This is a genomic window from Natrinema sp. LN54 (assembly GCF_052439245.1).
Taxonomy (GTDB): Archaea; Halobacteriota; Halobacteria; order Halobacteriales; family Natrialbaceae; genus Natrinema; species Natrinema versiforme_A.
Genome location: NZ_JBQVRP010000002.1, coordinates 661575 through 716647, shown reverse-complemented (window position 1 = coordinate 716647; position 55073 = coordinate 661575). Strand labels below are relative to the sequence as shown.

Below are 55073 nucleotides of genomic sequence, written 5' to 3'. Positions count from 1 at the left end.
GAAGGCAGCCGTCGCCTGCTCGACCTCGAGGTCTTCCTTCTCGGCGTAGGCGAGCGTGTAGTAGTCCCGTTCGTCGATCTCGCTTGGGTCGTCGGTGACGAGGGTCTCGCCCTGTTCCATGAACAGCCGGCGGCCGTAGGTCACGTCGTAGCCGGCCGCGACGAGTCCCTCGTGGGTCGCCGGCGCGTCGGTGACCTTGAACAAGATCATCCGATCCGGCCCCGTGGGACTGTGGCCGCTCGCGGCCTCCCGCAGGGAGAGCCCGGCACCGGCCTCGATCTCGACCCCCATCGCGGTCGCGAACGCGGTCACGGCGCTCACGCCGGGGACGATCTCGAGGTCGATGTCCGAATGAAAGGCGTCGATCGTCCGGCGCAGGTGGCCGAACGTCGAGTAGACGTTCGGATCGCCCAGCGTCACGAAGGCGACATCGCCGTCGCGGGCGTTGGGAGCGATCTCCGCGGCGGCCTCCTTCCAGGCCGCTCGCAGCTTCTCTTCGTCTTTCGTCATCGGGAAGTCGAGGTCCCCGATCTTCGACTCGTCGACGTGGTTCAGCGCGACGGTTCTGGACAGCCGGCCCGGCGAGTAGACCACGTCCGCGTTCTCGAGGACTTCCTTCCCGCGAACCGTCACGAGATCGGCCTCGCCGGGACCGAGTCCGACGCCGTAGAGCGTCATTGTCGACTCTCCCCGCTACCGTCGGCTGCAACTGTCTTCCCGCCGTCTCCGTCCTCGTCGTCCGGCGTTGCACTCCCGACCAGCATGTACACCGGGTTGTCCGAGTTGAAACTCGTCGCCCCGGCGAGTTCGTAGCCGTGGCTCACCTGGAACTGGACGACCTCCTCGAGCAGGTCCCGCTCGCGGAAGGCCGCCGTCGCTTCGCCCGCGACCTCGAGCCGCGAGACGTTCATGACGACGCGGTCGATCTCGGTCTCGACGGCGTGGTCGAGGACCGCCTCGAAGTTCCGGCTCCCGCCCAGAAAGAGCGCGTCGGCGTCGTCGGGTAGCCCCTCGGGCGCTTCCGCGTTGCGGAGTTCGACATCCGCTCGCACGGCGTCCTCGTTTGCCGCGAGGTTGCGCTCGGTCGTCTCGAGTCGTTCGGGTTTCCGCTCGAGAGCGGTCACTCGCCCGGCTCGCTGTGCGGCTTCGATGGTGACGGCCCCCGTGCAGGAGCCGACCTCCGCGAAGTGGTCGTCCGGCTCGAGCGCGAGCTTCGAGCGGACGACGGCGCGGACCTCCGACTTCGTGGGTCCGGCCTTCGCGTCGTGTGGAAGCGCGATGGGTGGCATCATCCGTTGGAACAGAGCCCGTCCCTAAAACAATTTTGTTTGGGGTAGAACAACTACGATTGCCCAGGTGGAGTTGGAGTAGGACAACGAGAGTTGTCGAACACAGCCGGACCGTTCGCTCAGACTGAAAATGCCGCCGAGAAGCCGCCGCAGCGGGCGGTCACCACTCCATCCCGCCGTTGATTCCGAGGACCTGCCCGGTCATGTATTCGGCCTGATCGCCGGCGAGGAATCGGACCATGCCGACGATGTCCTCGGGTTCGGCGAACCGATCGAGGGGAATGTCCGCACGGATTTTGTCCTGCACGCGGTCGGGCACCTTCTCGAGCATGTCCGTCTCGGTAAAGCCCGGCGCGACGCAGTTAGCCGTCGAACCGTGGCTGGCGAGTTCGAGCGCCAGCGTCCGGGTGAACGCGAAGAGCCCGCCCTTCGAGGTCGCGTAGTTGGCCTGCCCGTAGTTTCCCTGCTGGCCGACCACGCTCGAGATGTTGATCAGCCGGCCGTGCTCGGACGTTTTGATGTCCTCGTAGAACGCCTTCGTGCAGTTGAACGTTCCATTGAGGTTGACGTCGATGACCGTCTGCCAGTCCTCGTAGGTCATGTCCTCGAACGTCCGGTCGACGGTGATCCCCGCGTTGTTGACCAGCACGTCGATTTCGCCGAGTTCCTCGCGGACCGCCGCGGCCATCCGCTCGACGGCCGCCGGGTCCGACACGTCGGCCTGGACGGGAACCGCCGTCTCGCCGTTTTCCTCGATCGTCTCGGTGACCTCGCGTGCCTGTGCCTCCGAGGAGCGGTAGTTGACCGCCACGTCGGCACCGCAGCGAGCGAGTTCGAACGCGATCTCGCGACCGATCCCGCGAGACGATCCCGTTACGAGACAGGTTCGGTCGGTCAGCGGGCGACGCGACAGGGGCTCGAGGCGCTGGACGGTTTCGGCCATACTCGCCCTACGCGCCCATTCGTGTTAATTATTTGACTGTGTTTCAGACTTCGTGAAAGACCGGAATCCAGTTATGTCTCGCTCGTCCCGACGGCCTCGAGGAACCGATCGAACGCCCCGCTTTCGGCGTGGACGTGGACGTACGTGCCGAGCGAGTCGTACTCGGTCAGGCCGTCGTGGTCGCCGTCGATGCCGTCGCCCCGCACCGTCTCGAAGGCAAATCGGGCGTCGCCGTCGACGTCGGCGCTCGAGTAGTGGAACTCGTGGCCCCGGATCGTCTCGCCAGCGTCGGCGGTCAGCGCCCCGTCGACGGCCTCGAGTTCGACGTGATCGAGCGCCTGATAGCGGTCGTGCATGGTCACATCCGCGGGGAGGATGCCAGCCATCTCGTGGCGCTCGCCCGCCGCAGTGGTCAGCGACCGGCTCATGGCCATCAGCCCGCCGCACTCGCCGAGGACCGGAAGCCCGTCGGCGGCCAGATCGCCGAGTTCGGCGAGGGTGCCGGCCGACTCGAGTTCGGCGGCGTGGAGTTCGGGGTAGCCGCCGGGGAGGTAGACCGCGTCGGCGTCCGGGACGGGGTCGCCCGCGACCGGCGAGAACGTGACGACCTCGGCGCGCTCCCGAAATCGCTCGATCGTCGCGGGATACCGGAAACAAAACGCGGCGTCGCTGGCGACGGCGATCGTCGCGTCGACCGGCGCCGCGCTCGCGGCGCTCGGCGATGGTGACTCCGGGGCCGGTGGCTCGCTCGCGACGGTAGCCAGTCGCTCGGCCTCGAGCGATTCGGCGGCCTCCCGCAACGCCACTCTCGGCAAGGCGGCTTCACCGCCCATCTCGAGCCCGAGGTGTCGATCCGGAATCTCGAGGTCGTCGTTCGGCGGAATCCGACCGAAGTATGCGAGGTCGTCGGGTAGGGCGTCGCGGATGCCCTGCTCGTGGCGGCCGCCGTGGGCCCGCTGGGCGACGACGCCGGCCACTTCGATATCGCGACCGATGGTGTCGGCGTACTCGCGGAAGCCGAGCGCGGTCGCCGCGACGCTCTCCATGCCCGCCTTGGCGTCGACCACGAGGACGACCGGCAGGTCGAGCGCCTCGGCGACCATGGCGGTGCTCGAGCCGTCGCCGTCGTACAGCCCCATCACGCCCTCGACAACGCAAACGTCGCCCTCGCCGCGGCGGTAGTTCCGCCGGAGGCCGTCCGCGCCGCAGAGCCACAGATCGAGCGTGCGGGAGGGCCGACCGGCGATCGCCTCGTGGTGGCTCGGATCGATGAAGTCCGGGCCCGCCTTGGCGGGCTGGACCTCGTGGCCGGCGTCCTCGAGCGCCTGAATGATCGACAGCGTCGCGACTGTCTTTCCGACGCCGGAGCTGACGCCACCGAGGACGAATCCGTTCATCATTGTGGTTGCGTTCGCACAACTGAACTTGAATCCGTCGGAACGGGGCGTAAGCGGCTGTTTCGATGGGGGAGCGGCTCGCTCGAGAGAGGACGAGAGATCGGACACGCGTTCTGCTATCGTGCCAACAGGGAATTTCCACTTCCTCCCCAGCCGATTCGCTCACTCGCAGGCTCGTTCGCTCATCCAGTGTCAGAGCGAGCGCTGACACGCCTTCTCGCGAAGACCTCGCACGGTTCGGACCACGGTTCGCAGTCGCTCACCGTGGCCAAGCGCGCGCCACGGCACGCTAGTTTCCCGGAGTGCGCTGTTCTCAGGACAGTGTGCAGCGATCGATATCCGCGTCGCAATCTGAGGCGACCGAAACCGTGTTGGGCATCGTCCGCGTTCGAGAACCCGAGACCAATGGACGACGTGACGACGGCCGCTGAGACGGTGCCGGCGCTGAAAGAACGGGCCGGCGTCGTCAACGCCCTGCTCGACGGCGCGCAGACGGTGCTCGTTCGCCATCCGACGCTCGACCCGGGAACGATCGACGACCGGTTCGTCCTCTACCCGGCCTACAGCCATCAGGAACCGGCCCGCTACCAGTCCCGGTACGAGCAGTACTACCACCGATCGAGCGCGAAACCCGACGGCGGCGTGCCGGTCCGCGCCGTCGCCGAGGTCCGCGAGGAGTACACGATTTCGAGCGACGACCTCGCCGCCCTCGCGCGCCACTACGTCTACACGCCCGAGGGACTCCGCGACAAGTACGATCCGGACGACGACCTGCGGGTGCTGTTGCTCCGCGTGTCGGCACTCGAGTCGCCGCGTCTCATCGAGGAACGCGGGAGCTACCGGGGCTGTCGCGCGTGGATCGAACTGGTCGACGAGGTGGCCGTGGACCCCGACGCAGCCGTGCCCGTGCTGGACGACGCGACCTTCGCCGAACGGCGGGCGGCGGTCCGAGACGCGCTCGAGTGACCCCACCCACCGACGAACTTAACCGCTCGAGTCGGTTACGATTCGCCGCTCGAACTATGAGTGAAGAAACAGGACCCGACACCGAACGGCACCTCCGCGAGGCGCTCAGACAGCTGGGCGAGGCACGGGACGACGAGGACCTCCGGAAGACTCACTCCGTCGCGCTCGAAGAGGTCGAGAATACCGTTTCGACGGTCCTGCGGGAGTACGAACAAGACGAGTAAGGCCAAGCTAATCGGTCGTCCGCCACCTGACTGTGTCCGTGGCCCCTGATCGCAGACATAGTCGCTCGCGGACACGCGCAGAATCCGCTACCCGTTCGCGAAACAGTTATTTTGGCCACTCGATAATCACAGCGAACAATGGCATTCGAGGACCGTCGCGTCGGTTCATACCGATCCGCAGGCCGGAGGGGGAGACAGTCGTGACGGATCGAGACGACGCGGCCGTCAAAGAGCGCGTCCAGCAGTACTGGAACGACCGCGCGGAATCGTACGACGGAGACAGCCACCACGCCGTACACGGCGACGAGCAGCGCGACGCCTGGCTGTCGATCCTTCGGGACCGGTTCGGTGACGGTGACCCACCCCAGCGGGTTCTCGACGTCGGCTGTGGAACGGGCGTCATCTCGCTGTTGCTGGCCGAACTCGGTCACGACGTCTCCGGCGTCGACCTCTCGACGGACATGCTCGAGCGCGCTCGAGCGAAAGCCCGCGAGCGCGACCGGTCGGTCGAGTTCCGAAACGGGGACGCGGAATCGATCTCGGAGCCCGAGAACACGTACGACATGCTGACGGCCCGCCACCTCATCTGGACGCTGCCGAACCCGTCGGCGGCGCTTCGGGAGTGGCAACGGGTCGTCCGTCCGGGCGGCCGGATCGTCCTGATCGAGGGCCACTGGGACTTCGAGGAACCGTTCGACGGCTATGAAGAGATCCACGACGAGTTGCCGCTGTACGACGGACGCCCGCCCGAAGCGTTGGTCGACGTACTCGAAGAACACGGGCTCGAGCGGGTCGAATACGAGCCGCTGATGGAGTCGGTACTCTGGGGCGAAGAGCCGAACTACGAGCAGTACGTCGTCGCCGGCGACGTTCCGGAGTGAGACGGCAGCGGAGACCGAACGGGGACGACGACGGAGAGATCGCCTTCGATACCCGCGACCGATCCGTTCTGCCGTTCGACTACGGAACCGGTTGCCGAACCGCGAGCACGACCAGATCCGAGAACGGCGTGTCTTCCGGTCCGGTGCCACCGGCGTGCTCGGACAACTCGGCCAGTGTGAACCGATGAATTTGCTCGTCGTCGTGGGTTAACTTCTCGAGTACCAGCGCCTCGAGATCCGGATCAACGCCCTCCTCGAGCAGGTACTGCGCGATATTGCCGGGCATTCGGTCGTAGGGCCGCGGGAGCACGAGCAGGTGTCGCTCGTCGTCCGTCGCTGCCCTCGCGAGTCGGTCCATGTCGCCCTCGAGGTCGCCGCTCTTGTGGAGCGTGACGAACTCGGTGTCCTCCATCGGCGTCCGGGCGCGGCTCGCGGCCATTTGGATCGAGGAGACACCGGGAATCACGCGGACCGGAATTTCGGAATCGTGGCGTTCCACCGTATTCTGGACCTTCCCGACGAACTGGTAGCCCGAGTGATTCGGGTCGCCCATCGCGACCGCAGTCCCCGACTCGCCGGCCGCGACGCGCTCGCCGAACGCCTCGAGCGCGTCGGCCTCGTCCTTGTAGCCGCAGGTCAGCAGGTCGGCGTTGGTCAGGTCCGCGACGAACTCCACGACGGTGGTGAAGCCGACGACGACGTCGGCCTCCCGAATCGCCCGCCGACCCCGCGGAGTCAGATACTCCTGATTGCCCGGGCCGACGCCGACGGCGTAGACGGGGTCGACAGCGCGCTCGTCACTATCGGGCTCCGCCGCTCCCGCCGCGAACGTCGCCGGGTCCGGGCCCGACTCGAGGTCGTACTCGCCGCTCATCGGTTCCGGCCGTCCGCGGCCCGCGTCTCGGCGTCGAGCTCGAGGTCGATCTCGTCGGTCCGAACGTCTTTGGCGACGTGGATCAGTTCGTTGGTCAGGGCCGCGGCGAGGCCGCTCCCGCCGCGTCGGCCGACGTTCGTGATCGCGGGCACGTCGTACTCCGCGCTGATCTCGCGGATGCGCTGGCGGCTCTCCTCGGCCTTGACGAAGCCGACCGGAGTCGCGACGATGGCCGCAGGACGGGTGCCGTTCTCGATGCAATCGGCCAGCGCGAAGGCGGCCGTCGGCGCGTTGCCGATCGTCGCGATCGCGCCGTCGTAGACGCCCTGCTTGTCGAGTTCGAGCACCGAGGCCGCGGTCCGGGTCATCCCCGTCTTCTCCGCCAGTTCGGCGCCGTTGCCGATCGCCTTGCGCTTCTCGCAGTTGTGGCCGCGACCGGTGATGCCGGCCTTCGACATCGTGATGTCCGTGACGATCGTGGCCTCATCGAGGACGGCTCGAGCCCCCGCACGGACAGGCGCGTCCTCGTCGTCCCCGAGGTCGTCGCTCCCGGTGAACTCGATCAGGTGCTGGAACTCGATGTCACCCATCGAGTGAACCGACTTCTGTCGAACGCGGTCGGCCAGCGTCTCGTCGGGGACGAACTGGCGGACGATGTCCATGCTCGTCTCCGCGATGTCCATCGCGTTCTGTGTCGTCGCGCCTAAATCGGCGTACTCCTCCTCGAACTCTTGACTGTCGCTCATTTGGTATCACACTCCGCGCTCCGAATATCGACTGTCGGCCGAACCCGTTCGCTCCCGTCGTCAGTCATCGGTCGATACCTCCGCACCGACGGCCTCGTTAGTCGTCCGCGCCTCGAGGTCGCCTTCCACCTCGAGGTTCAGATCGCGCAGGCGATCGATCGTCTCGTCGTCAGCGTCCCAGAGGTCGCGATCGATCGCCTCGAGCAGCGTGTCGGTGATGGACTCGAGCGCCCACGGATTCACGTCGCGCATCCAGTCCTGGCGCTCCTCATCGAAGGCGAACTTCTCGGCGACCTCCGCCCAGAGCGTGTCCGAGACGACGCCGGTCGTGGCGTCCCAGCCGAGGGTCACGTCGACCGTCGTCGAGAGGTCGCCCGCGCCCTTGTAGCCGTGCTCTTCCATGGACTCGAGCCAGTCGGGGTTCAACACGCGCGAGCGCATCGCCTTGCGGACCTTCTCCTCGTTCGTGTAGACGTCGACGTTGTCCGGGTCCGAGGAGTCGCCGACGTAGGAGGCCGGTTCCTTGCCGGAAATCTCGCTCACGGCGGAGATGAAGCCGCCGTGGAAGGCGTACCAGTCCGAGGAGTCGAACTCGTCTTGCTCCATCGTGTCCTCGATCTTGACCGTCGCGTCGACGCTCGAGAGGCGGCGCTCGAAGGATGCGTGGGCGTCGGAAACGCGGCCTCTCGAGCCCATCGCGTAGCCGCCCCACTGGACGTAGACCTCGGCGAGATCCGAACGGTCGTCCCAGTTGCCCTCGTCGACGGCCTTGTTCGTCCCGGCACCGTAGCCGCCGGGGCGGGTCGTGAAGACGCGGTGTTTGGCCGCCTTGCGGGCGTCCGATTTGTCGAGGCCCTCCTCGGCCTCGAGTTCGGCCTGCTCTTCCTCGACGTGTTTCTTCACGTAATTCATGTCGTGCGGTTCGTCGAGGTCGACGACGGCGTCGACGGCGTCGTGGATGACCCCCGCTGCGGCCGGGAAGGCGTCCCGGAAGAGGCCGGAGACGCGCGTCGTCACGTCGACCCGCGGCCGATCGAGTTCCTCGAGCGGGATCGGCTCGACGTCGTCGATCCGGCCGGCGTCGGTCCACTGCGGTTCGACGCCCATCATGGCCAGCACCTGTGCGATCGTCTCGCCGCGGGTGCGAACTGTGGGGGTCCCCCACGCGACCACGCCGATCTCCTCGGGATACTCGCCGTTTTCGGAGTGATGGCGCTCGAGGACGCCCTCCGCGACGTCGCTGCCGACCTGCCACGCGGCTTTCGCGGGCACCTTCCGCGGGTCCAGCGTGTAGAAGTTCCGTGCGGTCGGCAGCAGGTCGACGCCGCCGCGGGTCGGCGCGCCGGAGCCGCCCGGCGGCACGTACTCGCCCGAGAGGGCGTCCGCGGTCCGGGGAATCTCGTCTTCGGCCCCCTGCACGCGGGGCTGGGCCTCCTCACAGATGTAGGCCAGCGCCTCCCGCAGGTCGTTGTGGGCACCCGACTTCGCGCGCCCGTCGCCGATCGTCTCGAGGTCGACCACGAGAAGGTTCATGTTGACCTCGTCGTCGGGGCCGGCCTCGCGCTCGGAGACCGGGATGTCGAAGTCGTGCTCGGCGAGCGTCTCGATCAGGTCGACGCTGGTCTCGTAGACCTCGTCGGCCGCCTCGGCGTAGGTCATCCCGAGGGCCTCGTCGTACTCGCCGGGCGCGTTCAGCATCTTCTCGTAGTCGACGCCCAGCGCGCCCGCCACGCTCTCGCGCAGGCTCGGCGCACCGGGGTTCTCGAGCCGGGTGAGCGCGACCAGATACTCCGTCAGGCGCTCGTCCTCCGGCGGTTCGGACATGGTGTGCAGTCCGAGCCGGATCTGGGTCGTCTTCACGTCGGTGAGGTACTCGTGGATGCGCTCGACCAGTTCGTCGATGTCGACCTCATCGCCAGCTACGTCGCCCTCCGCGAGGCTCGAGCCGGCTTCGTCGGGGCCGCGAACGTCTGCCTTCTCGTCGATGGTGCCCGAGATACCGAGTTCGACGGCGAGGTCCAGTTCCGCGACTTTCTCGCGCATGAGGTCCGCGAGGTGGTCGCCGTCGTCGGCGCGGGCGTCTTCCATCCCGGCCTCGCGGTACTGGTTCGCGAGTTCCTCGAGTTCCGAGAGCTCGTCGTAGGTGCCCGCGTTCCGCATGACCGGCGTCAGGTAGTCGACGATCGCCGCATACGAGCGGCGCTTGGCCTGCGTCCCCTCGCCGGGGTTGTTGACGATGTAGGGGTAGACGTTCGGGATGTCGTCGATCAGCTGATCCGGCGCGCTCTCGCCGTTCAGCCCGACCGTCTTCCCGGGGAGCCACTCGAGGCTGCCGTGGGTGCCCAGATGGACGACCGCGTCGGTCTCGAACGTGTTCCGGAGCCAGCCGTAGAAGGCGAAGTAGTCGTGTGGCGGCTGGAGGTTCGAGTCGTGGTAGACCTTCGAGGGGTCCATCCCGAACCCGCGCGGGGGCTGGACGGTGACGAGCACGTTGCCGAACTCGACGCCCGGAACCGCGAACGGGCGGTCCGGAACCTCGCCCCACTCCTCGACGATATTCTCCTGAAAGCGCTCGTCGGTGTCGGCGAACCACTCTGCGTACGTATCCGACGAAACTACGTCGACCGAGAGGTCGCGAACGTCCTCCGGCGCGACCCAGCGGTCCTCGAGGGTGAGTTGAGCAGTCAGTTTCTCCACCAGCGACTGGCCGCTGTCCGGCATCTCGTCGCCCAGATCGTAGCCTCGAGCCTCGAGTTCCTCGAGCAGATTCACGGTCGACTCGGGCGAATCGAGCCCGAACGCGGTGCCGATCCCGTCGTCGCTCGGCGGGTAGTTGTGCAGGACGACGGCGACCTGCTTGTCCTTGTTCGGGGTGTGTCGCAGTTCGGCCCAGTTGACCGCGAGCCGCGTGGCGTGGTCGATTCGATCCTCGATCGGGAAGTGGTGTTTCGGCGCGGAGCCGATGTCGGCCTCGTCGTCGGTTCGCTCCTTGCCGGAGATCGGATGGGTGATGACGTTCCCGTCGAACTCCGGCAGCGCTACGGAGAGGGCGAGTTCGAAGCCCATGACGCCCGTGTCGCTGGACTCGTACCGCGATCGGGAGCGCATCGTGGTGACCGTCTGCAGGACCGGTACGCCGAGTCGGTTGAGGAAGACGTCCTCCGCACTACTGCCTTCGTCGTCGGCGCTGCGGCCGCGCTCGTCCATCGAGAGGGAGAACATAAACGAAGAGAGCACGGCGTCGACGATCGAGTTCCCGTCGGCATCGAGCAGCCAGTTGTCAGTCACCCATTCGGCGTCTTCCTGTTCGTCCGTATCCGTTGCCGGGTTACAGAAGATCGGCAGGGCGTTCGCCCCCTGTGCCTCGAGCGCGCGGACCTGCGCGTCGACGTAGCGGGTGTTCTCGTGGGTCCAGTGGGACTCGTAGAACCAGACCGCGACCGTCGGTTTCTCGGGGTCGTGGGTCTCGAGCAGGTCCTCGTACTCGATGCCCGGGTGGTCGGGATGGTAGACGCCCTCGGTGGGGAGTTGGGTCGGCTCGTCGTACGCGAGGTCCCGCCCCTCGTACTCGGCGGCGAGGAAGCGACACAGGTTCGCGACGTTGATCGTCCCGCCCTTCTCCAGATAGTCGTAGATCAGATCGCGGTGTTCGGCCGAGACCGTCGTGTCCTCGAACGCAAAGGCGTCGCCGGTCGCCTTGACGACCAGCGGCACGCCGGCCTCCTCGAGTGCGCCCGTCGCGTAGTCGTAGCCCGGCATGCTGTCTTCGGCCCCGTGCAGCCAGAAGATCGCCGCCGCGGCGTCGTGCAATTCCTCGACGAACTCCTCGACGTCGGCCTCGTCCTCGAGGTCGCTCTCCGAGCGGACGACCAGCTCGACGCCCTCGAGGCGCTGTGTGGCCCGGCCGATCGAGCCGAGTTCGTTCTCCGTCGCGGTGTAGATCCCGATCCGTGTCATCGTACTTTTAAACCTCTGTTGTATTAGCTCAAGTATGGTTGCAGACGCCGGAGGCAAAAAGCTATCGTCACTCCCCTTTCCGGCGATCGTCGGACAGGAGGAGTTAAAGCGCGTGTTGCTCGCCGTCGCGGCCAACGACGGCCTCGACGGGGCCCTGATCGTCGGCGAGAAAGGAACCGCGAAGTCGACCGCCGTTCGGGCGCTCGTCGATCTCCTGCCCGAGCAGCGAGCCGTCGCGGACTGCCCGTACGGCTGTTCGCCCGACGATCCCGACCTGCAGTGTGCGGACTGTCGTGACCGCGACCCCGACGACCTGCCGGTCGAGACGCGACCGGTTCCCCTCGTGACCCTCCCGCTCGGCGCGACGCGGGACCGCGTCGTCGGCACCCTCTCGGTCGAGGACGCCCTCGCGGGAGACGCGGACTTCGACCCCGGCCTATTGGCCCGCGCCAATCGCGGCATCCTCTACGTCGACGAGGTCAACCTGCTGGACGACCACCTCGTCGACGTCATCCTCGATTCGGCCGCGAGCGGCGTCAACACCGTCGAGCGGGACGGCGTCAGCGTCTCCCACCCAGCGAACTTTACCCTGATCGGGACGATGAACCCCGAGGAGGGCGACCTACGACCCCAACTGCGGGACCGCTTCGCCCTCCAGGCCAGCGTCGAGGGCTGCCGAGAAATCGACGATCGGGTCGAGATCATCGACCGCGCGCTCGAGGCCAACGGCGGTGCCGGCGGTGACAGCGACCCCGATCCGCGAACGGAGTACGCCGACGAGGTCGACGCCCTTCGCGACGATCTGGCCGCCGCTCGAGCGGCGATCTCGAGCGTCTCGCTCCCCGCCGAGTTCAAGGCGGAAATCGCCGACCTCTGTCTCGAGGCCGGCGTCGACGGTCACCGCGGCGACGTGGCGACGGCGCGGACCGCCATGACCCTGGCCGCACTCGAGGGCCGAACGACCGTCATCGAGTCCGACGTTCACGAGGCCGCGACGTATGCGCTCCCCCACCGCCTCCGGAGCACGCCCTTCGAGGACGAACCGGATCTCGACGACCTGCTCGAGGACCGGTTCGACGAGGAGTCGCCGGACGAGGGAAACGGAGACGGCGAGACCGATCCGGATGACGGTGACGGCGAGGACGGCGCGGACGGTACGGACGAGGACGCCGAGTCGGAACCCGGCGACGGGGACGCGGACGAACGCGGAGACGGCGGCACGGACGATGACGGCTCGGGTGACGAGGGTTCGGACAGCGAGGAGTCCGAGGGTGACGACTCGAGTCCCGAACGGCGACCCGACGACGGCGAGCGACCGATGTCGGCGAACCAGTCGCCCGCTGAAGCCGGTGACGGCGAGTCGGACGACGACTCGAGCGAGGGCGATTCGGAATCGGACGAGTCGTCCGAGGACGGCGGAGACGACGGGGACGACGAAACCGCCCAACCGCTGGTCCCCGGCCAGCAGCGGGCCGGCGTCGGCGAGGCGCGAGCGCCGGACCTCGAGACGCCGACGGCCGAGCGCGACGGGAGCGCGGCGGCGACGGGGTCGCGGGCGAGCACGGCACCGAGTACGGACAACCGGGGCGCTCGGGTCCGCACCGAACCCGCCTCGGGCGAGGGCTCGATCGACGCCGCGGCGTCGGTCCGCTCGGCCGCCTCTCGAGGCGAATCCAGCGTCGAGGAGCGGGACCTCCGGCAATCGGTTCGCACCGGCGAGACGTCGGTGACGATCGTCTTCGCCGTCGACGCCAGCGCCTCGATGCGGCCGGCGATGCAGACTGCGAAAGGCGTCGTCCTCGAACTCCTGCGCGACAGCTACGAACAGCGCGATCGGGTCGCGTTCGTGGCCTTCGCGGGCGAGGACGCTGACGTCTTGCTCCCGCCGACCGACAGCGTCTCGCTTGCCGCTCGCCATCTCAAAGACCTCCCATCGGGCGACCGCACCCCGCTGCCGGCCGGCCTCGAGACCTCGAGACGGGTGCTCGAGCGGGCCGAAACCGACGCCTCGGTCGTCGTCCTCGTCACGGACGGTCGGGCGAACGTCGCCGACGGGAGCCCGACCGAGGCGACCCGAACCGCGGCTCGAGCGCTGGCGTCCAGCGATACTCGGGTGGTCGTAGTCGACGCGGGCGACGACTCCCGGGCCGGCCTCTCGGAACTGGTCGCCGGCGAAACCGAGGGCGAACTGGTCGACCTCGCCTCGCTGTCGGTCGACACGGTGCGGGCGGCCGCCGAGCGGGCGGCCGACGAGACACAGCGATAGCGTTCTCGAGGTCGGGAGCGGGCGCGAGGACGGACCAACACCCCTTTGACCACTCTCGGTCGTTATCCGACGAGAATCGATGACGGGGGACGAGCCAGTCGCCGACGAGTCCGTCGGTGACGGCATCGAATACGGTATCGACGAACAGCCGCCGGTCGGCGAATCGATGGTGCTGGGGATTCAGCACTACCTGACGATGGTGGGTGCGAACATCGCAGTGCCGCTGATATTGGCCGACGCGATGGGGATGCCACCCGGGGTGACCGCGCGGTTCATCGGGACGTTCTTCGTCGTCTCCGGAATCGCGACGCTCGCCCAGACGACGTTCGGGAACCGGTACCCGATCGTCCAGGGGGCGCCGTTTTCAATGCTCGCGCCGGCGCTGGCCATCGTCGGCGTCGTGACCGCCGGCGGCGTCTCCGGGCAACCGAGCTGGGAGGCGGCGCTGTTGCAGTTACAGGGGGCGATCATCGTCGCTGCAGTCGTCGAAGTCGCGATGGGTTATTTCGGACTGGTCGGGAAGCTCCGCCGGTTCCTCTCGCCGGTCGTCATCGCGCCCACGATCGCGCTGATCGGACTGTCGCTGTTCAACGCCGATCAGATCACCGCGGCGAACCAGAGCTGGTGGCTGCTCGGGCTCACGCTCGGGCTCATTCTGCTGTTCTCGCAGTACCTCGACGTCAAACACAGGGCGTTCCGTCTCTATCCGGTTATTCTGGCGCTCGTCATCGCGTGGTTGGCTGCCGCCGCATTGTCGGTCCTCGGCGTGATCGGCGGGGGCCATCCCGGGTACGTCGAACTCGGACAGGTCACTGACACCCGGGCGCTGCTGCCGATCTACCCCTTCCAGTGGGGGGTACCGCAGGTGACGACCGCGTTTGTCGTCGGCATGTTCGCCGGGGTGCTGGCATCGATCGTCGAGAGCATCGGCGACTACTACGCGGTGGCGAACATCACCGGCTCCGGCGCTCCGAGCGGAAAGCGAATCAATCACGGAATCGGGATGGAAGGTCTCATGAACGTCTTCTCGGGCGTGATGGGCACCGCCGGCTCGACCTCCTACTCCGAGAACATCGGCGCGATCGGGCTGACCGGCGTCGCCTCGAGATACGTCGTCCAGATCGGGGCCGTGATCATGCTGTTCGTCGGCTTCATCGGCTACTTCGGCCAGCTGATCGCGACGATTCCGGACCCGATCGTCGGCGGGCTCTTCATCGCCATGTTCGGCCAGATCGTCGCCGTCGGGATCTCGAACCTGCGCCACGTCGATCTCGACTCCTCGCGCAACACCTTCGTCATCGGCTTCGCGCTCTTCGTCGGACTGGCGATCCCGGCGTACATGGGCAACTTCGAGAGCACGATAGCCTTCCGGGAGACCGTCGGCCTCGAGGCCGGCGTCGACGCGCTGGTCGGAACGCTCGGGGTCGCGGGAACCGCCGCCGCGACGTGGATCGAAGCCGCGGCACAGGCCGTCGTCGACACCATCTTCATCATCGGCACGACGGGGATGGCCGTCGGCGGGCTCGCGGCGCTCGTCCTCGACAACACGATCCCGGGCACCCGCGAGGAACGCGGCCTCGCGGAGTGGAACCGGCTCACCGAAGACGAGTCGGAGTTCGAATCCTTCTGGGATCGCTGGGTTCGGACCGAGACCCGCAGCGAGGACTGATTGGAATCGGTCGCGCGGGCAGCGATCCGCCCCGATCGTCACGACTCGAGTCGAACCCGGTCGATCGGATCCGATCAATTCGGCGCTCTCAGTCCGTGCCAGTGCAACCGCTCGTTCTAAGAGCGCACGAGCCCCAGTAGTCGTATGGCAGCACTCGAACTCGCGGACGGGACGATCCACTACGAGACGAGCGGTGCGGGCCCGCCGCTGGTGTTCGTCCACGGCGGCTGGATGAACGGGCAGGCGTGGGACCCGCAGGTCGAGCACTTCGCCGACGACTACCGGGTCGTCACGCTCGACGTGCGGGGCCACGGCGACACCGGCGCGACCGAGCCGGATCGGTATTCGATCGGCCTCTTTACCGACGACCTCGAGGCGCTGCTCTCGGAACTCGAGATCGAGCGGCCGATCCTCTGTGGGCTCTCGCTGGGGTCGATGGTCGTCCAGGAGTACGTGGATCGCCATCCCGACGGCGCGACGGGGGCGATTTTAGGCGGCGCGGTGCGGTCGATGCCGCCGGTGGAGCTGCCGCCGGGGCTGAAGTCGTTCTGGTCGCCGCTGCCGGCGATGTCGGCGTCGCTGTCGGTGTCCGGCTCGAAGGGGACGTTCAGGTCGATGTTGCAGTCGATTCAGGCGACGACCGGCGAGCGGTGGCTGTCGGTCGATCCCGAGACCAGGGTCGCGGCGATCGAAGACGTCGGCGACATCCCGGCGGCGGAGTTCCGCAAGATCTTCGGCGCGCTCTACCGGTACGAGCCGCCCGAACTGACCGGCCTCGAGACGCCGACGCTCGTGGTCCACGGCGAGCAGGAGGCCCCGCTGGTCAAGCGACAGGGCCGCCAGATCGCCTCGGCGGTCGCCGACGGCGATCGGCTGGAACTCGCCGACTCGGGCCACCTCGTCAATCAGGACCGACCGCGGGCGTTCAACTCGGCGGCGGCCGACTTTCTCGCGGCCCTCCCCGCGGCGTAGGGACACTGCGCATCGTCGCCGCGTCTCGGGTTCGTCACTCGAGTCCGGATTTCCTCACTGCTCGGCTCGAGTCATAGAGCCGTCTCGGACCGCTGTGCTCTAACTGTCAGTATCGGTGACGATCGCTGTCAATATCCCAATGTGATTTGGCGATACCACAAAGGCGGCGACCGTGGTAGCCCAACCCGGAATCGTCAGCTCCCGTCGAACGGTAGCTTTCAACATTCAATGCTATGAGTAGCCAATGTCCGGACACCGATAGCGCAGACGCCACGCCGGCGGCCGACCAGTGGTCCAGCATCTCGAAACACGTCGTCAACAGCTACGTCGAAGCCAACAACGCGCTCCTCGCGGCGATGGGCTTTGGCTCCGCGGCGGGCGAAACGTCCACTGCCCGAGCGGAGGGAGAGACGACGACCCCGCCGTCGACCGCCGAAGTCTCGTTCGGCGACGAGACGTGGGTCATGGAGCGCTCGACCGACGACTACGACTCGCTCGGCGTCGGCGACTACGTCCGATTCAGCAAACCGATCGCGGACACCGACGTAACCGCGTTCGCACAGGTCTCCGGCGACACCAACCGGCTCCACCTCGAGGCCGAGTTCGCCGAGGCAACCCAGTTCGAGGGCCGGATCGCCCACGGCACGCTCGTCGCCGGCACGATCAGCGCCGCACTGGCCCGGCTCCCCGGGGTGACGGTCTACCTCTCACAGGACCTCGAGTTCACGGGACCGGTTCGGATCGGCGAGACGGTCACCGCCGAGTGCGAGATCATCGAGGACCTCGGCGGCGACCGCTACCGGCTGCACACGACCGTCGTCGGCGAGGGCGAGGAGACGGTCATCGACGGCGAAGCCGTCGTCATCATCAACGAGATGTCCAAGACGTAGCGGGCGTATTCAATTCGGCAGACACGCGGGAGACGCGGCCAGCGACACGGCGAAGAGCGGTGCCTCGGGACTCCTTCTGACCGCAGGATTTGGCAACCGGTGGCCCTCGAGTTCGCCATCGTCATGCGTGGTCCAACTGACGAGCCAGCACCGTGAGTAGAATCGGCTGGGGAGGGCGTGCGGTCCCCTGCCGCCGGCGTGCACAGCCCGTTCGAGTCCCCGTCGAAACCGTCGTCTCGTTCGTCGGTCTCCGTCGACGGTGTTCCAACAGGTATCGATCCGTCATCGTCGTGGAGCCGTGACTACCACCAGACCTATTACTACCACGCTCACAACCAGTGTCCGAACATGACCGATCGACCGCCATCCCCGTCGACGCCGGCGACCGGCCCCACGATCGTCGACACCGCCCTCGAGGACGCCATCGTCGCGACGACGCCCCAACTCGCCGACTCCATCGAGGACTCGCTGGGCTGTCGCCTCAACGAATCCGTCTTCGAGGACCTCCTGCTCGAGTTGGATCGCCACGAGTACGTCGACTGGGTAACCGTTACGCAGAGCGGCGACTACGTCTGGGACTTCTCCGACTCGCCCGACCGCATCGGCGAGGCCATCGCCGACGCCGTCGTGTCTCGCCTCGAGTCGTGGCTCGCGGACGACGACTGAGCGCTCGTCTCGCGGCTAGGCCGCGTTGGTAGCGAACGCCCTTCTCGAAACCTGTGTCCCGCGCTCGAGCCCCGCTCACGGGCCGAGTCCCGACTGCGGCGTCTGGTGGTGGTTTCGAGACGGCAGTGAGACGACCGCCGTCGGCGGCCCGACTGCCCGCCGCGGCTCGAGCGGCGGCTGGTGTGTCAGTTGCCGGCTCGAGCCGTTAGGGTTCGCAGCCCTTCCCGATCAGTCCGGGCGGCACCTGACAGCCACAGGGCGAGGCGTAGCCCTCCGTCGGCCCGACGGCCGTCACGCCGACGACCGGTCGGCCGCAGTCGGGACAGTCCGGGAGCAGATCGCCGCTCGAGTCGGACCGGTCAGACACGGCGACCTCCGGACGTGGCTCTGGTGAAGACGGGTTGCGAGGCTCCTCGAGGCGGTGCAATCGATCGTCGTGCGGGATGTTTATATCCCGGTAGAATGTACGGAATCATGGCTTCGAATCCCTCGTGTGGGATGGAAGCCACGTCTCGGGTGCTCCACCACCCGGGGCATTTGCGCGCATGCCCCTCGCGACTCGTAGAGAGTGGCTTCCGTTCTTATTGTTGACCCATAATGACTTATATCTACTGCTAATGTGCGAGAATCAGGTCGATCAGGTGCGGGCTATAGACAACTCTCATTTCGGGCCACCATTCGATTCATCGCTGTATTCGTCGATATATTCGTCTCTCAGGCCGGTGAGCGCGTCTCGTTTCTCACTGTGGGATCGATAAGAGACTGTTTGAAAACGGACTCTCGGTATCGGACTTCGCGTTACCTCTGGAGTAGAGCGGACGAATAACTGCAACCGCTCCGGTCAGGCACCGTTGCGGTCGAGTCGCTCCTCTCGAGTGTACTGCCCGTGATACACGAGCATGTCGACGCCCGTCATCATGAGCGAGATGCCGCCGACGGCGATTACGACGAGCAACAGCAGTCCGCCGGTATTGGCAAACGAGAGCGGGAACGCCAGCCCGAGCAGGATGTTCCCGAGTCCGCTCCACTGGTACCACGCCCAGCGGTCGGTGAGTCGGGTGTCGGTCGCTGCCACGATGTCGAACACGCCGGCCAGTCCGAACAGGATCGCCTGCCCGAACTCCATCGGTGCCTCGAGGAGGGGACGCGAGAGCAACAGGAGGGCGGCGGCGACGAGTACCAGAAATACACCGACGACGGCGCTGAGTCGCCGATTACGGCGTTCGTTCATGGTATCGTCGGCGTCGAACGAGCGAGTCGGTTCCACGTGTTGGAGGGCATACACGATATGGTTCCGATCTCTAGCATGTAATTCCATCGACGCCGTGCGATCGAGATCGGGGGATTGGGAGCGCACCGGGATGCTCCACGACGAGACCGGCTCAGTGAGCGCTCGAGTCAGCAGTCACGCTCCTGATTCCCCGACCACGGACGATGCGAGTGTCCGCCAGCCGCCCTGCACGGCCGCTCGCGCCCCTCGCGCTCCGAGCTGGAGCAGTCGGACGACGTGCGGTGCGACATCGCTCAGTTCGACCGGGGTCTCCGCACCGGTGACGTACTCGCGAGCGACGTACCGCGCGTAGTCGAGCCGGCCGCTCGAGGCCCACAGGTTCGACGCGAGTCCCTCGTCGAGCCAGATCACTTTCCGCCCGACGGCGTACGACGTCGGCGGGGTGACAGCACCCGTCAGGGCGAGGTCGCAGAGCAACGCCGGGAAGTCGACGCCCGTCCGAATCGCGAGGTCGATGTTGCCCCAGATCCGCGGGTTGATCTCCATGAGTTTCGGGTCGCCGTCGGCGTCGAGTTTGAACTCGACCTCGGCGACGCCGTGCCACTCGAGGTGCTCGAGCAGCCGGGTCGCGGAGTCGACGAGTTCCGGTTCGCGCGTCGATTCCGTGATGACCGCGCGCCCGCCCGAGCGGGGAAACGTCGACGTCCGATGGGCGGTGAACGCGACCCGGGGCTCGCCCTCGACGAACAGCGCGTTCACGTCGTGGGTCTCGCCGGGGACGTATTCCTGGACGAGCGGCCAATCGCGCTCGATGTGCTGTGTGGACTCCCCGCTCGAGTCGTAGACACTGCGGAGTTCCGCGGGCGACGTAACGTACTGGACGCCGCTTGCACCGACGCCCTTGTTGTGCTTGATCACCGCGGGATAGTCGATTTCGGCCGCGATCTCCTCGAGTTCGGCCAGCGACCCGGGCCGATGAGTGTCAGGGGTCGGAATCCCGATATCGTCGGCGATCGAGAGCAGTCGCGCCTTGTCTTCGGTCGCGAGCAGGGTCTCGTACTCGACGGCGGGGATCGAGAGGTCGGACGCGAACCGGTCACGGAACCGCAGTACCGAAATGGTCGTCACGTGGTCGGTCGGCAAGAGCACGTCAACGTCGTACCGCGCCACCGTCGCCAGCAGGTCGGCCACGAACGCTCGTTCGTTTCGCTTCGGATCCGTATACACCGCAGTGTGGGTCGCGTACCTCGAGAAGAACGACTGTGCGATCCTGTGGTGGCTCGCGACGACCACCTCGTACTCGCGCTTCCCTAAGGTCCGGGCGATCGCGAGCGCCGGTTTGCGCTGGGCCGCAGTCACGAGGACCGTTGCCCCTTCGGTCTCCGATTCCGGTCGCTCCTGGGTCTGTGCGTGCTCTGGCGGTCTCTTCTCCATCGATCTTCCCCGACACCCTTCCGATAGTAATACCTAAGCACGTAGACAGGGTTTGATACGTAGTACGGCGCTGTCTCGTTGTGCACCGCCGCGATTCTATTGGAATCGCTGTCGATAACGGGCTCTTAGTGGCAGCGAATTACTTCCCAGTAAACACGCCGAGTGTCTCATCGGTGATGCCCGAACGGGAATGGAGTGTTACGAAATCGTCTTCTTGGATGACCGTTCCGCCACTGGGGGTAACCGTTTCCTCTCCACGGTCAATCCGGACGACCAATATGCCGGACGCGATCAGGTCTTCGTCGTTCGCCTCTTTGAGAGTTTTCCCGGCGATGGGCGCACCGTCTTTCACGATTACTTCGACTACGTCGGCGGCTCCAGCCAGCCCTGCGACACCCGTGACGGGTGATGTGGCCTCCTCATCCTTCGAACCGAACTGCGCGTACGGGCGGAAGTACTCCCTGTGGAGAAGGGCCTCATCGTCGATCTCGATGCCGAGGTCAGTGATGTCTTGTGCAATTCGAGTAAGGTCGTCGGTATCGGTGCCGACGGCTTTGATGCGGAGGTCTCCTCGTCCAGTCATGATCTCTCTCACGTTGACGACGCCCGGGATATCGAGGGCACGCTGAGCGAGTTCCTGACGTTTGGTCGCTGACGTCGTACAGACGAACAGGTTCGTGAGCCGACTGTTGGCTCGTTCGTAGTTTACGTGGGCGTGATACCCTATGATGACGCCGTTCTCTTCGAGACGGCGAATTCGGTTTCGAACCGTCGGCGGTGAAATGTCTACCTCCTCAGCGATATCCGGTGCAGATGTATGTCGTGCGTCTTCCGTAAGGTAATAGAGAATTCGCTCGTCGATTTCATCGATTCCCTCGGTCATACTTATACTCTCAAATTGGTTCCCAATCTTCTTTTACGTTTCTCTACGTTGACGATCGTTTTCGGATCGAGAAACGCCATTACTCCGGTACTGTCTATCCGTGAACCGGTGTTCTACCGTCTGTACGGTGTGATCCAAGTATAGAAACGATTAGAAAGTAATTAGGATAAATTCGAACGATTAGAAGACACAAGCGGAAATTATTTACTAATCCGTAGTGGAGTGGGGATTGATGAGTATACCGACAGATGATCAGGAGCCCCCTGATAGGCTCGTCGAGATCCTCAACGACGTGGACGCGCTAACGCTTCGCGCGGTTCGTACGTACGTCGAGCAGCGTCTTGACGATCTTCGGCCCAGCCTACAGGAAGAGATCCGTTCGGAGGCGAAGGGTGAAATCATCGATATCGAGGACTATGGAGCATACGCCCTCGTCCGGAAGTACCCACCAGCTCGAGGGCGTTCCAAGAAGTCCTCGCAACCGCTCTCCATCTACCGTGTACGACGTGAGAAGCGATTAGACGGTGGAGAGACGCTTCACTGGCGGTTCCTCGGAGACGTTACGGAACGATCCGACGGGGAGTGTCGGAACTGCGGTGAGGGGACGTCCGACGACAGTGAGGGGGTGTAATTCGATGAGTCACTCCCTCACGGACCATCTCGTCGTCCCGGTCGTCACCGTAGAGGACGCGCGAGCGACCGCCGCCGCCCTCAAAGAGTATCCGTGCAACCGGATTACAGTCGTTCACGTCGTCGAGAAAGCCGGCGGCGAACCCGATAAGCTACCGCTCGAGCAGGCACAGTCGAGAGCCGAAGACTCCTTCGCTGCCTTCAGAGAGATTATTCCCGATATCGAGACGGAAATAACGTATGCCACGGATGTCGTCACGGGAATTAACGACATCGCTGTCGAACTGGAGGCAGATGCTATCGCGTTCCGACCTCGAGGTGGCAACCGAATCGTGCAGTTACTTGCTGGTGATAAAGCGCTCCGGCTTGTAACTGAGACAGAACTGCCAGTCATCGCTTTTCACGATGTAGACGGGGAGGACCACTGACATGTATATCATCATTGTCGGAGCGGGTGACATCGGAACCCCACTCATCGACATCGCCACTCGCTCGGGCAACGAAGTCGTCGTCATCGAGCGCGAGGACCAGCGGGCGAGCAAGATTTCGAGCGAGTACGACTGTCTGGTCCTCAATACTGACGCGACGGCGAAACCGTCGCTGATCGACGCGGGGATCGACCGGGCGGATGCGTTGATCTCCACTACCAATCGAGATGCGACGAACATTATGGTGTGCTTGCTCGCTACCGAGTTAGCGGTCCCTAGCGTCGTTTCGGTCGTACATACTCCCCAACACATGGCGATCTTCGAGCGGATCGGCGTCAACACCATCGAGAATCCCCAACGGCTCATCGCTGAATCCCTCTATCGTGAAGTGAAGCGCCCGACGATCGTTGACTACATGCGCATCGGGGAGCGCGCGGAGGTGTTCGAGATCGATGTCTCTCCCGGCGCACCGATCGCTGATCGGACTCTTCGAGAGGCGGGCGACAACGGATTGCTCGGCGATGCCGTTCTCATCGTCGCAATCGAACGCGACGGTGAGGGCGAACCGATCACGCCCCGGGGCGATACCCGTATTCGCTCGGGTGACCGGGTAACTGTCTACTCGGAAACCGGGGCTACGTCCGAGGTCACCGACGTGTTCGGACACGACGACGATCACGCCAGCATGGGTCTCGGATCGAACCCAGAAGAGATCTATAACGATTTCAACGATGTCTGATTACGAAGCGGCTGCGATGTCGTCCGGTGGGCGCCTCACCGTTGCGACGGCGACGAAAACGGTCCTCAGAGACGTTGGCGCCCTCCAGGTCCTCATCGGAGGCTCGATGGTCGTCCCGATGCTCGTCGCACTCCTCTATGGGGAGTGGTACAGCGCACTTGCGTTCCTGATCGCGGCAGGAATCACTGTGTTCGTCGGTGGAGCCGCGTACAAACTGAGCGAAGACGCCCCCGAACCGCAACAGCATCATGCCATGATCGTCGCGGCACTCGGCTGGGTCGTGACAGCGCTCTTCGGCGCGCTCCCGTTCGTCATCGCGGCCTCCATCACACCACCGGCAGTCCTCGAGTCGTTCGTTCCCGGTGGAGCGAGCTACCACTCGAGTCTCCTGCACTTCCGGAACCCGCTGCACGCGTTCTTCGAGAGCATGAGCGGATATACCACGACCGGACTGACGATGAGCGTCCGAGAGCCGTCGGTCGGACGCGGCTTCCTCTGGTACCGCTCGCAGATGCAGTGGATCGGCGGTGCAGGGATGATCGTCCTGTCCCTGGCGATCCTTCGCCAACCCCACGGGACGGCGGGAATTTCATTGTATCAGTCGGAGGGGCGGAGCGAAAAACTCCGCCCCAGCATCGTCGGGACCGCACGAGCGATCTGGAAGATTTACGTCGGGGTGACCGCAGCTGTGGCGGTCTATCTCGCGGCAGCAACGTTCCTCGTCCAACCCGGATACGGCATCGAAAACACGCTCTTCGACGCGGTCAATCACGCGATGACTGGCCAGTCTACCGGCGGGTTCAGCACGCTCGACGATTCCATTGCGGGCTACAACTCCTACGTGATGGAACTCGTTCACATTCCCGCGATGATCACGGGAGCGATCTCGATTCCCGTCTACTGGGGTGTACTCTCCGAGCACGATATCCGGGATTTCACCCGTAATCCCCAAGTGAGGGGGCTATTTGGGATGTTCGCCGTCGGTGTCGTCGTCCTGACGGCGTTTCTCGCCCGGTGGGTCGGTGTTCCATACAACGGTGACCCAATCGGATATGTCGGACGAGTAGCCACGAGTCAAGCGTTCCGTGACGGCCTGTTCCAGTTCATCAGTGCACAGACGACGACCGGATGGCAGACGTCTGCTATCGGCAATTGGAACGACGGGGCAGTCATGTTCATCGTCCTCGGAGCGATGCTGATCGGTGGGTCCGCCGGCGCGACGGTCGGGGGGATCAAGATTATCCGCGGCTACATCATCGCTCGTGGCATTCGCTGGGAGGTCTCTCGCGTCTTCCTCCCGCGACATGCTATCAAGGATCTTCGCATCGCCCAGCGGACGTTCACTGCTGACGAAGCGAACGACGAGATCCGGGCTGCGGCGACCTTCGCCTTCATCTACCTACTCCTGTTAACCACCTCGCTGTTCGTACTCTTGGCGGTCTTGCCGTCGGAGTTTACGCTCGCGGATGCGATCTTCGAGGTGGCGACTGCACAGGGTACTGTCGGCCTCTCTGCCGGTCTCACTGGGCCGGACATGCCGGTCATCGCGGAGCTCCTGTTCATCCTCCAAATGTGGATGGGACGACTCGAAATCATCCCCGTCCTCGTCCTGCTAAACAGCATCGTCAGGCGGTGACCCACATGCAATACCTGACTGCGCCAAGTACGCCCGTGCTTGACGTTCTCGGACCTCCACCGCGCCGTTGAGGTCCACCTGATAGTATCGTCCAGTAGCCACTAGACACACTCACACAAAACCCAATGTACATCATCGTTGTCGGCGCAGGCCGCACCGGAAGCAAAGTCATCGAATTAGCGACTCGAGACGATCACGAGGTCGTCGTCATCGAACGGGACCACGAAATCGCCGAAGCAGTGAGCGCAACGTACGACTGCATGGTCATCAACGCTGACGCTGCCGCCAAGGAAATCCTCCTCGAAGCGGGTGTAGAGGAGGCCGATGCGCTCATCTCTACGACGGAGAACGACTCAGTGAATCTCATGATCTCCATGCTCGGGAAACAGTACGGCGTCGAGACGCTCGTGAGTTCAATCAACGACCCCCAACATATGGATCTGTTCGGGGATCTCGGCGTGAACATCGTCGAAAGCCCGCACGAACTCAACGGCCAGTATCTCTATCGGGCTGTTCAACGCCCCGCGATCCAGGATTTCATGGAAATCGGCGGCGGAGCCGAAATCTTTGAGTTAACGGTGGAGGCGGACGCTCCAATCGCCGGACTCAGTCTGATCGACGCCGACTCGGACGGACACCTTCCCGAAGAGACAGTGATCGTGGCGATAGTGCGGGACGGCGACCTACTCATTCCGCGTGGGGAATCGGATATTCGAGCAGGCGATACCGTGACGGTCTTCGCAAAAAACGGGGCGGGTGACCGAATCACAGGTGCATTCACGAAGCCGTGTTAATGTTGATTCACTGTTCCTTCCGTCCCGAACACAGCGCCAACGCTGTCGGCGGAGACGGGGCAGATTGTAGAGGTATGTCGGGGAATTTATTGTAGATTTCGTCCCCATGACTAACGCTCCGTAGTTGATTCTCGAGGGATTCGAATGCCGGGCCAGACCCGTGTGTAGAAATTGGTTGATCTCTTCCGCGCACCATGGCACGATGGTAAAAAGACCATGCTACGGGGATCGGTGCGGAGGTGGTCGATCGAATAGCGTAGCAGATCAACCCATCTTTCGGTAGAGAAAGCTGATAGTTCTCTGTATGGCTTCTATAGGCCCATGGTTCCTGCAAATCTCAGCGAAGTGCTCGAGTTTTCCCATGTTTTCTATAGGCTGATAGGTATCTACCCAGAGTGCATTCCCCTTTTTAAACTCCTTTACACCCCACTTCTCACAAAAATATTCATCAGACTCTTCGAATTTCCTCTCAGAATGACGGTTTGACATAAATTCTTGATCTCCACCGGGATAATGTGGGAAAAACACGCTTGGCGAAAGCGCTATTGTCCAGTCGGTATGTTCCCAGTGTCCAACAAAAAAGTCAATATGCTCTCTCATAATGGTGTACTCGCCATCCCAATTATAATCTTCTGCACATTCTTTTCGAAGTAGACCAACTTGTGGCAAGAAATCGAATTCAACCAATGGTGAACCTGCAACGGTTTCCATCTCCTTAACCTCTCGAATATCTCTGTAGAGGACATTATCCTCTATAAAAAGGTCTGACGCGACGGTATAGAGCCGATCTTTTTCGAGATACATCCCGCCGAGAAACCCAATATCAGGCCGGGCTTCAAGTTGTCTCTCGAGCAGTTCGTAATTCGACGGAACTTCCATATCTGAATCGACGAAGAGAAGATAGTCTTCATCTGGACGTTCAGCCAATATTCGACGCTTCTCCCCAACGCCAGCGTCGTACTCTAAATCGAACACCTCGAGTTCGAAGTCGAAATCTCTTGAGTACAGGTCCCTTTTTTCATCAGTCATTTCACCATCGTCAGCGATATACACTTTTTCAAGCCCTTCCCGCTCAACAGAGTTGAAGAGGTCAGAAACTTTCTTAACCCGGGTGAATACAGGGATACAAACTGCGGTGTCTGTCATATTCTTTGGCTTGTTGCTGTCCATAAATTCCTTGGGAGATAAAGCCCGCTGGATTGCTGGACGGCCTGGATTGTTCTCTTGAAACAGTGATCGATGTTAGAGAACTGAATTCCACATTACATTCAACACCTTCTCTTACGATTTGTATGCCCGATTGTATTTTTCTACGACTGACCGAACATCGTGCATCGATTCGACGTATTCACGACCCTGCTTTCCAAGTTCGCGGAGTTGGTCTCTACTCTCAACCAGACTAACGAGTTGATCGCTAAGGTCCTCTGGCTTTGTATCTAAAATCGGGTTCTCGTCCGGAACTCGCTCTTTCATTACATCACCGAGTGTGGCAATTACTGGTTTCCCGAGTGCCATACTCTCGATACTAAACAGTCCGTATAGACCAAAATCAGGGTTTACCCAGTCAACTACAATATCCGCTGACTGGTATATTTCCAGTGCTTGATTGTGTGGTGTATCTTCTACCACCTCCAGTTCGATATCATACCCGCGGGACTGAAGATCTGAAACTGCTTGCACGAGGTGTTCTGTCCCTTTTATCTCACGATTAGACGGGGCGTGAACTATTCTAATTGGGTCTCCGGAGTTCGGCTGTGGATATACCGGATCAATCGATGCTGTATCAATGGGGCGGGGAGCCCAGTGGGCACGATCGGGTGCCCACTCTAGAAGGTCGGGTGTCGAGACTAAGATTTCGTCCGCGAACATTCGATAAAGTCGAGCAACTCCTGACCACCGAATATCTGACCCATGGAAATGCATCACGATCCGCTTCCCTTGGGCTTTCCAGATAGGGAGGTCTAACCCACGTGGCAACAGTGGATTTGCGATGTCGATCGCACTTCGAAAATGAAAATGGAGAACGTCATACGAATCTAATCGCTTTTGAATTTCTATCACCCTATTCTTAATATTATGGAGAGCGAACACCTTCCCAGAGATATCATCCGATTCGGGCTTTACTTGAACAATCTCATCTGCACCAAACTCATATTTTTCCTCGTTATAGACTAAGACCGTACTATCTATCCCTAACCGCCGTTGTTCATTTGCGATCGTTGAGGCGACACCAGCAGTATTCCCCACATGCACCACTGAAATACCTCGAATCTCTGCTTCAAAACTGTCCTGACCAGGATCATCTATCATAACGTGTGGATAGCTATCATCTGCGCAAATAGATTGGAAGAGAATATCGCTTCCGATTTATTAACACTGGTAGCGCACCGAGAAATCACAATCAACTGTAACAAAAGAGAAAACCCGTAGGTATTTGGCAGTGGAATGAGACAGATATCTTATGGTATTATATCTACTGAAACGGCATCTAACACGGCAGAGATTAGAGAGGTGCAGCAGTTGTGGATTCCGATTCAATCACACGGAAGGTGAATGCCCACGGTGCATCACGGAAACGCTGGACGGCCACCGCTCTCCTTGAACAAATAGTCTCTATTACGCGGTGTAAGAGCTTGTGCTCACCACGGTTAGTTGAGCCTGTCTGGCGCGACCGGCCGAATCCTTTTCTTTGCAGCAGTGTTACCAATACCTGTACTCCGAATCCTGCCACGGCCTTCGGGGCTCTTACTCCGATTCGTTTTCGTCGGTGTCGAAGTCGATATCCAGTTTTGAGGCGTTATTGATCAGCCAGACGGCCTTCCGAACCCGATTTGTGTCGTTGAACTCGCTATCGATCCGCTCCGCGAGCTTGTCCAGTTCGGATTTCTTTATTTTCGTCGTGACCGACTTTGCCTCGTCTTCGTCACCGACGGGCTCGTCGCCCATAGCGTGCAACTCACAGCGCTAACCCAAAAACTCTAGTCGTTCGTGGATTTCAGGGAGAGAATCATCTGACTAATTTTAGCCTGTTTCTACATTGTTCAACCTTGGTGAAACAGCTGTAAGCGGTAGTTTCTTTATGTTTGGAATAGTTGTGTCTAGTAACCAAGCTAGGTACGGGCGTGCTCGTCGTGAGCGCGTACACGGATCTCGGCAACAGGGTCACACTCCCTGTGCCGATCCACGCAAAGAAACTCTGCCCGGTCACACTGTTTTCGACGCCGGACAATCGCCTGTCGATCCTGTTTGACTGGCTCGAGAAAGGCTACTCCGACCTGGAACACGACCCGTTCGCGCTGCATACTCACAACCACGAAACTGAACTGACGGACCCGGAGATCCACGTCCCTCACGACGCGCCGGAGGATATCGACATCACTGAATATGGCCAACGCCGGCATCGAAGCCGGTTCAATGAGAGATTCGGGCACGTTACTGGCCCATATCTGGCCGAAGCTGAGGCTGACGATTTCGAGGACGAAGTCGACGATCTGCTTGATTTCTGGTGTGCGGCCTACGATCTCTCAGACCGAATCCGCGACGAACTGAAAAACCGCGGGATGCGGATGAAACACCAAGGCGATCACCGCGATACCGACATTCTCGAACACCTCATTCTCGAGGTGTCTCTAGCCGAGGATGTTGTTTGAGTCGACGCTGTAGTTCATCCGCGTCAATCTCGCTCAGAAGTTCCTCGAGCGTCACCGCGACCACCCCGCGTTTGCGAAGGAAAACGCCCGACGTGACGGGTCCGCAAGTGGTTTCCGCCTTGTATCCGATTCGGGCCCCTGATTTATAACAGGGTGAAGTGACGAAAACAGGGACTTCGGAGCCTGTACTAGCCGAGTAAGATTAGTCCCAGAACGGGCAGGAACAGGATGGGCGCTACAGGATTTGAACCCGTGACAGCTTGGTCCGAAGCCAAGTACTCTGTCCAGACTGAGCTAAGCGCCCGTACCGCTTTGTTCCGGCCGGTTCCGTATAAGTCACTCGATTTTCACCGATTCCGACAGGGAACGACACACTCACTCGTCGTGAATTCTCACCCGATGACAATCGCCGCCGGGGGTCTTTGTTATGTAGTCTCAACGTCTAGGTAAGTCATGACGGAAACCGAATCCCCCGTTCCAGACGAGGCCCAGACCGGCGCGACACCGCTCGAGTTGCTCTCGGACGACGACGGCGCTTGGACCGCCGTCCCCGCGGACGCGAGCGGTGACGAGCGGGTGAGCAAGTGGCTCGAGATCGAGGACGACGTGCTCTGCGATCTCGAGGAGTGGCGCTGAGACGCCGATCGGCGGTGGCGGCGGCGAGACCAGTTGCCGTCTCTATCTCTCCTCGAGCAGCCGCCTCCGACCCCAGAGCTGAGGACGCGGATCGAACAGCCCGTGACTAGTCTACACGACCCGACAGCGGACCGCACCGTTTAACCAGCCCGCATGACCACTGCCGCGTATGACAGTCGGGGAGACGGGTCGCGGGTTGCTCGAGTTGACGCGGCCGGTGAACGTGATCGCGGCGGGCGTGCTGACGTTCATCGGCGCGTTCGTCGCGGGCGGGGTGGCCGAGGAGCCGGTCGCGGTCGCCGCGGCGGTCGGAGCGACGGCGCTGGCGGTCGGCGCGGGGAACGCGATCAACGACTACTTCGATCGGGAGATCGACCGGATCAATCAGCCCGAGCGGGCGATCCCGCGCGGGGCGGTGAGCCCGCGCGGCGCGCTCGTGTTCAGCATCGTTCTCTTCGCGGGTGCGGTCGCGCTCGCACTCACGCTCCCCCGGTTGGCGATCGGAATCGCGGCGGTCAATCTCCTCGCGCTGATCGCGTACACCGAACTCTTCAAGGGGCTTCCGGGTCTCGGCAACGCGCTCGTCGCCTACCTCGTCGGCAGCACGTTCCTCTTCGGTGCCGCGGCGGTCGACGAGATCGGGCCGGCGGTCGTGCTCTTCGTACTCGCGGCGATCGCGACGCTGACCCGAGAGATCATCAAGGACGTCGAGGACATCGAGGGCGACCGAGAGGAGGGGCTGCACACGCTTCCGATCGCGATCGGGGAGCGCCGAGCGCTGGTCGTCGCCGCCGTTCTCCTCGTCGCGGCCGTCGTCGCGAGCCCGGTCCCGTACCTCCTCGGAGAGTTCGGGATCGCCTATCTGCTGGTCGTCGCCCCCGCCGACGCGGTCATGCTCGCCGCGGCCTACGAGAGCTTCGAGGAGCCGACCGTCGGCCAATCGCGGCTCAAGTACGGGATGTTCCTCGCCGCGCTGGCGTTTATCGTCGGGCGTGCCGCCCTCGAGCTACCGGGTGTGACGTAGCGGGCAAGAGCGGCGGTACCGGCCGACTGACGGCCGTCGCGGGAGCGAACGTAACCAGTGGGATTTATAATCAAAAGTACTATAAGCCGCTTCGCGTATTTTCATACAACACGCCGGACCGGAGTGGGATGCGGTATCAGCAACGGTCGTCGCCACGGCGATGGATGTGAGTATCCATATGTATGACCTCGCAGATGTCCTGCCGGACACCGAACTCGACCCGGGGACGAACGTACTCGTTGCGGGTCCGCCGCTGACGGGGAAACGACGGATCGCCTTCGATATCCTCGGGAGCGGCGCGAACCGCGGCGACGGCTCGATCGTCGTCACCACGAAAGACAGCGCCGACACGGTTCTCGAGAGCTTCGGCGATCACGTCGACGAGGGCGTCGAGCCGGATATCGGCGTCGTCGACTGTGTCACGAAACAACGCGGTATCGGGACGGTCGACGATGACCCCCGGATCAAGTACGCCTCCTCGCCCGTCGACATGACCGGGATCGGGATCAAGCTCTCGGAGTTCCTCCAGGAGTTCTACGAGACCCGCGGGCTCACCGAGAACCGTGTGCTCTTACACTCCGTCTCGACGCTCCTGATGTACTCCGATCTCCAGACCGTCTTCCGGTTCCTCCACGTCTTCACAGGCCGGATCCAGAGCGCCGACGCATTGGGCGTCTACGTCATCGATTCGACGGCACACGACGACCAGACGATGAACACGCTCAAGCAGCTCTTCGACGCCGTCGTCGAACTCGAGGAGACGGCCGACGGCGAGGAGCCCGAGATCCGAACCGCCGGCCTCTCGGTATAGACAGTCCGAGTCCGGAGCCGACGAGTGTTGGTACTACCCACACACAGCACACACAGCCGCCGCTGAGCGAGGACTCAGGGCGGTCTCGGCACGCCGGCGCACGGCCACAGCGAATATCGTCTCGAAGTCATCGACTATCCGAACCGACCGTTCCACGACCCCGAGACGTTTACTCCTCGAGCCCCTATCTCCGCGTATGCCAGTCGAATCCGCGGACGAACTCGAGGCGATACTGGAGTACGAGACGATCGCCGTCGTCGGCTGCTCGAGCACGCCCGGCAAGGCGGCCCACGACGTGCCGAAGTACCTGCTCGATCACGGCTACGACGTGATTCCGGTCAACCCCTACGCGGACGAGATCTTCGGCCGCGAGGTCTCCGACTCCCTCACGGACGTCACGGAGGAAATCGATGTCGTCTGTATCTTCCGACCGAGTGACGAAGTCGGCGGAATCGTCGACGCGGCCCTCGAGCGCGACGACGTGAGCGTCATCTGGACCCAGCAGGGCATCCGCGACGACGAGGCGGCGGCCCGCGCGGAAAGCGACGGCCGAACCGTCGTACAGGACCGGTGTATGAAGGTCCAACACCGACGGCTTGCGGCGTAACGCGACGAGAGGACACCGCGCTCCGACTCCCGATCACGGTGCCGGGGTAGTCGCGCTCCGAAGTTCCGCGAGCGCGTCCTCGAGCGTCGTGTGCATCACGCCGTCGACGATCGACTCGAGGTGTCGCAGGCGGGTCGCCGTCCGAACGACCGGCTCGTCGGGAAGTTCGGTCACGGTCGCAGCAACCTCGGCCGTATCGACGGGAGCCTGTCGCTGATATTCCGAAACGCGCTCATCGACGTAGCGCCGCGTCGAGCGCTCGTCGCCGGTCAGCCTCTCACGGATCTCCCGCTGCTCGGCCGGCGAGACGGTCTCGGCGACCGGAACCGAACAGATCGACTCGCAGTACCACGTCAACGCGCGAGCGGCGGCCGCGAGCAGCGCTTCGTTCGACCGCTCGAGCGAGTCGGCGAGCGCGGTCGCGGCGGCGTCGATTTCGGCTCGCCGGCGGGCCACGAGTGCCTCGAGTCTGTCGGGAACGTCGGACGCGAGGACGGCCTCGACCAGCGCCTCGGTCGAGGCGTACTCGTCGGGATCGCCGTCGAAGCAGACGAGCGGGAGCGTCGCGACGCCGTTCTCGACGTCTTCCGGCAGATCCGCGAGGTCGTCGATGACGGTCAGGACGAACAGGCCGTCCGTCGCGATCGTTCGGAGATGCTCGAGTTGGGCGTCGGAGTAGCGGCCGGTGGTCGCGACGAGCCGTACCGCGAGGTCGCCCCAGACGCTCCCGCGCGCTTCGACGCGTGCGATCGCGTCGTCGTCGGACGCCGTCGCGGCGTCGAACTCCTCCTCGGCGAGCTGGCCCGCGCCGATGTCGCGGGCGGTCTCGAGGACCGGGCGCAGATCGACATCGTCCGGGACCTCGCTGACGGCCTCGACGACGTTCGTGTAGACGATATCGCCGAGCGAGACGTGCTCGTTCAGGCGTCGCTTTCGGTCCGTGTCCCACTCGTCGGCCTGGTCGATGGCGTCGTCGTGGAGCGCGCTCGTCACGAAGAGATCGGTCGGGATCGAGCCGAGCGTTTCGGCGAGGGCATCGTCGTCGGTCTCGAGGACCGTAAAGAAGTACGTGAACGCACCGAGTAGTCCGCCCTGATCGGCGTAGGCGTCGGCTTTCGTCCGGAGGGCGGGCGGCAGGTCGGCTTCCGAGGAGAGGGCATCCGACAACCGGCTCATATCCACTCTGTTCGAGGAAATTTAATGAGTCTATTGGTACTCTCCCGCTCGGCCTACGACGTCCACTCCTCGAACGACCGGTAGATTCCCTTCGAGAGGTAGCGCTCGCTCGAGTCCGGAAAGAGCGTCACGACCGTCTCGTGGGGCACTTCGAGGTCGCCGTCGGCGATTTGCCGAGCAACTCGCTTCGCGGCCACGCTCGCGGCACCCGCACTCGAGGCCACCAGATGGCCCTCCTCGCGGGCGAGGCGTTTGAGTTCGTCGTGGGCGTCGCGGTCCGAAATCGCGTCGACCGCGTCGACCAGTTCGGGCTCGAACAGTTCGTTGGTCGCGGTGTCGTGGGTGCCGATCCCTTCGGTCTTGTACTCGGCTTCCGCGCGCTCGTCCCCGAGGAGTTCACCGTAGACCGATCCCTCGGGCTCGACCGCGACGATGTGGGTGTCGGGGTCCTGCTCGAGGGCGTAGCGGGCGATTCCCATGAGCGTCCCCGCCGTTCCGCAGCCGGCGACGATCGCGCCAACCTGTCCATCGAGCGCACCGAAGATTTCGGGGGCGGTGGTCTCGTAGTGGGCCTCCGTGTTCAGCGGGTTCGAGAACTGCTGGGGGACGGCCGCGTCGTCGAGTTCCGCGGCGAGTTCGTGAGCGCGGTCGATCGCGCGGTCCATGCCGTCCTCCGTGGGCGTGTTGATGACCTCCCCACCCAGCGCCGCCATCAACTGCTGCTTCTCCACGCTGAACCGCTCCGGGACGACGAAGACGGCGTCCAAGCCCAGTTGCTCGGCCGCGACCGCCAGCCCGATCCCCGTGTTGCCCGCCGTCGGCTCGATGATCGTCCCGCCCTCCGAGACGTCGCCGCGCTTGAGCATCGCCTCGAGCATGTACCGGCCGATTCGGTCCTTGATACTCCCGCCGGGGTTGAACGTCTCGAGTTTCGCGTAGATCGGGACTGTCTCGGGGCCGTCGTGGAGCCGAACGAGTGGCGTTCGACCGATCGTCTCGAGAACCGAGTCCACTGGCTCCTCGTGGGTCGTCATTGGTTCGGCAAAAGTTGCCCCCGTTGTTAGCTTTTATCCTGAGGAACCGATCGAAAGCCAAAACGGAGATCGAACGCGGACGCGATCGGAGCCAACCGGCGTTATTCTGCAGTCGTCTCGCCGGCGGTCGCGTCGGCCGCACCGTCCTCGCCGGTCGCCGACTCGTCGGCGCTTTCGGCGTCGCCCTCGCCCTCGAGTTCGGCTTCGTCGATCGCCGCCTCCGCGAGGATTTCCTCGCCGTCGATCCCCTGTTCCTCGGCCATCGCGAGCAGCAGTGCGCGCTGCTCGGTGAGCTGGTGGTCCATCCGCGTGACCGTCTCGTGGGTTTCGTCCATCTCCTCTTCCAGTCCGGTGATCCGCTGCTGGAGTTTCTGTACCTGCTTATACATCGCTTCGGCCCGATCCGAGAGGCTCTGAATCTTCTTCGCAGTGCTGCCGAGTCCCATACTCGAACGATGTGTCGGGTAACTAATGGGCCTTTTCCTCCCCTCGCTCGAGCGAGATAGTGTGGCACCATATCCCGTGGTTCGACAAATTTATTACGAACCGTGGACAATCATCTACTGAACTCGAGGTGATCAGCCATGGTGCGAGCGAGCCCACCGAGCACATGGATGCAAGGCCTCGATCTGCCGTCCCAACTGTTCGGAGACACCGGCGGTAACGACTACGAACTGTACGAGGAGGACGACGAGTTCGTCCTCACGATCGACATGCCGGGCTTCGAAACCGACGAGATCCAACTGGCGTGGGACGACGGCGTCCTGAACGTCGCCGCCGAACACGCCGACGAGAGCCGCGGTCGGAAGAAGACCTACCACCGTCGGTTCCGCTTCCCCAAGACGGTCGACGATGAGGAGATCAGCGCGGACTACACCAACGGCGTGCTCGAGGTCCGGCTGCCGACCGCCGAGTCGACCGCCCACGGGAAGGAAATACCGCTCGAGAGCTAACGGACTCGGCTCGGCGACCGGCCCGCTGACCGCTCCCCGCCGGTCGTCTCGGTGAATCGACGCCCGGCTCCGCCGGCGAACCGCTCCGACGTCGACGCGTTTGCCCGCGTCGACCGGTCGGTCTCTGTCCTGAGTCCGTCGTCCGTATTGCCGACAGTCTGCCACGAGGCGGCGACAAGTACTATCCGTGAACGCCACACCGACCGCGTCTCCCCTGTTCCGTCGGGCGATTCCGGAGGCGAAAGGCCCTTAAGGACCAGTCGCCTACGATGGGATGGACTAGGTCGGGCAGTTTGGCCCTGCTCGTTACCCGCGCTATGGTCATCAGCGGGGACCGAACACCGCAGGCGTCCGGTCAGACCGACCGGGGCCTCGGGAGCCAACAGAGAAGCCTCGTCCGTCGGGGACAGCGGTCCGTGATGGCCGTCCGCAGGGACGACCCATCACGGTTAGTCGGCGACAGCCCATCAGGCGCGGAAGCGAGCAGTGGACCGCCGGACACCTGTCGCTCGACGGGTCGCGGGGTGGAGAAGGCAACCGAGATTCCCCCGGTCGGAACGCCGGGCAATCGCGGTCGTCCGCATTCATACGGCACGAAATTTTACTCTGTAGGCGCGCCTTCGCCGCGCCTTCGGTAAAATTTCGATCAAAAGCACTCCTCTTTCCGTTCCACTCACTCGACTCGCGGCTTACGCCGCTCGTCTATACGCGGCGCGTAGCGCCGCGCTCTCGTTCGCTCCACATCAGTCGTCGGCCCGCTCGCTCACCCTTCGGGTTCGCTCGCGGTCTACTGGGTAGCCGCCTGCCCTCCCCCGGGTCCGACGGCTCTCACTATCGTTCGAGCCGTTCTCCCGGCCAAGGAGGACGACTCGAGCCCCTATCCCGAGCAAGAGAGCAGAAGGAGACGAAACTCGAAAACGGGCCTCGCGTTATTCGGCCGGTTGCACGATGCTCTGGCCGTCGCCGCTCTCGAGGTTGAGACCGCCCTCGAGCGTTCGGACCGGGTAGGGGATGTCGATCCCTTCGTCGTCGAACCGGCCCTTGACCGCGGTGACGTACTCCCCGCGCGTTCGGACGAAATCGGCTCGAGACGGGTTCGCGATCCAGAATCTGGACTGGAGCCCGACATCGGAGTCGCCCAGTTCCGTCAGTCGCACCGAGGGAGCGGGGTCGTCCATGATGTCGGGGTGGCGCTCGGCCTCGTCGACGATGATCTCGGTCGCCCGCTCGATGTCGTCGCCGTAGCCGATCCCGAAGACGAACTTCAGTCGGAGCTTGTCGGCGTCGACGGGGTTCTTGAGCACGCCGTCAGTGAGCGCCGAGTTCGGCACCGTCAACAGTTCGTTATCGAACGTCCGCACGCGCGTCACGCGGAGGCTGATGTCCTCGACGACGCCGGCGTAGTCGCCGTTGTCCCACTCGATCCAGTCACCGATACGAAACGGTTTGTCGGTGTAGATGAAGACGCCCGCCACGAAGTTCGAGATCACGTCCTGCATCGCGAGCCCGATCGCGAGCGCGCCGGCCGCCGCGATACCGGCCATCGAGACGAGGAAGTTTCCGAAGCCGGCGAAGCCGAACGCGACCGCGACCGCGAAGAACGCGACCCCGAATCTCGTGAGCATCAGGAGCGGGTTCTGGGCGTGTTCATCGAGGCCGCGCCTGTCGAACGCGCGCTCGACGAGCGGGAGTACGACGAAGCGACCGACGACCCAGATCGCGACGAAGGCGAGGACGAACCGGATCGCGCCCTCCGCGCTCGCGGCGAGCGACGACCCGAAGAGGTTCGTGCTCTCGAGTGCCTCTCCGATCGGCCCCAGGTCCCCACTCTGCAGCAGTGTCGAACCAAGGGCGGTACTCATCGATGCAGCACCGCCGTGTGCCCGCGCGTCTCGATCAGGTCCGCACTGACGGTCTCGGCGAGGTCGGCCGCCTTCTCCTCGGTCGAACTGCCCGCACGGGCCGCACGCAGGAATTTTACCTTCACGAGGTCCCGGTCGGAGAGTTGGTCGTCGAGTTCGTCGACGACCGAGTCGATACCGCTCTTGCCGACCCAGACGGTGACGTCGAGATCGTGTGCTCGCTGCCGAAGGTCCTGTTTATCCATGGCCTGATTAACGAATCGAGGCGCTTCAATCTTCTCGATTCGGTAGCGGTCGGTCTCAACTGAATCACGCCGCCGCTGAGAGGAATCGGCGTTAGTCGTCGTACGGGTATCTGGCGTGCGCGCCGCAGTCACAGGTGATCACGACGTGACCGTCCCGCAATCTGACGCGAGCGTTCGCGCCCGACCGAAGGTACGCGTCGCACCGATCGCACGTGAACCGTCGAAACTCCCGGGGAAGCGTCAGTCGATTTCGCTCCGCGACCCGTCGCGCGAGACGAACGTAGTACCGGGCACGATCGTCGTCGCCGTCCGCTGCCGCCGCTCGAGCGAGGTCGTGTAGGCGGTCGATCCGCTCAGCGGCGACGTCCATACCGACCTTTTCGTCGGTCGGCCTATTGATGTTGCGCTCCGGCGAGGCGGATTCGCCGACGCCTCTCGAGGGGCTTGTCAGCTAATATCATACCAGTCGACAGTTGAGGCGAATGTGCTATCGAGTGAAAAGATTCTTTATGGTACCCCGTATTGGGTTGTAGTACGCAATATTGTTATATATTAACTGAAATGAGGTGTTACACAACGTTATGAATTGGCCCCCCACGCCGTCCGACAACGGCGTTAGCAGACGTTCCTTCCTCGCCGCCGGAGCGACCGGTGCTGCTGTCACGACCGGCGGCTGTATCAATCGTGTCCGAAGCGTCGTCGATCAGAACGGAGACGACCAAGTCTCGCTGTCCATCACCACGGTTCCGGCCGACGCGGACAGACAGAACATCCGAATCGCCCGTCGCCTCGAGAGCAACCTCGAGAAGGTCGGCATCGACGTGTCACTGGACATGCGGTCGCGGTCGGAGCTGTTGGAGTCGGTGCTGATCAATCACGACTTCGACATCTACGTCGGCCTCCACCCCGCCGATTACGACCCGGACTTCCTCTACGAGGCGCTGTACTCGCGGTACGCCGACGAATCCGGTTGGCAGAACCCCTTCGGGTACAGTGCCATATACTTCGACACCCTCCTCGAGAACCAGCGCCGAGCCGACGGCGACGAACGGAAGCGACACGTCCAATCGCTCCTGACGGGACTGGCACAGGAAAAGCCCTTCGAGCCGATCTGTCTCCCCGACGAGATCCGCGTCGCCAGCAACGATCGGTTCGACGGCTGGAGCGAGCGACAGGATGTGCTCGCGTCACGACACGGCTATCTGGGACTCGAGCCGACCGACGACACCGATCAGTTGCACGCGCTCGTGACCGACAGCCGCATGACGCGGAACCTCAATCCGATCTCGGCGGTGTTTCGGGAGCGCGATACGATCATCGATCTGCTCTACGACTCGCTGCTGACCGAGCACGACGGCTCCCTCTATCCGTGGCTCGCCGAGTCGGTGGAGTGGTCCGAGCCGGCAGCCGAATCGGAATCGAACGGTGACGAGGACCGGGACGAGCCGTCGCTGACTGCGACGGTGACGCTCCGGGAGGACTGTCAGTTCCACGACGGCGAGCCGGTGACCGCCGAGGACGTCGCGTTCACCTACCGGTTCATAACGGACACGTCGTGGACGCTGTCTCAGATGCCGTCGCCAGCACCGCGGTACCGAAGCCACGCCGATACGATCGACGAGATCGCCGTCGGTGACGACGAGTATCAGCTGACGATGACTGTCACGGGCGGTCGAGCGGCCGCCGAACGGGCGCTTACCGTCCCAATCCTGCCGAAACACGTCTGGAGCGAACGGGTCAACCGGCGCGCAGACGACGATTCGTTCGACCCGACGCAGGGACAGTGGGCCATGGTCACGATGACCAATATCCCACCCGTCGGCAGCGGTCCGTTCCAGTTCGACAGTCGGAGCGAAGACGAACACCTCACACTGCAGCGATTCGAGGAGCACTTTACGCTCCGGGAGGACATCGATCTCGCCGACCCGATCGCCGACCTGTCCGAGCCGACCGTCTCGGAACTCCTGTTCGAGGTCGATCCCGGCAGTCCGTCCGCTATCGGCCGGGTCGCCGACGGTGGTGCCGATGTGACGGCGTCGACGCTCGACGCGTACTCGCTCGGTGCGATCCCCGACTCCTCGAGCGTCGAACGACTGGAAACGCAATCGCGGATGTTCTATCACATCGGCTTTAACGTCCGCAACGAACCCTTTAGCAACCCCCACTTCCGCAGAGCGATTACCCAGTTACTCGATAAGAAGGGGATCACCGAGGAGGTGTTCTACGGGAACGCGACGCCCGTCGCGACACCGCTGACCGGCGAGTGGGTACCGGACGCCCTCGAGTGGGACGGAGAGGATCCAGTAACGCCGTTTGCCGGCTCTAACGGCAGCCTCAACGTCGAAGTCGCGAAACTGGCGTTCGAGCGAGCCGGGTTCCGACACGATGATAACGGACGGCTGCTTGGAGGCAACTAGGAGCGATGCTCGCCGAGGTGCTGACACAGCTCGTCATCGTCATCGGTATCCTGTTACCGATATCGATAGCCATCTTCATCGGTCGTGAGCGCCTCGTACGGACACGATCGGAGTGGCGAACGCGACTCAGGACCGCCGCCCCGGCCATCGCCGTCTTGCTCGTGGTGTTGCTGATCAATCGGATCGCCAGACAACGAGCGCCGCGGCTCTCCCGGGAGATCGGGCTCCATCTCACCTCGAGCTTTTATAATATCGAAGGGGAGTTCATCCTGCTCTTCCAGTCCATCGCAAACCCCGAGACGACGGCGTACTTCTCGGCGATCTACGTCTACGGCTATACGTTCCTGTTGATCTTCCCGATCATAGCGTACTTTACGCTTTCGGATACGCGGACGTTTCGGCGGCTGTTGACGGCGTATGCACTCAACTACGCAATCGGTCTCGTGCTGTACATCTTCGTCATCGCGTACGGACCCCGGAACCTGATGCCGGCGGAAGTCGCGGAAACGATGCTGTACGACACCAATCCGCAGTACAAGTACCTCACTCGCGAAGTCAACAGCAACACCAACGTCTTCCCGTCGCTTCACACCTCGCTCTCGGCGACCGTTGCGACGTTCGCGGCGATGACTCGCTCGTCGTTTCCGAAGTGGTTCCCAGTCGCGGTCGTGCTGGCAGCCAGCGTCGCGATTTCGACCATGTTCCTCGGGATCCATTGGGGGATCGACGTGGCCGGCGGGTTGCTTCTCGCGGCCCTCTGTGTCGTCCTCTCGGATCGCCTCGTCGGGCGCTGGTCGCTGTCCGAGGAACTCGGTGACCGGTTCCCCCAGATCGAGGATCGGTTACCGTGGCTGGACCGAGACGAGTGATCGTCTGTCGTGATCGGTCGCAGTCGCTGGCAGCTACCGTGGACGGCAAATCACCGTTCAGCACGGCGATCGGCTGCGTTTCTGTGCGTCGGAAGAGCACAATACTGTTATATCGTGGCTCTTCAACTATGAGAAACGAACGAAATGAACGGGAGATCGGCCGCCCCGAACCGAGACAACCCCGGCGGTGACAGCGGTACCTGCAGTCGGCGAGCGATGCTGGCAGCGACGGCCGGGCTGACGGTCTCGAGTAGCGGCTGTCTCCGGCTCCGGGATATCGTCATGCCGGACAACATCGACCAGCTCTCCGTAGCGATCACGACGATTCCGGCCGATTCGGACAGGCAGAACGTCCAGATCGCCCGTCGCCTCGAGGAAAACTTCCAGGCCGTCGGGATCGACGTCTCCCTCGACATCCGGTCCGAGATCGACTTCCGTCGGACGGTACTGTACGACCACGAGTTCGATATCTGCATCGGTCGTCACCCGGGCGGGACCGATCCCGACTTCCTCTACGAGGCGCTGTACTCGCGGTACGCCGACGAATCCGGCTGGCAGAATCCCTTCGGATTCACCAACTTGGATATCGACGACCTCCTCGAGGAGCAACGCAACGCCGAGGGCGAGACGCGTCGCGAGGCCATCACAGCGGTTCTCGAGGAAATCGCGACCCAACAGCCGTTCGTTCCGATCTGTCTCCCCGAGGAACACCGGGTCGTCAGGACCGATCGGTTCGACGGCTGGAGCGAGGGCCACCTCGCGACGCGCCACGGCTATCTCGGCCTCGAGCCGTCCGCGGGCGTCGATACGCTTCGGGTCGGCCACACCGACGCCAGACCGACGGAGAACCTCAATCCGATCGCAGCCGACTATCGTCGCCGCGGGATGATCATGGACCTGCTGTACGACTCGGTGGCGACGCAGAACGGCGACGGCGAGATCCAACCGTGGCTCGCGGAGTCGTGGGAGTGGGACGACGGAACGATCGATGTCCGACTCCGAGACGAGTGCGAGTTCCACGACGGCAAACCGGTAACCGCCAAAGACGTCGCCTTTACGTATCGATTCCTGCAGGATACGTCGCTCGACGATCGCGATGCGCCATCGCCCGCTCCCATGTATCGGGGGCAGGTCGACGCCGTCGATGTCGAGTCGATCTCGATCCGTACCGACCACCACGTCGAACTCCCGATCGAAACGACGCAAGCGGTCGGTGAACGCGCGCTCCTCGTCCCGATACTCCCCGAACACATCTGGCACGAGTACGCGACCGAGACGCCGGGACCGGGCGGCCCCAGCGTCGCGCAAGGCACCACTGAGGCGGTGGTCACGGACAACGTCCCGCCGATCGGAAGCGGTCCCTTCCAGTTCGAAAGCCGGACCGAGGGCGGCCAGTTGACACTCGAGCGCTTCGACGACCACTTCACACGCAGACTCGGCGTTGACCTCCCGGAACTGACGGTCGGCGACTGTCCGATCACGATTCATCCGGGCAGCACGACGGTGGCGGAAGCCGTCCAGGAGGACGGGGCCGACGTAACGAGCCTCCCGCTCGACGCTCACACGATCGACGGCGTCGACGAATCCGACAGCGTGGCGTTACTCGAGTCGCCGTCGTGGTCGTTTTACTTCCTCGGATTCAACACGCGTAAAGCGCCGTTTAGCAACCCCCGATTCCGGCAGATCATCGCACAGCTCGTCGACAAGGAGTGGCTGTGCGACGACGTATTCCACGGCCACGCTCGTCCCATCGCGACCCCCGTTACCGGCGACTGGGTTCCCGAGAGTCTCGAATGGGACGACAGAGATCCCGAAATGCCGTTTCTGGGAACGGACGGGGAGGTCGATGTCGAGGCAGTAAAGATCGCGTTCGAAGACGCCGGCTTCCGGTATGACGACCAAGGGCGGCTTCAAGCCAGACAGTGAGTCGCCGGTCGGCGACGGCCGATAGTCGCAGTTGATTCACCGTTCTCGCTACAGTCACCGATACACCTACCGCTACGCGAGTATCGCAACCGGCAAAAGCGGGACGAAAGCGGGTTACTGGTCCTCGAGCGCGTCGGCGATGCGCTTCAGCGCGCGGGTCTGGTCGCGCATTTCGTCGCGCATCTGTCGGACTTCGCGGACGAGTTCCTCGTTGCTCTCGTCCTGTCCGCCAGCGCCGGGGCCGGCACCCGGGCCGCCCGGACCGGGGCCGCCGGGGCCGCCGCCCATCATGCCGCCCATCATCTGTGCGAACGGGTTGCCACCGCCGCCCATGCCGCCGGGGCCGCCACCGCCGCCGAACGGGCTCTCGGGGGCCTCACCCTCGCCCTCGCCTTCCTCGGCTCGCTTCTCGCGGATCTCCTCGACCCGCTCGCGGAAGGATTTCTCCTCGCTGTCGTCGCCTGCGTCTCCGTCGGGTGATTCGTTTTCGTCCGTCATACCATCGGATTCCGTTGCGTGAGGGAAAAGGGTTGCCATGTTTTCGATGTCGGCGCTGACCGTCGCTCTCCGGTGCCCGCGCGGCGATCAATGCTTGCACAAAACCGACCCGACCTGAGCTGGTAGCCGCCATATGACCGACCGCTCCGATCGAGAGCCGATCGTCAGCGAGGGACCGTACGCGATCGTCGACGCGACCGATAGCGACCCGGCGGACTACTGGCTCGTCTCGAGTCGAGGTGACGCGACGGCCGACGCGGACGAGCACCGGTACCAGGTTCCGGTCGACGAGACCGCTATCGACGATCTCGCGACCGCAGTCTCGCGGCTTCGAGGGCTGAAAACCGACGCCGAGGAGTCGTCGGAGTCGGTCGAACTGACCTGCCACGACTGTGGCAAGACGTGGACGTACACCGGGTCGGACGAGCACGCCTCGTGTCCGAACTGCGAGACGGAGGTCCCCGTCGAGGGGATCGGGCCGTAATCCCCGCGAGACGTACTCGAGCGAGCGGAGAACAGTGCTCGCCGTCGACGCCGCGACCACGAGTGTGAAGGCCGAACGGTTGTAACGAGCGTCGCCGAATCGGCACAGACTGAGTCAGCATGGTCAGGCGCACGCACCGACGACCCGACCGAACGCTATCGGACCGACGATCTGCCGGGCGATGACGCGGGCAACGAGACGAGAAGCGATCGCCGGCATCGGAACTGCGCTGGCGTCCGCGGGCGGAGCGAGCGTCGTCACCGGAGCGGCGGATCCGTCGTCGGTCCCCGAGGCGGACCGCGAGAGTGTCTTTCCCCGGTGTGTCTACCAGCCAGACGGCGACGGCTGGGCGGTCACGATGCCGATCAATATGCACGTCACCGTCCCCGGCGAGCGTGCGGCGCTCGCCGCGATCGAAGACGAGTTCACCGGCCTCGAGAACCCGCGCTGGACACGGGTCTTTCCGGATTCGGAGGCCGGAGCGTGGGACAGCGACGGCGAGGAATTCGTCGCCCCGGACGTCTCGGTTCGCCGGCCGCGGCTGGGTGACGAATGGAACCACGTCCACGTCTGGGAAGTCGACGCGGACCGCGCCGCGGTACACGCGCACTTAGACGTCATCGACCTCGAGTACGACTATTTCCACCGCGGCGCTCGCTACGACGCCGCCGCGCGGGAGGTCCGGGCGCACCTCGCCGCGGACGACTGGCGTCGGGAAACGCCCTACAGTATCGAGTACGGGGTCGAAGAACGGAAACGGGAGAACTGGGGCGAAACGGGCGATACGAAACTCGAGTACATGTCCGGCTGACCGCAGCGCAGACGGGAAAACGCGACCGCGCTCACCCGAACGATCCCAGCGACGACTGGAGGTCGCGATCCGCCTGACCGACCTCGAGGTCGTAGCCGACGAGGTCGCGCATGTCGACGGCGTAGGTCGTGCCGCCGTTTTCGAGGACCAGCAGTCGACCCCTGACGCCGACGACGGTTCCCGAGGCGATGGTCTCGCGCACCGGGCGGGACTCGAGGCCGAGTCCGTAGTCGAACTCGAGAGTGTCGATGACATCGAATTCTTCGAGGGCGGCCTCCCAGCCGGCCTCGTCGACCGCGGCACCGAGTGCGGCGACCTTCGTGCCGGTTCGGACGCGGTCGGGGAGTCGGGTCGCGATCTCGGCCTCGAGTTCGCGGGCGATTTTTCCGTTCGAGACCGTATGAACGTGGGCCCCGCGATCGGCCCCCTGCTCGCGCAGTCGGGTCTCGAGCCGCCACCGCTTCGTGACGCCGACTTTGAACGTGTCGGGGGCGAACGCGGCGATGTAGACCGCGTGCTCCTCGTGGCAGTCCATCTCGTCTTTCAGGCAGGTCCCCGTACAGCGCGCACAGACCCACGTGCTCGTGTGGTAGTCGCAGTAGGGCGTCGACGGCCGGTCGCAAGCGACGTGTTCGCCCTCGTCGTCGATGGTGCCGGCGCAGTGGCGCTCCCCGAGCGAGTAGGCGAGGTCGTCGCCGGCCTCGAGCGGGCGGTGTTCGACCTCGCCGCTGCCGTCGCTGACCAGCAGCGCCGATCCCCGGCCGCTCGGTTGGTAGCCGACCAGTTGCACGCGTTCGGATTGGAACCGGGCGCAAATAGACGTAGCGCTCTCCGGTCGTGGCGGTCCCGCTCGGATGCGTCGCCCGCCGGCGACCGCAGAAAAGACCTATCCGCGACCGCCACGAAGCCCGGCCCATGAGCCTCGAGGGTTCGCTCGAGACGGCAGCGGACGGCACCAGAGACGCCGTGATGTTCGTGTTCACCGTCACTAACTCGGGCGACGAGCCGGTCGACCTCCAGTTTTCGGACGCGTGCAAGGCGGAGTTCGTGCTCGAGAACGACGGCAACGAGGTCTGGCGGTTCAGCGAGGGGCGCATGTTCGCGCAGGTGCTCAGTTCGGACGCCCTCGCGCCGGGCGAGGAGACGACCTACGAGGCGGAGTGGTCCGATCCCGAGCCGGGCGACTACACCGCGGTCGCGGAGTTGCGAGCGCAGGACGAGCACTGCGCGGCGCGGGCCGACGTTTCGGTGCCGTCGTGACGACATCCCGCGATACCCGTCTTTTGCGGGGTAGAAGACCGAAGACGCCGTCGTCGGAGCCGGCGACGAGGGCCGACAGCGAAGTCCCTATACCGTCGCCATCCTAAGCCGCGGGCATGCAAGCGCTGGTCATCGCGGCACACGGATCGCACCTGAATCCGGACGCCTCGGATCCGACCTACGCCCACGCGGACACGATCCGCGAGACGGGCGCGTTCGACGAGGTCCGCGAGGCGTTCTGGAAGGAGGAACCGCACTTCCGCGAGGTGATCCGCACCCTCGAGTCCGACGAGGTGTTCGTCGTCCCGCTGTTTATCAGCGAGGGCTACTTCACCGAGCAGGTCATCCCGCGGGAACTGCGCCTCGACGACTGGGACCCCGAGCAGTGGGACTCCGACGGAACGAGCGCCTCACAGGCGACCCTCGAGGCCGAGGACGTCGGGAAGACGATCCACTACTGCGGGCCGGTCGGCACCCACGACGCCATGACGGACGTGATCGTCCAGCGGGCCGAGACCGCGACGGGCGATCCGGACGTCGGCGAGGGGTTCGGCCTCTCGGTCGTCGGCCACGGCACCGACCGGAACGAGAACTCCGCGAAGGCCATCGAGTACCACACCGAGCGCATCCGCGAGATGGACCGCTTCGACGAGGCCAAAGCGCTGTTCATGGACGAAGAGCCGGAGGTCGACGACGTTACTGATTACTTCGAAAGCGAGGACATCGTCGTCGTGCCGCTCTTTATCGCCGACGGCTACCACACCCAAGAGGACATCCCCGAGGACATGGGGCTGACCGAGGACTATCGCCTCGGATGGGACGTGCCGAGCGAGGTCGACGGCCACCAAATCTGGTACACGGGCGCGGTCGGCACCGAGGATCTGCTGGCCGACGTCCTCCTCGAGCGAGCGGCCGACGCCGGGGCCGACATCGGCGACGCCCGCGAGGCGGTCCGCGAACTCGCCGCGTCGGTCGCGGAGAGCGGGGCCGAGTCCGGCCCCGAACCGAACGCGGGAGCGGGCGCGGGTGACTGATGACGGCATCGACGGACGACCTCGAGACCCTGCTCGAACGCGCGTCGACCGGCGTCGCGTTCGACGGCCTGCGCGTCGCGGAAACTGACGGGGAATACGCCCTCGAGACGCCGGCGAACGAGTGGACCGGCCTCGACGAGGCCGACTGCCGGCGCGCGCTCGAGTCGATCGAGGAGTACGTCACGAACTGGCGCTACTGGCAGGAGACCGTCGGCGGCGAGGGGACCGCACGCCGGGCGTTCCTCCGGTGGTGCGAGCGAGCGCCGCTCGCCGACACCGCGGACGGCGACACGACGACCGGGCCGTGGAGCGACCACGGTGACGGTTCCGAGCCGCTCGCGGTCCCCGAACGGTACCGCGCGCTCCGCGACGGCATCGACCGCGAGTGGGGCCAGCTATCGATCACGGCCCGGTTCGTCGACGTCGACGACCCCGACGGCGAGCGCGTCTACGACCTGTGGCACGTCGACGACGCCGACAGCGACATCGCGGACCTCGAGGTCTACGACGACCCGCGGGACGCGCGGGAACTCGCGACCTACGACGAGGACGGCCGCTACCGGCCGCTGAAGACCGCGCCGACCCTGCCCGGTGGCTGGGCCTTTACCGGCCTCTCGGGCGCGGACCTCGTCGAGACGGTCGAGTTCTTCTACCCCGCGACGGTCGCTAACTGGCACCGCGAGCTGCGGGGGAACCTCGATATCGACCACTGGCTCGAGACCGCCGAGCGACAGACGGGGATCTACGACGTGATCGACGAGCTCCCGCGCGAGGCCGTCGAGTGGATGGCCGAGGCCTGCTGTGTCGACTCCCAGTGTCTGCGCCGCCGCGAGTGGCAGTACGAGGAAGGCGACGACCTCGACGCCGACGGCGGCGACGGTCCCTTCCCCTGTCGCGAGCCCTGCTCGCTCGTGATCGCCGCCGCCCGCAAGTGGGCCATCCTCGAGTCCGAGGAGGAACGGACCTACGAACTCGAGTTGACCACCAGCGAACTGAACCAGCTCGAGGACTTGATCGACGCCGTCGCCGAGGGCCGCACCGACGAGATCCGCGAGGCGGACGTCAACGACGGCGCGAACCGCTATCGGGCGCGGTACCTGCGATCCAAGCGGTTCGACGACGAGGGGAACCTCGAGGCGACGCAGGTCGACGACTGACGGCCGGCTGCCCCCGCTTGTCCTTTCCAGCCGACCCGTCGACGGCCACAATCTTGGTATCCCGGCGGTCGCACACTCCGATCGTGAACCGTCGCGACTTCCTCGTGACCACAGCAGTGGCGCCGTCGCTGCCGGCGATCGCCGGCTGCTCGAGCCTCGGCGACGAGGAAACGGGCTATACACCTACACGCTTACCTTCTCGGACGCGCTCGACGAGCCGGACGAGCGACCGCTCGATTTCGACACCGCGGGACTGGCCAGCAGTCAGGCGAAGATCGTCGACGAAGCGGCCCGAACGGGAACGTACAGCGAAGCGAACGTCAACTGGGACTCGCTGCCCGGTCGCGAGGGGATCACGATGGCGTTCCGGATGGTGATCCAGCTGATCGCCCGCCACGTCGGGCACGATCCGCAGGTCGACCACGAAACGTCGTTCGAGACGCCGAGCCGGTACGACGGGCAACGCTATCGAACGGTCGTCGATGTCGCGTGAGCACCACGCGACGCTGGCCGCACTACGCTACTGAACCAGCAGAAACAGCGCCACGAGAACGCCGACGATGACGATTCCCGTCCCGACCGTTGCGACCGGGCCGCCGATCGTCGCCGCCGTCAGCGCCGCGATCCCGACCGCGACCAGTCCGAGCGCGACGACCACGAGCGTCGCCGGCTCGATGCCGCTCACGGCGGCGAACTGATCGACGACCCGCTCGAGCGCCGTCGGTTCGGGCTCCGAGCGCGCGGGTTCGGCGAGCGAGTCGTCGACGTCGACGCCCGGCGGCCCGGGGGTGACGGTGACGGCGATCGAGACCGATTCGGACCCGTAGCCGGTCAGCACCTCGAGGCGGCCGTCGACGGGCCGGTCGATCGCGTCCGCGGTGACGGTAACTGGGACGGCGGTGACGCCGTTGGGTTCGACGTAGTAGTTCGTTTCACCGAGCGATGCGATCCGTTCGAGGTCACCGCCGAGGCGACAGTGGACGTGTGCGGGCGTCTCGTGGCCCTGTAACAGGAGCGCGAACGACTCGCTGGTTTCGAGCGCGTCGCTCGCCGCCTCGAGTTCGTCGGCGGCCCTGCGATTGACGTGGACGGTGACCTCGGTCCCGGACATAGTCGGGTGGCCTCAGGCCGGCGTCTCCTCGCGCATGTCCGGCGGCAGCAGGTTCGGAATCCCGTCTTCGATCGGGTAGGCCTCGCCGCATTCGGTGCAGACGAGGTCGCCGCCGACGACTTCCTCGCCGTCGTACTCGGCGTCCTCGAGTTCCAGGTCGTGTTTGTCGAGCGGACAGCAGAGGATCTCCAGCAACGACTCCTTCATACTACGTAGGCTTGCCGCCTCCAGCAAAAGGTTTCGGGAACGCCGCGAGCGAAGCGCGGCCGACGCGGCGCGTTCTACTCGTAGGGGTTCTCGACGATGACGGTCTCCTCGCGGCCGGGGCCGACGCCGACCGCGTAGATCGGCGCGTCGAGTTCCTCGGCGATGTAGTCGAGGTAGACCTTCGCGTTCTCCGGGATGGCCTCGTAGCCGTCCTCGGCGACCGCGGCCCAGTCGACCGCGGGCCAGCCGTCGAACGATTTGAACGTGGCCTCACAGCGCCCCCACTGCTCGGTCGTCGGGGGCATCGTGAAGATCTCCTCGCCGTCGAACTCGTAGCTGTGGCCGACTTCGACCGTGTCGAGCCCGGCGAGCACGTCGATGTGGTTGACCGCGAGACCCGTAAAGCCGTTCGCGCGGGCCGCGTGGCGCAGCATGGGCATGTCGAGCCAGCCGACGCGGCGCGGGCGACCGGTGACGGTGCCGTACTCCCCGCCCTCGTCGCGGATGTAGGTCGCGAGTTCCTCCTCGTCGTCGGCGCTGCCCTGTTCGGCGTCGTAGTCGGGCGTCTGGTCCTCGACGCCGCCGAGTTCGGTCGGCAGCGGGCCGGTTCCGACACGGGAGAGGTAGGCCTTGACGATGCCGATGACCTCGCCGTCGCCGATGACGGTCGGGCCGAGGCCGGTGCCGACGGTCGCGCCGCCGGCGGTCGGGTTCGAGGAGGTGACGTAGGGGTAGACCCCGTGGTCGATGTCGAGCGAGGTACCCTGTGCGCCCTCGAGCATGACGTTGTCGCCGGCGTCGATCCGGTCCTGCAGGAAGGTCCCGCAGTCGACGGTCATGTCCTCCTCGGCGAGGCGTTCGCCGTACTCGCGGTAGGTTTCGTAGAGGTGATCGATGTCGAACGCCTCGCCGGTCTCCTTGTCGAAGACCTCCTCGGCGAGGGCCTTCTTCTGGGGCACGACGTACTCGAGCCGTTCGCGGAGCGTATCGGGGTCGAGTAAGTCGCCCACTCGGACGCCGCGCCGGCCGGCCTTGTCCTCGTAGGTCGGTCCGATGCCGCGCTTGGTCGTCCCGGCGGCGAGGTCTTCCTTCTCTTCCTCCTCGATGCCGTCGAGCGCGCGGTGATAGGGGAGAATAACGTGTGCGCGCTCGGCGACGCGAACGTCGGGCTCGAGGCCGCGTTCGCGGAGGGTATCGATCTCGTCGAACAGCGTCTCGGGGTTGACGACGCAGCCGTTGCCGAGGACGCCGACCTTGCCACGGACGGCTCCCGACGGCACCAGCGACAGTTTGTACTTCGTACCGTCGTGGACGACGGTATGTCCAGCGTTGTCGCCGCCCTGGTAGCGGGCCACGACGTCGGCGGCGTCGCCGTAGAGGTCGACGACCCCACCCTTGCCTTCGTCGCCGAGTTGCGACCCGACGATAGTGACGGTCATAACAGCGGCGGATTCTTGCCGGGCCGATAAACAGATTTCGGTATACGGGTGGCTGACACTGACCGAGCGCGCCGAGAAACGCGGCCGGACCGGCGTATTCGGACAGCTGCCGCCTGTACCCCAGGATTCGATTCGTCGCGACCGGGCGGGCGAATCGCGACACGGATGGGAAACGGAAGAACTACCAGTATATATACCAGCAGGGCTAACGACCGAAACACGGAGCCGCGACGACCGTCCGTTTCCGGTCGCGAATCGCCGGGCGATCGACGGACATCGTCCTCGCCGACCCGTTCCGTCCAATCGCGTGGGTCCCATCAAATCGCGTGCCCCCACGATCGTGGAGCCACTGACACCGGGGTTTCGAGAGAGCCAGCGAGACCCTGTGACCACCGGGATCGGAAACGTTAACTACTGACAGGAACGATCATCCGGTTGAGAGTGGACCTTTCAGTCGCCGAGAGTAACTTTTAAAAGGTCCAAAGACAAGTTAACAAATGCCATGATAGATAGACTTGAGAAGGAAGTCGATATGCTGGAACGTCATCTCCAGGTCCTGAAGATGGTCATCGAGAACGAACCGATCGGGATCGTCAAAATGTCCAACGAGACCGGCTACCCCCACCACAAGGTCCGCTACTCGCTTCGGGTCCTCGAGGAAGAGAACCTGATCGAACCCTCGAGCCAGGGAGCGATCAAGACCGAGCGCACCGCCGAGTTCGTCGACGAACTCGACGGCAAGATCGACGACATCGTCGACAAGCTCGAGGGAATGAAGATCGAAGACGTCGCAGAGATCGAAGGGTAGTCTCTCGCCCAGTTCGGATTGTCGTCCCCGCGACCGGCAGCCGGCGCGACGCGAACATGCCGAACTTCTCATCGCCGTTTTCCGCCGCGATAGCGCCTCGCTCGTGCGTTTCGCAACCGTTCCGCTCGCTGTCGAGCAACTGCTCCTCGATTCCGATCGCGACGTGTGCTAGCCGAACGGGTCGGCAGTCGCGGTGCGTATCGACGACACACCGTCGCACAGAGTGAGGAATAGAATCGCGAGCGCGACGGCCTACAGCTCCGGCACGTTCATGTGGAACCCTTCGGAACGGGACTCGACCAGACAGAGGTGATACCCCTCCTTCCGGGAGAGGTTGACGTAACTGAGTTTCGAGCCGCGGCTGAGGAAGCCGCCGCTGGTCGCCTGCTCGGCCACCTCGAGCGCGCCGGGCTCGAAGTAACTCGAGGTGACGGCGATCGCCGCCGCCAGATCCGGATAGTTCGCCTTCACCGCGGAGGCGGCTTCCTCGAGACCCTCGAGTAGTTCCGTCGATGCCGGCTCCCGCGAATCGTTGAGAGTGACCAGGACCAGTGGATTCCCCATCTTGTCGAACGCGACGACGTCGAACGTGACCTGATCGGGAACGTCCTCGGTGTCGTCGTCCTCGAGCGAGATGGTCGCGTCGAGTTCGGCCCGGTCGATCCGCGGAATGGCGTCGTAGAGGTCGCCAAGTCCGTCCGCGTTGCCGGTGTCGCGGATCTCGTAGAGGAGCATCTCGGTGAGCCAGTCGACGAATCGGTACTCCATCGACGACGCGAGGAAGTCCGCGAACGGGTCGCCGTCGACGACGGCGTCGGCCGAGTCGAACTGCGTGTGGTGCTCGAGTTGCAGGTTCGCCGCGACATCGTTGCGGTCGGCGGCGCCGTCGTGGGCTTTCTCGAGCGTCGGCTGGCTCTTCGAGGCGTATCGGACGAAGAGATTCGTCCCCGAAAGCGCCTGCTGGGCCGTGAGTTGGGTGCCGCCACCGACCCCGTCGGACTCCGCGTTCCCTGCATCTTGCGTGCGCGCTCGCTCGCGTTCCAGTTCCGTCTCGAGTTCCTCGATCCGGGACTGGAGTCGATCGACCGTCGAGGACAGTTCGTCGTTCTCCGAGCGCAGCCGGTCGCGTTCGGCCTCGAGTTCCTCGGCCTTCTCCACGAGCGCGTCGCGTTGTTCCTGTAAGGTCTCGAGTTTCTCGGTGAGCGCCGCGATCCGTTCTCGGTCCTCGCCCGCCTCTCGGCTCCGTTCGGTCGCCGATTCGGCCGTCTGGGACCGTCCCGATTCCTGTGGCTCCTGTTGGCGCGATCGCGTCTGCGATCGCTGCTCGCGCGTCTCGGACGACTGCCCGGCAGCGGTCGTCGACGCCGCGGTCTTCGAATCGGACTGTGCTCCGTCCGATGGAGCAGCGGTTGCGGGTTCCGTCCCCGCGTCCGCCGCTGTCGAGGCCGCCGCCGATCGGCTCCCCTGTCCGCCGGGTCGGCCGCCGCTCGAGGCCGTCGATTCGTCGGACTCGCTGTTGTCCGGATCGATCGAGGGAATGCGCCGCGTTTCGCGCCACGCTTCCTCGCGTTCGAACTGCTCCTCGAGGTCGCCCTCGTCTTCGTCCGCGTCCGGGTTCGCATCGTCGGCCGTCGCGGTGGCGTCGTCGGCAGCCGACTGGTCCGGGGAATCGTCTCCGCCATCCCCGTCATCGCCCGCGTCTTCCTCGTCCCCGTCCTCGTCGACCCAGGAGATATCGTTCCGTTCTAGCTCCTCGGCCGCCGCCTCGACCTCCGCGAGGTCGGGACTCGAGGTCGCTGTCGGTTCGGTATCGGAGACGGCCGCCGCGTCGTCCGGGTCAACCTCGACTGTCTCGTCGGCGGGGGACGACGAAGCGCTTTCGTCACCGGTTGTCGGGACGGCATCGGCTCCGGCGGCTTCGCCGACCGGCGAGTCGTCGACGGGGGACTCGTCAGTCCTCGAGTCGGCCGCGTCTCCGCGTTCGGCTGCGGCCGGACTGTCGTCCGTCGACCGTTCGGTGGAACCCTGTTCTCGGGGTTCGCTTCCGTCATCGGACGGGTCCGATTCGGGGCTGGGGTCGGGATCGGTGGTCGGATCGAGATCGGTCGCAGCCGGCTCCGCGTCGGTGATTCCGGCCGAGGTCGTCTCCGGCTCTGCCGGCGTTTCGTCGGTCGCGGTAATCCCCGACGGATCGCCCGTCAGATCGATATCCGACGCCAACGACGACGGATCGTCGACGGTAACGTCCTCGATCGGATCGGAATCGGCCGCGCCGGCACCGGCCGACTCGGTGCTCGAGACGTTGATCGGTTCGATCGACGAGCCGGTCGAATCGGGGGCCGGGTCGGCGCTCGAGCCGTCCCGTTCGGGCGCACCCGGATCGTCGGCGGGGGCCGGTTCCGACCGCGAGTCGACTCCGTCGGGGCTCCCGTCCGCGGATGTGGAGCCGTCACCGGTGTCGGGGTCGGTCGTCCCCGGCACGTCGGTGACCTCGATCTCGACGTCGGTCACTTCGTAGATGCCGACCTCGTCGGCCGCCCGGTCGAACGCCTCGTCGCCGGTGAGCAGTCGCCCGGCGTTGCCGATGTAGGCGGCGGCCATCCGGCGGCCGCCGTAGTAGACGGCGTAGTAATCGCCGCTGAGCACGTTCTCGCTCAGCTCGATATAGCCGGTAAACGAGCCGCTCTGGAGGGTGTTGTCGACCTCCCGGAGCGGCGTCTCGTTCGTGTAGTATTTCGCCCGTGTTTCGCCGCCGCGTTCCTCCATTGCACAGAGTAGCGGCAGCGACGGATGGGGAGCCTCGTAGCGTGTCCCGGAAGCGGTCTCGAAGTCCTCGATATCGCCGTCGACGATCCCGATTATTCGGCCGTTGAGCATAAAGAGCCACGTGCCGACCGCCGAGACGGCACCCGAGAAATCAGCGTCAGCGAGATCGGAGAGGCCATCGAAACCGCCGCTGAACTGGCGGGAGTCCCACTCCTCGACGCGCTCTTGCGTGCGCGGGTCCATAGTTCAACAAGCGAGAACCACACTAAATACGTTTCGCCTAGAATCCGTCTATATTTTTGACTCTGCGTCCTCGGCGAGTTCCTTCATGCGCTTGCCGATCCGGCCGGCGCTCGAGAACTCGTCTTCGCTCATCGCGCTCGCCAGCGCGTTTCCGAGGACGAACACGGCGTGTTTGTGTTCGCTCTTCGACTTGTGGACGTGCGAGGGATCGACGTCGAGCTGACGGTAAGGGTCGAACAGCGTTTCGTCGACCTCCTCGCGCTCCGAGAAGTACTCCATGATGACGACGAGTTCTTCGTGGAGCTCGAGGAGTTCGTCTTTATGCATATCCCCGTATAGGAACGGTTTCGATTTAAGCGTTGTGTGGCCGAGAGTCGCAAAACCGACCGGGTCACTCAGCGGTTCGGTGCGGCCAGTTCGCCGTCGTCCCGACGACGGAGCGTGACCGCGAGCAGCAGGATCCAGCTTCCGAGGGCGACGGCGGCGACGAATTCCGGCACGGCAAACCACGTCTCGGTGTCGACGCTGCC

57 protein-coding genes, 1 tRNA gene and 1 other RNA gene (2 of these 59 cut by a window edge) are annotated in these 55073 nt (G+C 64.2%); 30 read left to right on the top strand and 29 right to left on the bottom strand.

Features of this window, described 5'->3' with window-relative positions:
- The 4 genes from ACT4ML_RS08805 to ACT4ML_RS08790 all read right to left on the bottom strand — a co-directional run.
- Positions 1–678: the 5' portion of a cobalt-factor II C(20)-methyltransferase gene (locus ACT4ML_RS08805; protein WP_444720512.1), read on the bottom strand. Its footprint begins 66 nt before the window's first position; the window shows 678 of its 744 coding nt (coding positions 1–678); it begins with the start codon at positions 676–678; its stop codon lies beyond the left edge, outside the window.
- Positions 675–1289: a precorrin-6Y C5,15-methyltransferase (decarboxylating) subunit CbiT gene (cbiT, locus tag ACT4ML_RS08800; protein WP_444720613.1), complete on the bottom strand. Its 615-nt coding sequence runs from the start codon at positions 1287–1289 to the stop codon at positions 675–677. Before cbiT ends, ACT4ML_RS08805 begins: the two co-directional genes overlap by 4 nt.
- A gap of 160 nt (positions 1290–1449) precedes the next feature.
- Positions 1450–2232, bottom strand: a complete 783-nt coding sequence (locus ACT4ML_RS08795; RefSeq protein WP_444720511.1) for a 3-oxoacyl-ACP reductase family protein — start codon at positions 2230–2232, stop codon at positions 1450–1452.
- Positions 2233–2303: 71 nt separating this feature from the next.
- A complete protein-coding gene (locus ACT4ML_RS08790) occupies positions 2304–3629 on the bottom strand; it encodes a cobyrinic acid a,c-diamide synthase (protein ID WP_444720612.1) in 1326 nt (441 codons plus the stop codon).
- 405 nt (positions 3630–4034) lie between these two features.
- Here ACT4ML_RS08790 and ACT4ML_RS08785 point away from each other — a divergent pair, with 405 nt between their 5' ends.
- From ACT4ML_RS08785 to ACT4ML_RS08775, 3 genes are all read left to right on the top strand, one after another.
- On the top strand, positions 4035–4595 hold the full coding sequence (locus tag ACT4ML_RS08785; RefSeq protein ID WP_444720510.1) for a DUF1802 family protein: 561 nt from the start codon (positions 4035–4037) through the stop codon (positions 4593–4595).
- 56 nt (positions 4596–4651) lie between these two features.
- The gene (locus ACT4ML_RS08780; RefSeq protein ID WP_444720509.1) at positions 4652–4819 is read left to right on the top strand and encodes a hypothetical protein; all 168 of its coding nucleotides are present in this window, start codon (positions 4652–4654) and stop codon (positions 4817–4819) included.
- A 200-nt stretch (positions 4820–5019) separates the two neighbouring features.
- Positions 5020–5700, top strand: coding sequence for a class I SAM-dependent methyltransferase (locus ACT4ML_RS08775; RefSeq protein WP_444720508.1), 681 nt, complete (start codon positions 5020–5022; stop codon positions 5698–5700).
- 79 nt (positions 5701–5779) lie between these two features.
- Here ACT4ML_RS08775 and ACT4ML_RS08770 read toward each other — a convergent pair whose 3' ends face one another.
- The 3 genes from ACT4ML_RS08770 to cobN are packed head-to-tail and all read right to left on the bottom strand — an operon-like array spanning position 5780 to position 11277.
- Positions 5780–6574 (bottom strand): cobalt-precorrin-7 (C(5))-methyltransferase, encoded by a 795-nt coding sequence (locus ACT4ML_RS08770; protein ID WP_444720507.1) that lies wholly within the window; start codon positions 6572–6574, stop codon positions 5780–5782.
- Positions 6571–7320 (bottom strand): precorrin-8X methylmutase, encoded by a 750-nt coding sequence (locus tag ACT4ML_RS08765; protein WP_444720506.1) that lies wholly within the window; start codon positions 7318–7320, stop codon positions 6571–6573. The genes ACT4ML_RS08770 and ACT4ML_RS08765 overlap by 4 nt, the downstream gene beginning before the upstream one ends.
- Before the next feature lie 60 nt (positions 7321–7380).
- A complete protein-coding gene (cobN, locus tag ACT4ML_RS08760; RefSeq protein WP_444720505.1) occupies positions 7381–11277 on the bottom strand; it encodes a cobaltochelatase subunit CobN in 3897 nt (1298 codons plus the stop codon).
- A 34-nt stretch (positions 11278–11311) separates the two neighbouring features.
- On the opposite strand from cobN, the gene ACT4ML_RS08755 reads away from it, so the two are divergent.
- The 5 genes from ACT4ML_RS08755 to ACT4ML_RS08735 all read left to right on the top strand — a co-directional run bounded on the left by ACT4ML_RS08755 (position 11312) and on the right by ACT4ML_RS08735 (position 17740).
- The gene (locus tag ACT4ML_RS08755) at positions 11312–13543 is read left to right on the top strand and encodes a VWA domain-containing protein (RefSeq protein WP_444720504.1); all 2232 of its coding nucleotides are present in this window, start codon (positions 11312–11314) and stop codon (positions 13541–13543) included.
- Between the two features lie 79 nt (positions 13544–13622).
- Positions 13623–15212 carry a uracil-xanthine permease family protein gene (locus ACT4ML_RS08750; RefSeq protein WP_444720503.1) on the top strand — a complete coding sequence of 530 codons (1590 nt, stop codon included), beginning with the start codon at positions 13623–13625 and terminating at the stop codon, positions 15210–15212.
- A gap of 144 nt (positions 15213–15356) precedes the next feature.
- Positions 15357–16184 carry an alpha/beta fold hydrolase gene (locus ACT4ML_RS08745; protein WP_444720502.1) on the top strand — a complete coding sequence of 276 codons (828 nt, stop codon included), beginning with the start codon at positions 15357–15359 and terminating at the stop codon, positions 16182–16184.
- Positions 16185–16417: 233 nt separating this feature from the next.
- Positions 16418–17074: a MaoC family dehydratase gene (locus tag ACT4ML_RS08740; protein WP_444720501.1), complete on the top strand. Its 657-nt coding sequence runs from the start codon at positions 16418–16420 to the stop codon at positions 17072–17074.
- Positions 17075–17422: 348 nt separating this feature from the next.
- On the top strand, positions 17423–17740 hold the full coding sequence (locus tag ACT4ML_RS08735) for a hypothetical protein (protein ID WP_444720500.1): 318 nt from the start codon (positions 17423–17425) through the stop codon (positions 17738–17740).
- A gap of 205 nt (positions 17741–17945) precedes the next feature.
- Here the strand turns inward: ACT4ML_RS08735 and ACT4ML_RS08730 are convergent, their stop codons facing one another.
- The 4 genes from ACT4ML_RS08730 to ACT4ML_RS08715 all read right to left on the bottom strand — a co-directional run bounded on the left by ACT4ML_RS08730 (position 17946) and on the right by ACT4ML_RS08715 (position 21288).
- A complete protein-coding gene (locus ACT4ML_RS08730) occupies positions 17946–18107 on the bottom strand; it encodes a hypothetical protein (protein ID WP_444720499.1) in 162 nt (53 codons plus the stop codon).
- A 474-nt stretch (positions 18108–18581) separates the two neighbouring features.
- A complete protein-coding gene (locus ACT4ML_RS08725; protein WP_444720498.1) occupies positions 18582–18971 on the bottom strand; it encodes a hypothetical protein in 390 nt (129 codons plus the stop codon).
- Positions 18972–19145: 174 nt separating this feature from the next.
- The gene (locus ACT4ML_RS08720; RefSeq protein ID WP_444720497.1) at positions 19146–20405 is read right to left on the bottom strand and encodes a carboxylate--amine ligase; all 1260 of its coding nucleotides are present in this window, start codon (positions 20403–20405) and stop codon (positions 19146–19148) included.
- 139 nt (positions 20406–20544) lie between these two features.
- A complete protein-coding gene (locus ACT4ML_RS08715; protein WP_444720496.1) occupies positions 20545–21288 on the bottom strand; it encodes a winged helix-turn-helix transcriptional regulator in 744 nt (247 codons plus the stop codon).
- A 232-nt stretch (positions 21289–21520) separates the two neighbouring features.
- Between ACT4ML_RS08715 and ACT4ML_RS08710 the strand changes: the two genes are divergently transcribed.
- The 5 genes from ACT4ML_RS08710 to ACT4ML_RS08690 all read left to right on the top strand — a co-directional run bounded on the left by ACT4ML_RS08710 (position 21521) and on the right by ACT4ML_RS08690 (position 25515).
- Positions 21521–21919: a hypothetical protein gene (locus ACT4ML_RS08710; protein ID WP_444720495.1), complete on the top strand. Its 399-nt coding sequence runs from the start codon at positions 21521–21523 to the stop codon at positions 21917–21919.
- 4 nt (positions 21920–21923) lie between these two features.
- Positions 21924–22346 (top strand): universal stress protein, encoded by a 423-nt coding sequence (locus ACT4ML_RS08705; RefSeq protein ID WP_444720494.1) that lies wholly within the window; start codon positions 21924–21926, stop codon positions 22344–22346.
- A gap of 1 nt (position 22347) precedes the next feature.
- A complete protein-coding gene (locus ACT4ML_RS08700) occupies positions 22348–23085 on the top strand; it encodes a potassium channel family protein (protein WP_444720493.1) in 738 nt (245 codons plus the stop codon).
- Positions 23086–23191: 106 nt separating this feature from the next.
- Positions 23192–24721 (top strand): TrkH family potassium uptake protein, encoded by a 1530-nt coding sequence (locus ACT4ML_RS08695; protein WP_444720611.1) that lies wholly within the window; start codon positions 23192–23194, stop codon positions 24719–24721.
- A 125-nt stretch (positions 24722–24846) separates the two neighbouring features.
- Positions 24847–25515: a potassium channel family protein gene (locus tag ACT4ML_RS08690; protein WP_444720492.1), complete on the top strand. Its 669-nt coding sequence runs from the start codon at positions 24847–24849 to the stop codon at positions 25513–25515.
- Between the two features lie 264 nt (positions 25516–25779).
- Here the strand turns inward: ACT4ML_RS08690 and ACT4ML_RS08685 are convergent, their stop codons facing one another.
- From ACT4ML_RS08685 to ACT4ML_RS08675, 3 genes are all read right to left on the bottom strand, one after another.
- The gene (locus tag ACT4ML_RS08685) at positions 25780–26661 is read right to left on the bottom strand and encodes a glycosyltransferase family 2 protein (protein WP_444720491.1); all 882 of its coding nucleotides are present in this window, start codon (positions 26659–26661) and stop codon (positions 25780–25782) included.
- A 135-nt stretch (positions 26662–26796) separates the two neighbouring features.
- Entirely contained in the window at positions 26797–27825 is a 1029-nt protein-coding gene (locus tag ACT4ML_RS08680; protein ID WP_444720490.1) for a glycosyltransferase family 4 protein, read from the bottom strand.
- 435 nt (positions 27826–28260) lie between these two features.
- Positions 28261–28461 (bottom strand): hypothetical protein, encoded by a 201-nt coding sequence (locus tag ACT4ML_RS08675; protein ID WP_444720489.1) that lies wholly within the window; start codon positions 28459–28461, stop codon positions 28261–28263.
- Between the two features lie 176 nt (positions 28462–28637).
- Here ACT4ML_RS08675 and ACT4ML_RS08670 point away from each other — a divergent pair, with 176 nt between their 5' ends.
- Positions 28638–29165 (top strand): hypothetical protein, encoded by a 528-nt coding sequence (locus ACT4ML_RS08670; RefSeq protein WP_444720488.1) that lies wholly within the window; start codon positions 28638–28640, stop codon positions 29163–29165.
- A gap of 229 nt (positions 29166–29394) precedes the next feature.
- Here the strand turns inward: ACT4ML_RS08670 and ACT4ML_RS08665 are convergent.
- Positions 29395–29469 (bottom strand) — tRNA-Arg (locus tag ACT4ML_RS08665).
- A gap of 149 nt (positions 29470–29618) precedes the next feature.
- Here ACT4ML_RS08665 and ACT4ML_RS08660 point away from each other — a divergent pair.
- From ACT4ML_RS08660 to ACT4ML_RS08645, 4 genes are all read left to right on the top strand, one after another.
- Entirely contained in the window at positions 29619–29801 is a 183-nt protein-coding gene (locus ACT4ML_RS08660) for a DUF7511 domain-containing protein (protein WP_444720487.1), read from the top strand.
- Positions 29802–29970: 169 nt separating this feature from the next.
- Positions 29971–30825: a geranylgeranylglycerol-phosphate geranylgeranyltransferase gene (locus ACT4ML_RS08655; RefSeq protein ID WP_444720486.1), complete on the top strand. Its 855-nt coding sequence runs from the start codon at positions 29971–29973 to the stop codon at positions 30823–30825.
- Between the two features lie 178 nt (positions 30826–31003).
- On the top strand, positions 31004–31636 hold the full coding sequence (locus ACT4ML_RS08650; RefSeq protein WP_444720485.1) for an RAD55 family ATPase: 633 nt from the start codon (positions 31004–31006) through the stop codon (positions 31634–31636).
- 196 nt (positions 31637–31832) lie between these two features.
- Positions 31833–32243: a CoA-binding protein gene (locus ACT4ML_RS08645; RefSeq protein ID WP_444720484.1), complete on the top strand. Its 411-nt coding sequence runs from the start codon at positions 31833–31835 to the stop codon at positions 32241–32243.
- Positions 32244–32276: 33 nt separating this feature from the next.
- On the opposite strand, the gene ACT4ML_RS08640 is transcribed toward ACT4ML_RS08645, so the two are convergent.
- The 3 genes from ACT4ML_RS08640 to ACT4ML_RS08630 form a co-directional block, all read right to left on the bottom strand.
- Positions 32277–33419, bottom strand: a complete 1143-nt coding sequence (locus tag ACT4ML_RS08640; RefSeq protein ID WP_444720483.1) for a hypothetical protein — start codon at positions 33417–33419, stop codon at positions 32277–32279.
- Positions 33420–33472: 53 nt separating this feature from the next.
- The gene (locus tag ACT4ML_RS08635) at positions 33473–34453 is read right to left on the bottom strand and encodes a PLP-dependent cysteine synthase family protein (RefSeq protein ID WP_444720482.1); all 981 of its coding nucleotides are present in this window, start codon (positions 34451–34453) and stop codon (positions 33473–33475) included.
- 101 nt (positions 34454–34554) lie between these two features.
- The gene (locus ACT4ML_RS08630) at positions 34555–34899 is read right to left on the bottom strand and encodes a DUF5798 family protein (protein ID WP_138245623.1); all 345 of its coding nucleotides are present in this window, start codon (positions 34897–34899) and stop codon (positions 34555–34557) included.
- Positions 34900–35037: 138 nt separating this feature from the next.
- On the opposite strand from ACT4ML_RS08630, the gene ACT4ML_RS08625 reads away from it, so the two are divergent.
- A complete protein-coding gene (locus tag ACT4ML_RS08625) occupies positions 35038–35406 on the top strand; it encodes an Hsp20/alpha crystallin family protein (protein WP_444720481.1) in 369 nt (122 codons plus the stop codon).
- Between the two features lie 272 nt (positions 35407–35678).
- Positions 35679–35990: signal recognition particle sRNA (gene ffs, locus ACT4ML_RS08620), an RNA gene on the top strand.
- A gap of 345 nt (positions 35991–36335) precedes the next feature.
- Here the strand turns inward: ffs and ACT4ML_RS08615 are convergent.
- The 3 genes from ACT4ML_RS08615 to ACT4ML_RS08605 all read right to left on the bottom strand — a co-directional run bounded on the left by ACT4ML_RS08615 (position 36336) and on the right by ACT4ML_RS08605 (position 37883).
- Positions 36336–37268 carry a mechanosensitive ion channel family protein gene (locus ACT4ML_RS08615; RefSeq protein ID WP_444720480.1) on the bottom strand — a complete coding sequence of 311 codons (933 nt, stop codon included), beginning with the start codon at positions 37266–37268 and terminating at the stop codon, positions 36336–36338.
- Positions 37265–37513 (bottom strand): YhbY family RNA-binding protein, encoded by a 249-nt coding sequence (locus tag ACT4ML_RS08610; protein ID WP_138245626.1) that lies wholly within the window; start codon positions 37511–37513, stop codon positions 37265–37267. The genes ACT4ML_RS08615 and ACT4ML_RS08610 overlap by 4 nt, the downstream gene beginning before the upstream one ends.
- A gap of 91 nt (positions 37514–37604) precedes the next feature.
- Complete coding sequence (locus ACT4ML_RS08605; protein ID WP_444720479.1) at positions 37605–37883, bottom strand: ribonuclease P protein component 4; 279 nt, start codon at positions 37881–37883, stop codon at positions 37605–37607.
- Positions 37884–38094: 211 nt separating this feature from the next.
- On the opposite strand from ACT4ML_RS08605, the gene ACT4ML_RS08600 reads away from it, so the two are divergent.
- The 3 genes from ACT4ML_RS08600 (at position 38095) to ACT4ML_RS08590 (ending at position 42725) form a co-directional block, all read left to right on the top strand.
- Positions 38095–39930, top strand: coding sequence for an ABC transporter substrate-binding protein (locus tag ACT4ML_RS08600; protein ID WP_444720478.1), 1836 nt, complete (start codon positions 38095–38097; stop codon positions 39928–39930).
- Between the two features lie 5 nt (positions 39931–39935).
- Complete coding sequence (locus ACT4ML_RS08595; RefSeq protein WP_138245629.1) at positions 39936–40799, top strand: phosphatase PAP2 family protein; 864 nt, start codon at positions 39936–39938, stop codon at positions 40797–40799.
- A gap of 216 nt (positions 40800–41015) precedes the next feature.
- The gene (locus tag ACT4ML_RS08590; protein ID WP_444720610.1) at positions 41016–42725 is read left to right on the top strand and encodes an ABC transporter substrate-binding protein; all 1710 of its coding nucleotides are present in this window, start codon (positions 41016–41018) and stop codon (positions 42723–42725) included.
- 114 nt (positions 42726–42839) lie between these two features.
- Here the strand turns inward: ACT4ML_RS08590 and ACT4ML_RS08585 are convergent, their stop codons facing one another.
- Positions 42840–43223 carry a hypothetical protein gene (locus ACT4ML_RS08585; RefSeq protein ID WP_138245630.1) on the bottom strand — a complete coding sequence of 128 codons (384 nt, stop codon included), beginning with the start codon at positions 43221–43223 and terminating at the stop codon, positions 42840–42842.
- Between the two features lie 133 nt (positions 43224–43356).
- Here ACT4ML_RS08585 and ACT4ML_RS08580 point away from each other — a divergent pair, with 133 nt between their 5' ends.
- Together ACT4ML_RS08580 and ACT4ML_RS08575 are read left to right on the top strand one after the other, a co-directional pair.
- Entirely contained in the window at positions 43357–43707 is a 351-nt protein-coding gene (locus tag ACT4ML_RS08580; RefSeq protein ID WP_444720477.1) for a hypothetical protein, read from the top strand.
- 181 nt (positions 43708–43888) lie between these two features.
- The gene (locus tag ACT4ML_RS08575; protein WP_444720476.1) at positions 43889–44518 is read left to right on the top strand and encodes a hypothetical protein; all 630 of its coding nucleotides are present in this window, start codon (positions 43889–43891) and stop codon (positions 44516–44518) included.
- 31 nt (positions 44519–44549) lie between these two features.
- Here ACT4ML_RS08575 and ACT4ML_RS08570 read toward each other — a convergent pair whose 3' ends face one another.
- Positions 44550–45308: a DUF2797 domain-containing protein gene (locus tag ACT4ML_RS08570; protein ID WP_444720475.1), complete on the bottom strand. Its 759-nt coding sequence runs from the start codon at positions 45306–45308 to the stop codon at positions 44550–44552.
- A 125-nt stretch (positions 45309–45433) separates the two neighbouring features.
- Here ACT4ML_RS08570 and ACT4ML_RS08565 point away from each other — a divergent pair, with 125 nt between their 5' ends.
- The 4 genes from ACT4ML_RS08565 to ACT4ML_RS08550 all read left to right on the top strand — a co-directional run bounded on the left by ACT4ML_RS08565 (position 45434) and on the right by ACT4ML_RS08550 (position 48462).
- Entirely contained in the window at positions 45434–45778 is a 345-nt protein-coding gene (locus tag ACT4ML_RS08565) for a BsuPI-related putative proteinase inhibitor (protein WP_444720474.1), read from the top strand.
- 116 nt (positions 45779–45894) lie between these two features.
- Entirely contained in the window at positions 45895–46812 is a 918-nt protein-coding gene (locus tag ACT4ML_RS08560) for a CbiX/SirB N-terminal domain-containing protein (RefSeq protein WP_444720473.1), read from the top strand.
- Complete coding sequence (locus ACT4ML_RS08555) at positions 46812–47969, top strand: DR2241 family protein (RefSeq protein WP_444720472.1); 1158 nt, start codon at positions 46812–46814, stop codon at positions 47967–47969. Before ACT4ML_RS08560 ends, ACT4ML_RS08555 begins: the two co-directional genes overlap by 1 nt.
- A gap of 358 nt (positions 47970–48327) precedes the next feature.
- A complete protein-coding gene (locus ACT4ML_RS08550; protein ID WP_444720471.1) occupies positions 48328–48462 on the top strand; it encodes a hypothetical protein in 135 nt (44 codons plus the stop codon).
- Between the two features lie 27 nt (positions 48463–48489).
- On the opposite strand, the gene ACT4ML_RS08545 is transcribed toward ACT4ML_RS08550, so the two are convergent.
- The 3 genes from ACT4ML_RS08545 to ACT4ML_RS08535 all read right to left on the bottom strand — a co-directional run bounded on the left by ACT4ML_RS08545 (position 48490) and on the right by ACT4ML_RS08535 (position 50726).
- Entirely contained in the window at positions 48490–49080 is a 591-nt protein-coding gene (locus tag ACT4ML_RS08545) for a DUF7524 family protein (RefSeq protein ID WP_444720470.1), read from the bottom strand.
- 12 nt (positions 49081–49092) lie between these two features.
- Positions 49093–49287 (bottom strand): methytransferase partner Trm112, encoded by a 195-nt coding sequence (locus ACT4ML_RS08540; protein ID WP_006186475.1) that lies wholly within the window; start codon positions 49285–49287, stop codon positions 49093–49095.
- A gap of 74 nt (positions 49288–49361) precedes the next feature.
- On the bottom strand, positions 49362–50726 hold the full coding sequence (locus tag ACT4ML_RS08535) for an adenylosuccinate synthase (protein WP_444720469.1): 1365 nt from the start codon (positions 50724–50726) through the stop codon (positions 49362–49364).
- Between the two features lie 502 nt (positions 50727–51228).
- Here ACT4ML_RS08535 and ACT4ML_RS08530 point away from each other — a divergent pair.
- Positions 51229–51534, top strand: coding sequence for a hypothetical protein (locus tag ACT4ML_RS08530; RefSeq protein ID WP_006181938.1), 306 nt, complete (start codon positions 51229–51231; stop codon positions 51532–51534).
- A gap of 252 nt (positions 51535–51786) precedes the next feature.
- Here the strand turns inward: ACT4ML_RS08530 and ACT4ML_RS08525 are convergent, their stop codons facing one another.
- From ACT4ML_RS08525 to ACT4ML_RS08515, 3 genes are all read right to left on the bottom strand, one after another.
- Positions 51787–54543 (bottom strand): DUF7527 domain-containing protein, encoded by a 2757-nt coding sequence (locus ACT4ML_RS08525; protein WP_444720468.1) that lies wholly within the window; start codon positions 54541–54543, stop codon positions 51787–51789.
- A 48-nt stretch (positions 54544–54591) separates the two neighbouring features.
- Positions 54592–54870 carry a UPF0058 family protein gene (locus tag ACT4ML_RS08520; protein ID WP_006181940.1) on the bottom strand — a complete coding sequence of 93 codons (279 nt, stop codon included), beginning with the start codon at positions 54868–54870 and terminating at the stop codon, positions 54592–54594.
- A gap of 68 nt (positions 54871–54938) precedes the next feature.
- A protein-coding gene (locus ACT4ML_RS08515; RefSeq protein WP_444720467.1) for a DUF998 domain-containing protein crosses the window boundary here: on the bottom strand, positions 54939–55073 show its final stretch. Its footprint extends 507 nt past the window's final position; 135 of the gene's 642 nt are visible here — the last part of the coding sequence; its start codon lies off the right edge, out of view; it ends in the stop codon at positions 54939–54941.

Bases quoted from the DNA above. Each gene is read 5' to 3' on its own strand.
- cbiT (WP_444720613.1), bottom strand. From the start codon at position 1,289: ATGCCACCCATCGCGCTTCCACACGACGCGAAGGCCGGACCCACGAAG.
- ACT4ML_RS08795 (WP_444720511.1), bottom strand. From the start codon at position 2,232: ATGGCCGAAACCGTCCAGCGCCTCGAGCCCCTGTCGCGTCGCCCGCTG.
- ACT4ML_RS08790 (WP_444720612.1), bottom strand. From the start codon at position 3,629: ATGAACGGATTCGTCCTCGGTGGCGTCAGCTCCGGCGTCGGAAAGACA.
- ACT4ML_RS08785 (WP_444720510.1), top strand. From the start codon at position 4,035: ATGGACGACGTGACGACGGCCGCTGAGACGGTGCCGGCGCTGAAAGAA.
- ACT4ML_RS08780 (WP_444720509.1), top strand. From the start codon at position 4,652: ATGAGTGAAGAAACAGGACCCGACACCGAACGGCACCTCCGCGAGGCG.
- ACT4ML_RS08770 (WP_444720507.1), bottom strand. From the start codon at position 6,574: ATGAGCGGCGAGTACGACCTCGAGTCGGGCCCGGACCCGGCGACGTTC.
- ACT4ML_RS08765 (WP_444720506.1), bottom strand. From the start codon at position 7,320: ATGAGCGACAGTCAAGAGTTCGAGGAGGAGTACGCCGATTTAGGCGCG.
- cobN (WP_444720505.1), bottom strand. From the start codon at position 11,277: ATGACACGGATCGGGATCTACACCGCGACGGAGAACGAACTCGGCTCG.
- ACT4ML_RS08755 (WP_444720504.1), top strand. From the start codon at position 11,312: ATGGTTGCAGACGCCGGAGGCAAAAAGCTATCGTCACTCCCCTTTCCG.
- ACT4ML_RS08750 (WP_444720503.1), top strand. From the start codon at position 13,623: ATGACGGGGGACGAGCCAGTCGCCGACGAGTCCGTCGGTGACGGCATC.
- ACT4ML_RS08745 (WP_444720502.1), top strand. From the start codon at position 15,357: ATGGCAGCACTCGAACTCGCGGACGGGACGATCCACTACGAGACGAGC.
- ACT4ML_RS08740 (WP_444720501.1), top strand. From the start codon at position 16,418: ATGAGTAGCCAATGTCCGGACACCGATAGCGCAGACGCCACGCCGGCG.
- ACT4ML_RS08735 (WP_444720500.1), top strand. From the start codon at position 17,423: ATGACCGATCGACCGCCATCCCCGTCGACGCCGGCGACCGGCCCCACG.
- ACT4ML_RS08725 (WP_444720498.1), bottom strand. From the start codon at position 18,971: ATGAACGAACGCCGTAATCGGCGACTCAGCGCCGTCGTCGGTGTATTT.
- ACT4ML_RS08720 (WP_444720497.1), bottom strand. From the start codon at position 20,405: ATGGAGAAGAGACCGCCAGAGCACGCACAGACCCAGGAGCGACCGGAA.
- ACT4ML_RS08715 (WP_444720496.1), bottom strand. From the start codon at position 21,288: ATGACCGAGGGAATCGATGAAATCGACGAGCGAATTCTCTATTACCTT.
- ACT4ML_RS08710 (WP_444720495.1), top strand. From the start codon at position 21,521: ATGAGTATACCGACAGATGATCAGGAGCCCCCTGATAGGCTCGTCGAG.
- ACT4ML_RS08705 (WP_444720494.1), top strand. From the start codon at position 21,924: ATGAGTCACTCCCTCACGGACCATCTCGTCGTCCCGGTCGTCACCGTA.
- ACT4ML_RS08700 (WP_444720493.1), top strand. From the start codon at position 22,348: ATGTATATCATCATTGTCGGAGCGGGTGACATCGGAACCCCACTCATC.
- ACT4ML_RS08695 (WP_444720611.1), top strand. From the start codon at position 23,192: ATGGTCGTCCCGATGCTCGTCGCACTCCTCTATGGGGAGTGGTACAGC.
- ACT4ML_RS08690 (WP_444720492.1), top strand. From the start codon at position 24,847: ATGTACATCATCGTTGTCGGCGCAGGCCGCACCGGAAGCAAAGTCATC.
- ACT4ML_RS08685 (WP_444720491.1), bottom strand. From the start codon at position 26,661: ATGACAGACACCGCAGTTTGTATCCCTGTATTCACCCGGGTTAAGAAA.
- ACT4ML_RS08680 (WP_444720490.1), bottom strand. From the start codon at position 27,825: ATGATAGATGATCCTGGTCAGGACAGTTTTGAAGCAGAGATTCGAGGT.
- ACT4ML_RS08675 (WP_444720489.1), bottom strand. From the start codon at position 28,461: ATGGGCGACGAGCCCGTCGGTGACGAAGACGAGGCAAAGTCGGTCACG.
- ACT4ML_RS08660 (WP_444720487.1), top strand. From the start codon at position 29,619: ATGACGGAAACCGAATCCCCCGTTCCAGACGAGGCCCAGACCGGCGCG.
- ACT4ML_RS08655 (WP_444720486.1), top strand. From the start codon at position 29,971: ATGACAGTCGGGGAGACGGGTCGCGGGTTGCTCGAGTTGACGCGGCCG.
- ACT4ML_RS08650 (WP_444720485.1), top strand. From the start codon at position 31,004: ATGTATGACCTCGCAGATGTCCTGCCGGACACCGAACTCGACCCGGGG.
- ACT4ML_RS08645 (WP_444720484.1), top strand. From the start codon at position 31,833: ATGCCAGTCGAATCCGCGGACGAACTCGAGGCGATACTGGAGTACGAG.
- ACT4ML_RS08640 (WP_444720483.1), bottom strand. From the start codon at position 33,419: ATGAGCCGGTTGTCGGATGCCCTCTCCTCGGAAGCCGACCTGCCGCCC.
- ACT4ML_RS08635 (WP_444720482.1), bottom strand. From the start codon at position 34,453: ATGACGACCCACGAGGAGCCAGTGGACTCGGTTCTCGAGACGATCGGT.
- ACT4ML_RS08630 (WP_138245623.1), bottom strand. From the start codon at position 34,899: ATGGGACTCGGCAGCACTGCGAAGAAGATTCAGAGCCTCTCGGATCGG.
- ACT4ML_RS08625 (WP_444720481.1), top strand. From the start codon at position 35,038: ATGGTGCGAGCGAGCCCACCGAGCACATGGATGCAAGGCCTCGATCTG.
- ACT4ML_RS08615 (WP_444720480.1), bottom strand. From the start codon at position 37,268: ATGAGTACCGCCCTTGGTTCGACACTGCTGCAGAGTGGGGACCTGGGG.
- ACT4ML_RS08610 (WP_138245626.1), bottom strand. From the start codon at position 37,513: ATGGATAAACAGGACCTTCGGCAGCGAGCACACGATCTCGACGTCACC.
- ACT4ML_RS08605 (WP_444720479.1), bottom strand. From the start codon at position 37,883: ATGGACGTCGCCGCTGAGCGGATCGACCGCCTACACGACCTCGCTCGA.
- ACT4ML_RS08600 (WP_444720478.1), top strand. From the start codon at position 38,095: ATGAATTGGCCCCCCACGCCGTCCGACAACGGCGTTAGCAGACGTTCC.
- ACT4ML_RS08595 (WP_138245629.1), top strand. From the start codon at position 39,936: ATGCTCGCCGAGGTGCTGACACAGCTCGTCATCGTCATCGGTATCCTG.
- ACT4ML_RS08590 (WP_444720610.1), top strand. From the start codon at position 41,016: ATGCTGGCAGCGACGGCCGGGCTGACGGTCTCGAGTAGCGGCTGTCTC.
- ACT4ML_RS08585 (WP_138245630.1), bottom strand. From the start codon at position 43,223: ATGACGGACGAAAACGAATCACCCGACGGAGACGCAGGCGACGACAGC.
- ACT4ML_RS08580 (WP_444720477.1), top strand. From the start codon at position 43,357: ATGACCGACCGCTCCGATCGAGAGCCGATCGTCAGCGAGGGACCGTAC.
- ACT4ML_RS08575 (WP_444720476.1), top strand. From the start codon at position 43,889: ATGACGCGGGCAACGAGACGAGAAGCGATCGCCGGCATCGGAACTGCG.
- ACT4ML_RS08565 (WP_444720474.1), top strand. From the start codon at position 45,434: ATGAGCCTCGAGGGTTCGCTCGAGACGGCAGCGGACGGCACCAGAGAC.
- ACT4ML_RS08560 (WP_444720473.1), top strand. From the start codon at position 45,895: ATGCAAGCGCTGGTCATCGCGGCACACGGATCGCACCTGAATCCGGAC.
- ACT4ML_RS08555 (WP_444720472.1), top strand. From the start codon at position 46,812: ATGACGGCATCGACGGACGACCTCGAGACCCTGCTCGAACGCGCGTCG.
- ACT4ML_RS08550 (WP_444720471.1), top strand. From the start codon at position 48,328: ATGGCGTTCCGGATGGTGATCCAGCTGATCGCCCGCCACGTCGGGCAC.
- ACT4ML_RS08545 (WP_444720470.1), bottom strand. From the start codon at position 49,080: ATGTCCGGGACCGAGGTCACCGTCCACGTCAATCGCAGGGCCGCCGAC.
- ACT4ML_RS08540 (WP_006186475.1), bottom strand. From the start codon at position 49,287: ATGAAGGAGTCGTTGCTGGAGATCCTCTGCTGTCCGCTCGACAAACAC.
- ACT4ML_RS08535 (WP_444720469.1), bottom strand. From the start codon at position 50,726: ATGACCGTCACTATCGTCGGGTCGCAACTCGGCGACGAAGGCAAGGGT.
- ACT4ML_RS08530 (WP_006181938.1), top strand. From the start codon at position 51,229: ATGATAGATAGACTTGAGAAGGAAGTCGATATGCTGGAACGTCATCTC.
- ACT4ML_RS08525 (WP_444720468.1), bottom strand. From the start codon at position 54,543: ATGGACCCGCGCACGCAAGAGCGCGTCGAGGAGTGGGACTCCCGCCAG.
- ACT4ML_RS08520 (WP_006181940.1), bottom strand. From the start codon at position 54,870: ATGCATAAAGACGAACTCCTCGAGCTCCACGAAGAACTCGTCGTCATC.